General features: G+C 54.1%; 54 protein-coding genes. 33 read left to right on the top strand and 21 right to left on the bottom strand.

Annotation, left to right across the window (positions count from 1 at the left end; translation table 11 throughout):
- Positions 1 to 130 precede the first annotated feature (130 nt).
- The 4 genes from IM284_RS14005 (at position 131) to acnA (ending at position 3,519) form a co-directional block, all read left to right on the top strand.
- On the top strand, positions 131 to 271 hold the full coding sequence (locus IM284_RS14005) for a YmiA family putative membrane protein (RefSeq protein WP_213743510.1): 141 nt from the start codon (positions 131 to 133) through the stop codon (positions 269 to 271).
- A gap of 2 nt (positions 272 to 273) precedes the next feature.
- Positions 274 to 444, top strand: coding sequence for a hypothetical protein (locus IM284_RS14010; protein WP_032644881.1), 171 nt, complete (start codon positions 274 to 276; stop codon positions 442 to 444).
- Between the two features lie 137 nt (positions 445 to 581).
- Complete coding sequence (ymiC, locus tag IM284_RS23375; RefSeq protein WP_032644994.1) at positions 582 to 680, top strand: small membrane protein YmiC; 99 nt, start codon at positions 582 to 584, stop codon at positions 678 to 680.
- A 163-nt stretch (positions 681 to 843) separates the two neighbouring features.
- A complete protein-coding gene (gene acnA, locus IM284_RS14015) occupies positions 844 to 3,519 on the top strand; it encodes an aconitate hydratase AcnA (RefSeq protein ID WP_028013402.1) in 2,676 nt (891 codons plus the stop codon).
- A 37-nt stretch (positions 3,520 to 3,556) separates the two neighbouring features.
- Here the strand turns inward: acnA and ribA are convergent, their stop codons facing one another.
- Positions 3,557 to 4,147, bottom strand: coding sequence for a GTP cyclohydrolase II (gene ribA / locus IM284_RS14020; protein ID WP_028013401.1), 591 nt, complete (start codon positions 4,145 to 4,147; stop codon positions 3,557 to 3,559).
- A 197-nt stretch (positions 4,148 to 4,344) separates the two neighbouring features.
- On the opposite strand from ribA, the gene pgpB reads away from it, so the two are divergent.
- The 5 genes from pgpB (at position 4,345) to yciH (ending at position 7,994) form a co-directional block, all read left to right on the top strand.
- On the top strand, positions 4,345 to 5,112 hold the full coding sequence (pgpB, locus tag IM284_RS14025; RefSeq protein ID WP_028013400.1) for a phosphatidylglycerophosphatase B: 768 nt from the start codon (positions 4,345 to 4,347) through the stop codon (positions 5,110 to 5,112).
- A 148-nt stretch (positions 5,113 to 5,260) separates the two neighbouring features.
- A complete protein-coding gene (locus IM284_RS14030; protein ID WP_028013399.1) occupies positions 5,261 to 5,569 on the top strand; it encodes a LapA family protein in 309 nt (102 codons plus the stop codon).
- Positions 5,570 to 5,575: 6 nt separating this feature from the next.
- Positions 5,576 to 6,745 carry a lipopolysaccharide assembly protein LapB gene (gene lapB, locus IM284_RS14035; protein ID WP_041909646.1) on the top strand — a complete coding sequence of 390 codons (1,170 nt, stop codon included), beginning with the start codon at positions 5,576 to 5,578 and terminating at the stop codon, positions 6,743 to 6,745.
- A gap of 185 nt (positions 6,746 to 6,930) precedes the next feature.
- Entirely contained in the window at positions 6,931 to 7,671 is a 741-nt protein-coding gene (pyrF, locus tag IM284_RS14040; RefSeq protein ID WP_047368697.1) for an orotidine-5'-phosphate decarboxylase, read from the top strand.
- Positions 7,668 to 7,994 carry a stress response translation initiation inhibitor YciH gene (gene yciH, locus IM284_RS14045; protein ID WP_045630534.1) on the top strand — a complete coding sequence of 109 codons (327 nt, stop codon included), beginning with the start codon at positions 7,668 to 7,670 and terminating at the stop codon, positions 7,992 to 7,994. Before pyrF ends, yciH begins: the two co-directional genes overlap by 4 nt.
- 104 nt (positions 7,995 to 8,098) lie before the next feature.
- Here yciH and osmB read toward each other — a convergent pair whose 3' ends face one another.
- From osmB to IM284_RS14090, 9 genes are all read right to left on the bottom strand, one after another.
- A complete protein-coding gene (gene osmB / locus IM284_RS14050; protein WP_008501216.1) occupies positions 8,099 to 8,317 on the bottom strand; it encodes an osmotically-inducible lipoprotein OsmB in 219 nt (72 codons plus the stop codon).
- A 260-nt stretch (positions 8,318 to 8,577) separates the two neighbouring features.
- Positions 8,578 to 9,330: a DNA-binding transcriptional regulator YciT gene (locus tag IM284_RS14055; RefSeq protein ID WP_041909650.1), complete on the bottom strand. Its 753-nt coding sequence runs from the start codon at positions 9,328 to 9,330 to the stop codon at positions 8,578 to 8,580.
- 43 nt (positions 9,331 to 9,373) lie between these two features.
- Complete coding sequence (locus tag IM284_RS14060; protein ID WP_041909652.1) at positions 9,374 to 9,556, bottom strand: hypothetical protein; 183 nt, start codon at positions 9,554 to 9,556, stop codon at positions 9,374 to 9,376.
- 118 nt (positions 9,557 to 9,674) lie between these two features.
- The gene (gene pdeR, locus IM284_RS14065) at positions 9,675 to 11,666 is read right to left on the bottom strand and encodes a cyclic di-GMP phosphodiesterase (RefSeq protein WP_028013393.1); all 1,992 of its coding nucleotides are present in this window, start codon (positions 11,664 to 11,666) and stop codon (positions 9,675 to 9,677) included.
- A gap of 320 nt (positions 11,667 to 11,986) precedes the next feature.
- Positions 11,987 to 13,921, bottom strand: coding sequence for an exoribonuclease II (locus tag IM284_RS14070; protein WP_047368696.1), 1,935 nt, complete (start codon positions 13,919 to 13,921; stop codon positions 11,987 to 11,989).
- A gap of 88 nt (positions 13,922 to 14,009) precedes the next feature.
- A complete protein-coding gene (locus tag IM284_RS14075) occupies positions 14,010 to 14,996 on the bottom strand; it encodes an oxidoreductase (protein WP_047368695.1) in 987 nt (328 codons plus the stop codon).
- A 154-nt stretch (positions 14,997 to 15,150) separates the two neighbouring features.
- Positions 15,151 to 15,939, bottom strand: a complete 789-nt coding sequence (fabI, locus tag IM284_RS14080; protein WP_003856831.1) for an enoyl-ACP reductase FabI — start codon at positions 15,937 to 15,939, stop codon at positions 15,151 to 15,153.
- 270 nt (positions 15,940 to 16,209) lie between these two features.
- Positions 16,210 to 19,305 carry a multidrug efflux RND transporter permease subunit gene (locus IM284_RS14085; RefSeq protein ID WP_047368694.1) on the bottom strand — a complete coding sequence of 1,032 codons (3,096 nt, stop codon included), beginning with the start codon at positions 19,303 to 19,305 and terminating at the stop codon, positions 16,210 to 16,212.
- A 136-nt stretch (positions 19,306 to 19,441) separates the two neighbouring features.
- Entirely contained in the window at positions 19,442 to 19,828 is a 387-nt protein-coding gene (locus IM284_RS14090; protein WP_028013389.1) for a hypothetical protein, read from the bottom strand.
- A 271-nt stretch (positions 19,829 to 20,099) separates the two neighbouring features.
- On the opposite strand from IM284_RS14090, the gene IM284_RS14095 reads away from it, so the two are divergent.
- Both IM284_RS14095 and IM284_RS14100 read left to right on the top strand, forming a co-directional pair.
- Positions 20,100 to 20,804 (top strand): response regulator, encoded by a 705-nt coding sequence (locus IM284_RS14095; protein WP_047368693.1) that lies wholly within the window; start codon positions 20,100 to 20,102, stop codon positions 20,802 to 20,804.
- Positions 20,801 to 21,865, top strand: a complete 1,065-nt coding sequence (locus IM284_RS14100) for an ATP-binding protein (RefSeq protein ID WP_047368692.1) — start codon at positions 20,801 to 20,803, stop codon at positions 21,863 to 21,865. Before IM284_RS14095 ends, IM284_RS14100 begins: the two co-directional genes overlap by 4 nt.
- A gap of 14 nt (positions 21,866 to 21,879) precedes the next feature.
- Here the strand turns inward: IM284_RS14100 and IM284_RS14105 are convergent, their stop codons facing one another.
- The 7 genes from IM284_RS14105 to pspF form a co-directional block, all read right to left on the bottom strand.
- Positions 21,880 to 22,794: an ATP-grasp fold amidoligase family protein gene (locus IM284_RS14105; RefSeq protein WP_047368691.1), complete on the bottom strand. Its 915-nt coding sequence runs from the start codon at positions 22,792 to 22,794 to the stop codon at positions 21,880 to 21,882.
- 161 nt (positions 22,795 to 22,955) lie between these two features.
- On the bottom strand, positions 22,956 to 23,762 hold the full coding sequence (gene sapF, locus IM284_RS14110) for a putrescine export ABC transporter ATP-binding protein SapF (protein WP_028013385.1): 807 nt from the start codon (positions 23,760 to 23,762) through the stop codon (positions 22,956 to 22,958).
- A 1-nt stretch (position 23,763) separates the two neighbouring features.
- Positions 23,764 to 24,756 (bottom strand): putrescine export ABC transporter ATP-binding protein SapD, encoded by a 993-nt coding sequence (gene sapD, locus IM284_RS14115; protein ID WP_028013384.1) that lies wholly within the window; start codon positions 24,754 to 24,756, stop codon positions 23,764 to 23,766.
- Positions 24,756 to 25,646: a putrescine export ABC transporter permease SapC gene (sapC, locus tag IM284_RS14120; RefSeq protein ID WP_028013383.1), complete on the bottom strand. Its 891-nt coding sequence runs from the start codon at positions 25,644 to 25,646 to the stop codon at positions 24,756 to 24,758. The genes sapD and sapC overlap by 1 nt, the downstream gene beginning before the upstream one ends.
- Positions 25,633 to 26,598 carry a putrescine export ABC transporter permease SapB gene (gene sapB, locus IM284_RS14125; protein WP_041909670.1) on the bottom strand — a complete coding sequence of 322 codons (966 nt, stop codon included), beginning with the start codon at positions 26,596 to 26,598 and terminating at the stop codon, positions 25,633 to 25,635. Before sapB ends, sapC begins: the two co-directional genes overlap by 14 nt.
- The gene (gene sapA, locus IM284_RS14130; protein ID WP_028013381.1) at positions 26,595 to 28,235 is read right to left on the bottom strand and encodes an ABC transporter substrate-binding protein SapA; all 1,641 of its coding nucleotides are present in this window, start codon (positions 28,233 to 28,235) and stop codon (positions 26,595 to 26,597) included. The genes sapB and sapA overlap by 4 nt, the downstream gene beginning before the upstream one ends.
- Positions 28,236 to 28,323: 88 nt before the next feature.
- Positions 28,324 to 29,316, bottom strand: a complete 993-nt coding sequence (gene pspF, locus IM284_RS14135) for a phage shock protein operon transcriptional activator (RefSeq protein WP_162497080.1) — start codon at positions 29,314 to 29,316, stop codon at positions 28,324 to 28,326.
- Positions 29,317 to 29,466: 150 nt separating this feature from the next.
- Between pspF and pspA the strand changes: the two genes are divergently transcribed.
- The 15 genes from pspA (at position 29,467) to IM284_RS14210 (ending at position 43,894) form a co-directional block, all read left to right on the top strand.
- Positions 29,467 to 30,135: a phage shock protein PspA gene (pspA, locus tag IM284_RS14140; protein WP_028013379.1), complete on the top strand. Its 669-nt coding sequence runs from the start codon at positions 29,467 to 29,469 to the stop codon at positions 30,133 to 30,135.
- Positions 30,136 to 30,188: 53 nt separating this feature from the next.
- Positions 30,189 to 30,413 carry an envelope stress response membrane protein PspB gene (pspB, locus tag IM284_RS14145; RefSeq protein WP_028013378.1) on the top strand — a complete coding sequence of 75 codons (225 nt, stop codon included), beginning with the start codon at positions 30,189 to 30,191 and terminating at the stop codon, positions 30,411 to 30,413.
- Positions 30,413 to 30,772, top strand: coding sequence for an envelope stress response membrane protein PspC (gene pspC, locus IM284_RS14150; RefSeq protein WP_028013377.1), 360 nt, complete (start codon positions 30,413 to 30,415; stop codon positions 30,770 to 30,772). The genes pspB and pspC overlap by 1 nt, the downstream gene beginning before the upstream one ends.
- Positions 30,773 to 30,784: 12 nt before the next feature.
- Entirely contained in the window at positions 30,785 to 31,009 is a 225-nt protein-coding gene (gene pspD, locus IM284_RS14155) for a phage shock protein PspD (protein WP_028013376.1), read from the top strand.
- A 184-nt stretch (positions 31,010 to 31,193) separates the two neighbouring features.
- Entirely contained in the window at positions 31,194 to 32,891 is a 1,698-nt protein-coding gene (locus IM284_RS14160) for a sugar phosphorylase (RefSeq protein WP_047368689.1), read from the top strand.
- 13 nt (positions 32,892 to 32,904) lie between these two features.
- The gene (locus tag IM284_RS14165) at positions 32,905 to 34,197 is read left to right on the top strand and encodes an ABC transporter substrate-binding protein (protein ID WP_047368688.1); all 1,293 of its coding nucleotides are present in this window, start codon (positions 32,905 to 32,907) and stop codon (positions 34,195 to 34,197) included.
- 22 nt (positions 34,198 to 34,219) lie between these two features.
- Positions 34,220 to 35,101: a carbohydrate ABC transporter permease gene (locus IM284_RS14170; RefSeq protein WP_028013373.1), complete on the top strand. Its 882-nt coding sequence runs from the start codon at positions 34,220 to 34,222 to the stop codon at positions 35,099 to 35,101.
- Positions 35,088 to 35,930 (top strand): carbohydrate ABC transporter permease, encoded by an 843-nt coding sequence (locus IM284_RS14175; protein ID WP_045630526.1) that lies wholly within the window; start codon positions 35,088 to 35,090, stop codon positions 35,928 to 35,930. Before IM284_RS14170 ends, IM284_RS14175 begins: the two co-directional genes overlap by 14 nt.
- 29 nt (positions 35,931 to 35,959) lie before the next feature.
- Positions 35,960 to 37,012 (top strand): zinc-binding alcohol dehydrogenase, encoded by a 1,053-nt coding sequence (locus IM284_RS14180; RefSeq protein WP_041909681.1) that lies wholly within the window; start codon positions 35,960 to 35,962, stop codon positions 37,010 to 37,012.
- Positions 37,013 to 37,029: 17 nt separating this feature from the next.
- A complete protein-coding gene (locus IM284_RS14185) occupies positions 37,030 to 37,818 on the top strand; it encodes a sugar phosphate isomerase/epimerase (protein WP_047368687.1) in 789 nt (262 codons plus the stop codon).
- A gap of 11 nt (positions 37,819 to 37,829) precedes the next feature.
- On the top strand, positions 37,830 to 38,888 hold the full coding sequence (locus IM284_RS14190; RefSeq protein WP_120247366.1) for a Gfo/Idh/MocA family protein: 1,059 nt from the start codon (positions 37,830 to 37,832) through the stop codon (positions 38,886 to 38,888).
- Positions 38,882 to 41,161 (top strand): glycoside hydrolase family 65 protein, encoded by a 2,280-nt coding sequence (locus tag IM284_RS14195; protein WP_193055828.1) that lies wholly within the window; start codon positions 38,882 to 38,884, stop codon positions 41,159 to 41,161. Before IM284_RS14190 ends, IM284_RS14195 begins: the two co-directional genes overlap by 7 nt.
- A complete protein-coding gene (pgmB, locus tag IM284_RS14200; RefSeq protein WP_047368685.1) occupies positions 41,151 to 41,816 on the top strand; it encodes a beta-phosphoglucomutase in 666 nt (221 codons plus the stop codon). Before IM284_RS14195 ends, pgmB begins: the two co-directional genes overlap by 11 nt.
- A 13-nt stretch (positions 41,817 to 41,829) precedes the next feature.
- The gene (locus IM284_RS14205; protein ID WP_047368684.1) at positions 41,830 to 42,912 is read left to right on the top strand and encodes an ABC transporter ATP-binding protein; all 1,083 of its coding nucleotides are present in this window, start codon (positions 41,830 to 41,832) and stop codon (positions 42,910 to 42,912) included.
- A 67-nt stretch (positions 42,913 to 42,979) separates the two neighbouring features.
- Positions 42,980 to 43,894, top strand: a complete 915-nt coding sequence (locus tag IM284_RS14210; protein WP_047368683.1) for an OmpG family monomeric porin — start codon at positions 42,980 to 42,982, stop codon at positions 43,892 to 43,894.
- 33 nt (positions 43,895 to 43,927) lie between these two features.
- On the opposite strand, the gene IM284_RS14215 is transcribed toward IM284_RS14210, so the two are convergent.
- Positions 43,928 to 44,938, bottom strand: coding sequence for a LacI family DNA-binding transcriptional regulator (locus tag IM284_RS14215; protein WP_045260647.1), 1,011 nt, complete (start codon positions 44,936 to 44,938; stop codon positions 43,928 to 43,930).
- Between the two features lie 155 nt (positions 44,939 to 45,093).
- On the opposite strand from IM284_RS14215, the gene IM284_RS14220 reads away from it, so the two are divergent.
- The 3 genes from IM284_RS14220 (at position 45,094) to tyrR (ending at position 49,193) form a co-directional block, all read left to right on the top strand.
- On the top strand, positions 45,094 to 46,491 hold the full coding sequence (locus IM284_RS14220; protein WP_047368682.1) for a YcjX family protein: 1,398 nt from the start codon (positions 45,094 to 45,096) through the stop codon (positions 46,489 to 46,491).
- Positions 46,488 to 47,540: a YcjF family protein gene (locus IM284_RS14225; protein WP_047364984.1), complete on the top strand. Its 1,053-nt coding sequence runs from the start codon at positions 46,488 to 46,490 to the stop codon at positions 47,538 to 47,540. Before IM284_RS14220 ends, IM284_RS14225 begins: the two co-directional genes overlap by 4 nt.
- 111 nt (positions 47,541 to 47,651) lie before the next feature.
- A complete protein-coding gene (gene tyrR / locus IM284_RS14230; RefSeq protein WP_193055829.1) occupies positions 47,652 to 49,193 on the top strand; it encodes a transcriptional regulator TyrR in 1,542 nt (513 codons plus the stop codon).
- A gap of 33 nt (positions 49,194 to 49,226) precedes the next feature.
- Here tyrR and IM284_RS14235 read toward each other — a convergent pair whose 3' ends face one another.
- Together IM284_RS14235 and tpx are read right to left on the bottom strand one after the other, a co-directional pair.
- Complete coding sequence (locus IM284_RS14235; protein ID WP_047368681.1) at positions 49,227 to 50,435, bottom strand: aldose 1-epimerase family protein; 1,209 nt, start codon at positions 50,433 to 50,435, stop codon at positions 49,227 to 49,229.
- Positions 50,436 to 50,710: 275 nt separating this feature from the next.
- Entirely contained in the window at positions 50,711 to 51,217 is a 507-nt protein-coding gene (gene tpx / locus IM284_RS14240) for a thiol peroxidase (protein WP_041909703.1), read from the bottom strand.
- A gap of 108 nt (positions 51,218 to 51,325) precedes the next feature.
- Here tpx and ycjG point away from each other — a divergent pair, with 108 nt between their 5' ends.
- Positions 51,326 to 52,291, top strand: coding sequence for an L-Ala-D/L-Glu epimerase (gene ycjG / locus IM284_RS14245; RefSeq protein WP_047368680.1), 966 nt, complete (start codon positions 51,326 to 51,328; stop codon positions 52,289 to 52,291).
- Here the strand turns inward: ycjG and mpaA are convergent.
- Positions 52,282 to 52,995: a murein tripeptide amidase MpaA gene (mpaA, locus tag IM284_RS14250; protein ID WP_028013357.1), complete on the bottom strand. Its 714-nt coding sequence runs from the start codon at positions 52,993 to 52,995 to the stop codon at positions 52,282 to 52,284. The genes ycjG and mpaA overlap by 10 nt on opposite strands.
- 185 nt (positions 52,996 to 53,180) lie before the next feature.
- Here mpaA and IM284_RS14255 point away from each other — a divergent pair, with 185 nt between their 5' ends.
- The 3 genes from IM284_RS14255 to IM284_RS14265 all read left to right on the top strand — a co-directional run bounded on the left by IM284_RS14255 (position 53,181) and on the right by IM284_RS14265 (position 55,998).
- Positions 53,181 to 54,797, top strand: coding sequence for an ABC transporter substrate-binding protein (locus tag IM284_RS14255; RefSeq protein WP_193055830.1), 1,617 nt, complete (start codon positions 53,181 to 53,183; stop codon positions 54,795 to 54,797).
- A 265-nt stretch (positions 54,798 to 55,062) separates the two neighbouring features.
- A complete protein-coding gene (locus tag IM284_RS14260; RefSeq protein ID WP_052954327.1) occupies positions 55,063 to 55,416 on the top strand; it encodes a hypothetical protein in 354 nt (117 codons plus the stop codon).
- A gap of 312 nt (positions 55,417 to 55,728) precedes the next feature.
- Positions 55,729 to 55,998, top strand: a complete 270-nt coding sequence (locus IM284_RS14265; RefSeq protein ID WP_047368678.1) for an AlpA family transcriptional regulator — start codon at positions 55,729 to 55,731, stop codon at positions 55,996 to 55,998.
- Positions 55,999 to 56,647: the final 649 nt, after the last annotated feature.

The following is a 56,647-nucleotide window of genomic DNA, read 5'->3' on the forward strand; positions in this document are numbered from 1 at the left end:
GATTGAATATTTCATGCCTCTTGATGCGTAAATTCACTGGCTTTTCGGCTAAAGTTTCTTTAGGATTTATCTCAACAGATGATTAATTGTACCAATTGTTTGGTCCTAAATGATAAGCGATATCGATTGTATGAGGTTAGCAATGCCTTCAGGAAGTGAAGAACCGCAAAGGGATCCTGCGCTCAAGCGTAAAGCCTGGCTGGCGGTCTTTCTCGTTTCCGCCCTGTTCTGGGTGATGGTTGCTCTCCTGGCCTGGAAATATTGGGGTTGAATATGGCAGTGACGGTACGTACAGAAACGGCAAAGCGGATGTGTCAGCATCATGACACTGTTCACAAGGGACGCAAAGCGCCTGCAACAGCAGTGCCAGCATCCTGGAAACTGACGCCGCAGCAGCAGGCTTTTATTGATGTGTTCGCGGAAGACGAACCCAAAAAACAATAATTTAGTTTATTGCGTAATGATGCAGTTAGTCTGAATAATGACTATGCGCCTTTGTACTCTTTAATAAATACACATCAGCAATATAGCACGAGGACCTGCCTCGGAATGTTTAATAAATAATGCCTGGTGTCCCTATGATGAATAACATGATGTCTCAAAAATACTGGTCATGGATCGGCGTTTTTACCCTGTCGATTCTGTTCTGGAGTCAGCTCATCTGGCTGGCCGTCCACTAAATCATAAAACCTCGCTGCGGCGGGGTTTTTTGTTTTACCCTCCTCTGGACCATTCCTAAATTTATCAATTTGGGTTGTTATCAAAACGTTACGACATCTTTGTGTTATCTTTAATTACGGCCCTGATGATTGTCAGGACATCTCTGTAATTAAGGAGGAGCTTATGTCGTTAACCCTACGCGAAGCCAGTAAGGACACGTTACAGGCAGAAAATAAAACCTGGCACTACTATAGCCTGCCGCTAGCTGCCAGAACGCTTGGGGACATTTCGCGTTTACCCAAGTCCTTGAAAGTTTTGCTGGAAAATCTATTGCGCTGGCAGGACGGTGACTCCGTTACCCTCGACGATATTCAGGCGCTGGCAGGGTGGCTTAAGAATGCCCATGCCGACAGAGAAATTGCCTACCGCCCGGCAAGGGTCCTGATGCAGGACTTCACCGGCGTTCCTGCCGTGGTGGATCTCGCCGCCATGCGTGAGGCGGTTAAACGCCTCGGCGGCGATACGGCTAAAGTGAACCCGCTTTCACCCGTCGACCTCGTAATTGACCACTCCGTAACCGTTGACCACTTCGGTGATGACGATGCCTTTGGCGAGAACGTGCGTCTCGAGATGGAGCGAAATCACGAGCGTTACGTCTTCCTGAAGTGGGGTCAGCAGGCGTTCAGCCGCTTTAGCGTGGTTCCACCCGGCACCGGTATTTGTCACCAGGTTAACCTTGAATATCTCGGTAAAGCCGTCTGGAGTGAATTGCAGGACAAAGAGTGGGTGGCTTATCCGGACACGCTGGTGGGTACAGATTCCCACACCACCATGATTAACGGCCTCGGCGTGCTGGGCTGGGGTGTCGGCGGTATCGAAGCGGAAGCCGCCATGCTCGGTCAGCCGGTCTCCATGCTTATCCCTGATGTTGTGGGCTTTAAGCTCACCGGGAAGCTGTCTGAAGGCATTACCGCCACCGATCTGGTGCTCACCGTTACCCAGATGCTGCGTAAGCATGGTGTGGTGGGAAAATTTGTTGAATTTTACGGTGACGGGCTGGATTCGCTGCCGCTGGCTGACCGCGCGACCATCGCCAACATGGCGCCAGAATATGGCGCAACCTGCGGATTTTTCCCCATTGATGACGTCACGCTGGAGTACATGCGCCTGAGCGGACGCAGCGAAGAGCAGGTGGCGCTGGTGGAGGCGTACACCAAAGCGCAGGGCATGTGGCGCAATCCGGGGGATGAGCCGGTATTTACCAGCACGCTTGCGCTTGACATGGGAAGCGTTGAGGCGAGCCTCGCCGGTCCGAAACGTCCGCAGGATCGCGTAGCGTTAAGCGACGTGCCAAAAGCGTTTGCCGCAAGCAATGAGCTGGAAGTTAACGTGGCGAAGAAGGACCATCGCCCAATCGACTATGTTCTGAACGGACATCAGTATCAGCTCCCGGACGGCGCGGTTGTCATAGCCGCCATTACCTCCTGCACCAACACCTCAAACCCCAGCGTATTAATGGCGGCCGGCCTGCTGGCTAAAAAAGCGGTTGAGCTGGGGCTGAAACCACAGCCCTGGGTCAAAGCCTCCCTGGCACCGGGCTCCAAAGTGGTCTCGGATTACCTGGCGCAGGCCAGGCTAACGCCGTATCTTGATGAGCTGGGCTTTAACCTCGTGGGCTATGGCTGTACCACCTGCATCGGTAACTCCGGCCCGCTGCCTGAACCTATTGAAACGGCAATCAAGCAGGGCGATCTGACGGTTGGCGCAGTCCTTTCCGGTAACCGTAACTTTGAAGGACGTATTCATCCGCTGGTGAAAACCAACTGGCTCGCTTCGCCGCCGCTGGTGGTGGCCTACGCGCTCGCCGGGAACATGAATATCAACCTGGCTACCGATCCTATTGGTCACGACCGCAAGAATGAGCCGGTCTATCTGAAAGATATCTGGCCGTCCTCACGTGAAATTGCGATGGCCGTTGAAAAGGTCTCCACCGAGATGTTCCGCAAAGAGTATGCGGAAGTGTTTGAAGGCACGCCGGAATGGAAAGCCATCAACGTTGTGGGCTCGGACACCTATGACTGGCAGGACGATTCCACCTATATCCGCCTGTCGCCATTCTTTGATGAAATGCTGGCCGAGCCTGCACCGCTTCAGGATATTCACGGGGCGCGCATACTGGCGATGCTGGGGGATTCCGTCACCACTGACCATATCTCTCCGGCGGGGAGCATCAAAGCCGACAGCCCGGCGGGGCGTTATCTGCAAAGCCGGGGCGTGGAGCGCCGCGATTTTAACTCCTACGGATCGCGCCGCGGTAACCATGAAGTGATGATGCGCGGGACGTTTGCCAACATCCGCATTCGTAACGAAATGGTTCCGGGCGTGGAAGGGGGGATGACGCGCCATCTTCCGGGGACGGAAGTCGTGTCGATTTATGACGCAGCCGTCAAATATCAGCAGGAAGGTACGCCGCTGGCGGTGATCGCCGGGAAAGAGTACGGTTCCGGCTCCAGTCGTGACTGGGCGGCGAAAGGTCCGCGACTGCTTGGCGTTCGCGTGGTCATCGCCGAGTCGTTTGAACGTATTCACCGCTCGAACCTGATTGGCATGGGGATCCTGCCGCTTGAGTTCCCGCAGGGCGTCACGCGCAAAACGCTGGGCCTGACGGGGGAAGAGCAGATTGATATTAGCGGCCTGCAAAACCTGCAGCCGGGCAAAACGGTGCCGGTGAAGCTTACGCGAGCAGACGGGAAAAGCGAGGTACTGGAATGCCGGTGTCGTATTGATACGGCAACCGAACTGACCTACTACCAGAACGACGGCATTTTACATTATGTGATTCGTAAAATGCTGGATTGATAAAAAAAGCCCGGCATCTGTGCCGGGCTTTTTACTTTCACTCTTTCAGAAGATGGCCCATTTTGGCCGCCTTGGTATCAAGATAGTGGGCATTTTTCGGGTTGCGGCCGACAATCAGCGGTACACGCTCGACGATGTTGATCCCGGCTTCGGTGAGGATTTCCACCTTTTTGGGATTATTGGTCAGCAGGCGAACCTCGTCCACGCCCAGCAGCTTGAACATATCGGCGCAGAGGGTGAAATCACGTTCATCGGCGGCAAAACCGAGCTGGTGGTTGGCTTCCACCGTATCGTAGCCCTGGTCCTGCAGCGCGTAAGCGCGGATTTTATTCAGCAGACCAATGTTACGACCTTCCTGACGGTGATAGAGCAGCACGCCGCGGCCTTCTTCGGCAATATGGGTAAGGGCAGCTTCGAGCTGGAAACCGCAATCACAGCGCAGGCTGAACAACGCGTCGCCGGTCAGACACTCCGAATGGACGCGGGACAGCACCGGCGTCTGCCCTGAAATGTCGCCGTAGACCAGCGCGACATGATCCTGTCCGGTTGCCAGTTCTTCAAACCCCACCATCAGGAAATCGCCCCATGGGGTTGGCAGTTTGGCTTCTGCCACACGTTTAAGCTGCATGTGATTCTCCAGAGTAGGCTGACACGTTTCGTGCCTTGCGCCTGTTTTGCTTTCTGTATTTGTCCATTTTGCCACAAGCTCAGCACGTTCGCCTAATGGGCGCCATGCTATATGAACGTTAAACGCACGATCCGACATATCCACCCATCGAATGAATTTCAGTTATGATTGTGAGGCTTAGCGAAAAAGGAGAAGACATGCTTTCAATCGCCAGACGTACGGCAGCAGGCGCGGCCATTTTACTGATTATGCCTTTGGCCGTGTGGGTCTCCGGCTGGATGTGGCAGCCGGGGCAGAATGCCACCTGGCTGAAAACGTTATACTGGGTAACGGAGACGGTCACGCAGCCATGGGGAATTATTACCCACGTTATCCTCTGCGGCTGGTTCTTGTGGTGCCTGCGCTTTCGACTGCGCGCGGCGTTGATGCTCTTTGCTATCCTCGGTGGCGCGATCGTTATTGGACAGGGCGTGAAGTCCTGGGTGAAGGATCATGTTCAGGAGCCCAGACCTTTTGTCGTCTGGCTGGAAAAAGCGCACCATGTTCCGGTGGATGAGTTCTACAATTTAAAGCGTAAAGATCGCGGCGCGCTGGTGAAAGAACAGCTTTCAGAACAGGAAGATATTCCAAAGTTCCTGCGTAAGCACTGGCAAAAAGAGACGGGATTCGCGTTTCCTTCCGGCCATACGATGTTTGCAGCCAGTTGGGCGTTGCTGGGCGTTGGGCTGCTTTGGCCTCGACGTCGCACCATGACCATCGCGATTTTACTGGTTTGGGCGACAGGGGTGATGGGCAGCCGCTTGCTGCTGGGAATGCACTGGCCGCGGGATCTGGTGGTCGCTACGCTGATCTCCTGGATGCTGGTGACGCTGGCAACCTGGCTTGCAGAACGGTTCTGCGGCCCGCTCACGCCACCGCCTGAAGAGAAAGAAGAGATCGCCGAAAGGGAGCAAAGCGACGCCTGACGGTTGATATTGTGCATTTTGCCCATAAATCCATGACGTGCGCGTTACTTTTTCCGTTTCGCGCCCGTCGCTAAAATGGTAGTTTATAAGGCTGATTGCGGTGAGTTGAACACACTTTATTCGCTTGAACCACATAACGGGAAGTAATGTGAAATATTTACTCATTTTCTTACTGGTATTGGCGATTTTTGTCATTTCAGTCACATTGGGTGCACAAAACGATCAACAGGTGACGTTTAACTATCTGCTGGCGCAGGGTGAGTATCGGGTCTCCAGCCTGCTGGCGGTCTTATTTGCTGCAGGCTTTGCCATCGGCTGGCTGGTTTGCGGTCTTTTCTGGTTGAAAGTTCGTGTTTCTCTTGCGCGCGCTGAACGTAAAATTAAACGACTTGAACAGCACATTGCGCCTGCGTCCGACATGCCGGAAAGTTCAGGTGTGCCGGTCGTGAAGGAATAATCGACTATGCTGGAGTTGTTGTTTCTGCTTTTGCCTGTAGCCGCAGCCTATGGCTGGTATATGGGCCGCAGAAGTGCGCAACAAACGAAACAGGATGAGGCTAACCGACTCTCTCGCGACTACGTTGCGGGGGTGAACTTCCTCCTGAGCAATCAGCAGGACAAAGCGGTAGACCTGTTCCTCGATATGCTGAAAGAGGATACGGGGACCGTCGAAGCCCACCTCACTCTCGGTAACCTGTTCCGCTCGCGCGGCGAGGTTGACCGCGCTATCCGTATCCACCAGACCCTGATGGAAAGCGCCTCCCTGACCTACGAACAACGTCTCCTGGCGGTACAACAGCTGGGCCGAGATTATATGGCCGCGGGGCTGTACGATCGCGCTGAAGATATGTTCACACAGCTGGTGGATGAAACGGATTTCCGTATCGGCGCGTTGCAGCAGTTACTGCAGATTTACCAGGCCACCAGCGACTGGCAGAAAGCCATTGATACGGCCGAGCGTCTGGTGAAGCTGGGCAAAGACAAGCAGCGCGTTGAAATTGCGCATTTCTACTGCGAGCTTGCCCTTCAGCAGATGGGCAACGACGACATGGACAAAGCCATGGCGTTACTCAAGAAAGGCGCCGCCGCGGACCGCAATAGCGCGCGTATCTCTATCATGATGGGGCGCGTTTTTATGGCCAGCGGCGACTACGCTAAAGCCGTTGAAAGCCTGATGCGGGTGATTGACCAGGACAAAGAGCTGGTCAGCGAAACGCTTGAAATGCTGCAAACCTGCTATCAACAGCTGGACAAGCAGGAAGAGTGGGTGGCATTTCTGCGCCGTTGCGTGGAAGAGAATACCGGCGCGACCGCTGAGCTGATGCTCTCTGACGTGGTTGAGCAGTATGAGGGGAGCGACACCGCACAGGTTTATATTACCCGTCAGTTGCAACGTCATCCCACGATGCGCGTATTCCACAAGCTGATGGACTACCATCTGAACGATGCGGAAGAAGGGCGCGCGAAAGAGAGCCTGATGGTGCTGCGCGACATGGTTGGCGAGCAGGTGCGCAGCAAACCGCGCTACCGTTGTCAGAAGTGTGGTTTTACCGCGTATACGCTCTACTGGCACTGCCCATCCTGCCGGGCCTGGTCCACTATCAAGCCAATTCGCGGCCTGGATGGGCAGTAATTTTTTAAAAGCCTTCATTTTAGTTACAACATACTGATGGCTTTTACCGCTTTCTCAACACCGTGCGGCTTGCTGGCCTGGCAGGGGCATAAATGGATTCTGTCAATTTGCGGCGACGGCAGGTAGAATGCAGGCCGTTTATCTGTTCCGCGCCGCTGCGCGCCCATAGACGAAAAGGGCTGGTCATGACGTCTGTTACTTCCTCCACTTCCCGCGTTATTACGGATTCTCCTGTTGTTGTTGCGCTTGATTACAATAAGCGTGACGCAGCGCTGGCCTTTGTCGACGGTATCGATCCTCGCGATTGTCGTCTGAAAGTTGGTAAAGAGATGTTCACGCTGTTTGGACCGCAAATCGTCCGCGATCTGCAGCAGCGTGGTTTCGATGTCTTCCTCGATCTCAAATTCCATGATATCCCGAACACCACGGCGCACGCGGTTGCCGCCGCTGCGGAATTGGGTGTATGGATGGTCAACGTCCACGCGTCGGGCGGGGCGAGAATGATGACAGCCGCTCGCGAATCACTCCTGCCGTTCGGCAACGATGCGCCATTACTGATTGCGGTTACCGTGCTGACCAGCATGGACGACAGCGACTTGCGCGACCTTGGCGTGACGTTGTCACCTGCCGGGCACGCTGAGCGTCTCGCGCGTCTGACGCAGAGCTGTGGTCTCGATGGCGTCGTTTGCTCCGCGCAGGAAGCGGTACGCTTTAAGTCAGAGTTGGGCAAAGATTTTAAACTGGTCACGCCAGGCATTCGTCCTGCTGGCAGCGACGTGGGCGATCAGCGACGCATTATGACGCCTGAGCAGGCGCTGGCAGCAGGCGTTGACTACATGGTTATCGGCCGGCCGGTGACGCAGTCTGCGAACCCGGCAGAGACGCTTAAGGCTATCAACGCATCACTGAAAAAGGGGGCGCAATGACTGATTCCAACAGTCGGCTGGTCTACTCGACGGAAAGCGGGCGCATAGACGAACCGAAAACGAAAGCAGAACGTCCGAAAGGTGACGGTATTGTTCGTATCCAGCGTCAGACCAGCGGGCGAAAAGGAAAGGGGGTCTGCCTGATCTCCGGGATTGATCTGGATGATGCGGAGCTGAACAAGCTGGCAGCAGAGTTGAAGAAAAAATGTGGCTGCGGCGGCGCCGTGAAGGACGGCATTATCGAAATTCAGGGTGATAAACGCGATTTAATTAAATCGCTCCTTGAAGCCAAAGGCATGAAAGTTAAACTGGCAGGCGGCTAAAATAAATAAGCCACGGCAAATGCCGTGGCTCGTGTTATATACGTGCGTTAGTCAGACCTGAAATGCGATGCTAAATCGCCTTAACGGGAAGGCTGATAGAATAATTATTTGCCAACCTGGTGACCGATAATACCACCGACAGCAGCGCCGCCTAATGTACCCAGCGTACTACCATCCGTTAATACTGCACCACCGAGCGCACCAGCACCGGCGCCAATTGCGGTGTTACGGTCACGTTTAGACCAGTTAGAGCACGCGCTCAGGGACATTGCTACAGTGATTGCCAGAACAGCGGCGGCTAATTTTTTGCTGGTTAAGGTCATAATACTTTCTCCTGAATTATCGATTCACGGAAAGATGTACACATTAAGTATAGTCAAAATGAATACTCAATTCTTTTTTCCGTGAAAGCTGGTCGCGCAGGCGTTACGTAATCACGCAGGTGATAGTCACTTCCTGTTATATCGCTAACATTAATTTTACGACTTTACGGCAGGTTAAACAGGTAAAAACTCTTAAAGGATGGATAGGAATCCTCTCAGACGAAGGGGCATATGCGCCCGGAATACGGGCGCAAATGGACTCAGGCGGGCGTTTTAATAATATCGACAATGAGACCGTCATCTTCCAGTTTATTACGATGTTCGTCGCTTAACCTTTCATCGGTAATTACGCGGCTAAAGCGTGAGGCTGGACCCATGGTGTAAGGATGGACGGCGCCAAATTTAGAGCTGTCGGTCAGCACAATGGCTTCACACTCTTTTTCCAGAACGGCATTCACAACGTCAGATCGCATCATATCCCGGCCGGTGAAGCCTGTCTCCGGCTGCCAGCCGTCAATACCGATAAACGCCTTACTGAAATGAACCTGCTGGACATACTGCCGGGTTAGCGGGCCTACCATGCTCTCACTTTTTTTCTGGTAAATGCCGCCCAGCAAAATCACCTCACAGCGCGTCTCTTTGAGCAAATGGGCGATATAGCTACTGACGGTGATGATGGTAACGTCTTTTTGTTCGGCGAGCGTACGTGCCAGAAGAGCGTTGCTGCTGCCGTTTTCAATAAAGACCGTCTCGCCAGGGTTTACCAGCGATGCGGCAAATTCTGCCAGTTCTCGTTTAAGCGCGTAGTTATTCATCATGCGCGTCTCAACGTCGTCGCTGTCCAGCGGCACGGCATAGCCATGCGCACGGCGCAGGTAGCTCTGTTTTTCCAGCAGATTAAGATCCTGACGGATGGTCACTTCTGAAACGCCGGTGGTTTTAGCCAGCTCAACGACGCTTACGCGCCCCTGATCGATGACCATCTGCAAAATGAGTTGTTGTCGGGAATTCATAGCATCCAATTAATAAAGCGAAACGAGGTCTGAGACAGTGGGTTTAGACTTCCCACGGCGCTTTAGGCTGTCGGTTTTCGGGGGCATTGTCAGCGCCATCCTGAGCGAGAAGTTCAGACTTCAGGATCTCGAGATTACGGATTGCAGAGTGATAATCACCCGCCACCAGGATATCCAGCACGGTATCAATACGTTGTGCTACAGCTTGTGGATCAATAGTAGACATCATCTCTCCCCAGGAGCGAAAAGTTAATAATTTCAATGATGCAGAAAATAGGTTCAAAAGAGAAGGGAAAAAACGCCATAACGAAATTACCTATACGAAAGTGAACCTCTGTATGACGTTAACGTTGTTGTCGCGCTTGATATCGTTTTAGCCAGCGCTCGAATGCGGCAGCGGGCATCGGCTTAGCGAAAAGAAAACCCTGCCGTTCGTTGACGCCGTTTTTGGTCAGAAAGGCATCTTCTTTTGCGTTCTCCACCCCTTCGGCAATCACCTGCAGGTTTAGCGCCTGCGCCACTGCGACAATGGCGCGTACCAGAGACTGGGAGACAGAGTGCTTGTGAATATCTCTGACAAAAGCCTGATCGAGTTTAATGGCATCAATAGGAAAACGCGCCAGCTGGGAAAGGGAAGAGTAGCCGGTACCGAAATCGTCCAGATGAATTTGTGCCCCGAGCCGACTGAATTGCTGGATCACCGAGAGCGCCAGCTCTTCGTTTTCGATAAGACAGCTTTCGGTTAACTCAACGTCGATAGGGCAGTACTCAAAATGCAGATCCTTAAGCGCCTGCTTTAGCTCGCTGAAAATCGTCTGGTCGGCCAACTGACGTGCAGAGACGTTCACGGCCACGCGCAGGTTAATTCCCTTGTCACGCCATTTTGCCACCTGGCGAACCACATCAAGCATCACCCAGCGACCCAGCGGCACAATCAAACCGGACTCCTCGGCATAAGAGATAAATTCCAGAGGGGGGATCAGCCCGCGCTCGGGCGACTGCCAGCGGACCAGCGCTTCAAGGCTTCTGACTTCGCCGCGCCAGGTCATTTTCGGCTGGTAGTGGATCAGGAGCTGATCGTTATCCAGCGCTTTACGCAGGTTGGTGTCCAGCCACAGGTACTCAAACACGCGCTGGTTCATCTCGGGGGAGAAGACGCAGAATTTGCCACGGCCATTCTCCTTGGCGGTGTACATGGCGATGTCGGCATTGCGAATCACGCTTTCCCGATCGTTCCCGTGCTGCGGCGCGAGGGCGATCCCCAGGGAGCAACCGGTGTAAACCTCAATCAGACCGATTCTGAACGGTTGGCGCAGGCGGGTCAGAATACGCGACGCCATCGCTTCCAGCGAGCCCTGAGAGGTATTGGTGGCCATAACGATAAACTCATCGCCGCCGAGCCGCGCTAAAACCTGCCCCTCATCCAGACAACTCAGAAGGGCAAGTGCAACCGCCTGCAGGAGCTGATCGCCGAACATATGCCCGTAGGCATCGTTAACCTTTTTGAAGTTATCGAGGTCGAGGTAAACCACGCCAACCTGCGTATCGCCGCGGCTGTTGATGGCGTCTGAAATCAGCTCATGGATCGCATTGCGGTTGGGCAGGCCGGTGATGGTATCGGTATTGGCCAGCACGCGCAGGCGCTCCTGTGCCCGCCGTTCTTCGGTAATGTCGGTCCCGGAGCAGATAAGGAAAATTTCATTTTTACCGCTGCCGCTGTGAACGAATTTATTTCTGAACAGAAACAAGCGTTGCCCTTTTCGCGTTTTAATCCACCGTTCGACTTCGTAGGAGCTGCCGTTGCGAAAGAAACCCGCAATGTTGCGCTTCGAGGCTGCCGCTTCGCTGCGGCTCATGAACAGTTCAAACACGTTTTGACCAATGACTTCATGTTCTTTCAGACCGGTATACTCTTCGCTCAGGCGGTTAAAGCGCTGGATATTGCCGTTTTGATCGAGAATGACAATGACGGAATTCGCTTCAGAAACAACCTGTTCCGCAAAGGAGAGTCCCTGAGCCAGATCGCGTGCCACGGAGGGCGTATCGTTCCAGGCGGAAGCCGTTCCGGCCCACTCGTTTCGGGTGATTTTGCGTCCGACAAGATGGACGGGAACTTGCTCGCCGTAAAGAGAGAGGTTCAGGGAAATGCTGGTGGTCATTACCGTTAGCTGACGGATCTGTGCGGCCTGTTCATCATCCAGTACGATCTCCTGAGTCACGTCAGCATTTTCGCTGGCGGCAAGGTGCAGAGCGTTGCTGTCAGCCGACAATCGCCACCACGGGCTGTGAGTACCCATGTAACGAAACAGCAAATTTTGCTCAAGTTCGTCGATCATGATTTCTCCCGCCGCGACGCATTAGCGAACAAATTATTCATTAGTCGTCGACTTTTCCGTTGAAAATAGCGGCAAAGCCGCAGTGAAAGTATTGTTTTTCTGAGCTTTTTTATAATAAAACGCATTAGGCATATAAAAATGCTGAGCGTATAAAATTCACGTGCCCGAAAAGGGCAGCACTCTTTAACTGTAGATAATTATGGCTGTTTTGGGCGGGCTGGGGCGGAAAAAGTAAGAAAAATGATGCTTTTGCGAGGGGAAAGACAGGGAGAAAATTGTCGGCCTTTCTGAACGGAAATGACCGACAATTGAGCAGGTTATCAGGCGACAGGGCGCGCAATAATACTGCGGGTTTCCATGCGAACTTCAGCGATAGTTACATCAATCACGTCAGTGACTTTGTAAACCGTCTCGCCTTTAATTTGCACGGTGCCGCTTTCCTGACTGCAGACCAGTTCGTCACGAACGGCGTGCAGGAACGGGGCAGGGATAAAGGCGACCGCACCGTTATCCACCAGACGTACGCGCATTCCCCCGCGGCTGATATCAATAATTTCTGCCGCGAAGCGGGTATCGGTACCGGCTTTATCCTGCAGGAAGCGCGCGTATAGCCAGTCTCCAACGTCACGTTCCGCCATGCGGTTCAGACGGCGACGCTCGGCCATCTGTAGGGTCGTGTCGTCCTGTGGACGGGCAATGGTTTCGCCCTTAATAATCGCTTTCAGCAGGCGGTGGTTAACCATATCGCCATACTTACGGATCGGGGAGGTCCAGGTGGCGTAGGCTTCCAGACCGAGGCCAAAGTGCGGGCCTGGCTCGGTGCTGATTTCCGCGAAGGACTGGAAGCGGCGAATACGGCTATCCAGGAAACCGGACGGCTGAGCGTCCAGCTCGCGGCGAAGCTTGCAGAAGCCCGGCAGTGTCAGCACTTCTTCCGGATCAACATGCACATCGTGATTCTTCAGGAGGGCCGCGAGCGCTTCGGTATTGGCCGGATCGAATCCGGTATGAACGTTGTAAATACCGAAGCCCAGCCTGTCGCGCAGCACGCGCGCGGCACAGATGTTGGCGGCAATCATCGCTTCTTCGACGATGCGGTTAGCAATGCGTCGCGGCTCGGCCACGATATCCAGCACTTCGCCTTTTTCACCGAGAACAAAACGATAATCCGGACGATCTTTGAAGACCAGGGCGTGAGTCTTACGCCACTCGCCGCGGTTCAGGCAGATGCGGTGCAGCAGACGAATCTGTGCCGCGATAGCATCGGATTCAGGTTTCCAGCTGCCGGTGTTTTCCAGCCAGTCGGAGACATTGTCATAGGCCAGCTTGGCTTTGGATTCGATGGTGGCGGCAAAGAATTCGATATCGTCTTCAATCGTGCCATCTGCGGCAATGGTCATGCGGCAGGCGAGAACCGGGCGCACCTCATTTGGGCGCAGCGAGCAGAGGTCGTCAGACAGTTCGCGCGGCAGCATCGGGATGTTAAAGCCCGGCAGGTAGTTGGTGAACGCGCGGATTTTCGCCGTTTCGTCCAGCTTGCTGCCTTCCACAATCCAGGCGGTTGGATCGGCAATGGCGACGGTCAAATGCAGTTTGCCATCGGCGCTCTCTTCAGCGTAGAGCGCATCGTCCATATCTTCTGTGCTGGCGCTGTCGATGGTGACAAACTCCAGCGCGGTAAGATCGCGGCGCGCCAGGCCTTCATCCTGCATCTCAGTTGCCACGCCGTTCGGCGCTTCTTTTTCAAGATTATGGCGCGCCAGCGTGACCCACCACGGGACGAAATGGTCGTCGCCAAAGGTGATGAACTGGGTCAGTTCAGCATAGAAACCGCGGTCGCCTTTCAGAGGATGACGGCGCATTTCTGCCACGGCCCAGTCACCTTCTTTAAAATCATGCTCAACGCCGCGGGCGGCGCGGCAGGGAATGGCATCTTTCAGCAGGGGGTGATCCGGCACGACAGAAAGACGATCGTCCTTTCTCTGCACTTTGCCCACAAAGCGGGTCAGGAACGGCTCGATCAGTTCTTCCGGCTCGGCGGATTCACGTTCCTTCTCGGTATGGATGACGGCCATGACGCGATCGCCATGCATCACTTTCTTCATCTGCGGTGGCGGAATGAAGTAGCTTTTCTGCGCGTCAACTTCAAGGAAGCCAAAGCCCTTTTCCGTGGCTTTCACGACCCCTTCTGCACGCGGCGTCTGGGAATGCAGTTGCTGTTTAAGCTGCGCTAGCAGCGGGTTGTCCTGAAACATAATGTTCTATTTTCGTAGCCATTGAGCGGCTGACAGTTTTACGCGATTCTCACTGCTACAGCAAGCGCTCTTTGGGGAAAGAGTGTGGTTATTCCGCTTTGCCGGACGCGACTTTTAGTCGATTGATCCAGCCCTCCAGCGCGCATTGGCTGAGCAGGTTGATCGCCTGAACGGCAGTAAGTCCTTCTTCCGTGAGCGGGGTAAATTGTGCGGCGCTGAAGCGGTCCGGCGAGCGTGTCAGCAATTCGGCTGCTGCCGAAAGCGCCGGAGGAGGCAGCGAAACCGTTTCCCGGCTGTTTATCAGGATCTCCCCCATCAGGTCGAGCAAGGTCGGTTCATGGCACAGGACCGGCGTCAGCGCCTCAAGCGTGGGCTCTGCCTGCCAGCGGGAGAGGGACTCAAGCTGATGCGCACTGGCATAGCGAAGCTCGACCACGGGCAGAAGCGAGATCCACGCGTCGGAGGACGTTGGCAGGGTGTGCGGCTGAATATGATGGCCCGGCAGCCAGCGTACGGGATGGCCGAGCAGTGCCTGAAAGACGGCGACCACGCGCGCCTGAAAACCGATAAAGCCGATTATCTGGTTAATCACCACAACGTCATAGATAGACAGACCTACCTCATCAAGCTGGTTTCGCGCCTTATCATCAATGACGTCAGGTGAGCTGGCGAGCTGGCGGGCGTACTGCGTGATTTGCGCCAGCCGTCGGTTACTTTCGCGGGAGGAGTCAGGGCCCGGCAGCGGGGCGAGGAGGGCGGCGTAGTGGTTGCACAGCCGCTGAACGCCGCAGGCCTGCGCCACCGTCAGCGCGGTACTTAACCGATCGTAGGCGCTAAGCGTTCGCAGGCGGTTTACGGGAAGTGAGAGCGGGAACAGCTGGTGACATAAGGATCTGGCAGGAGCGAGCCAGCCGGTACAGGCGGCGACAATCTCATCTGGCAGGGCTAAATCGAGCAAAAAACGATCGTCGACGTTAGCGGCTTCGGGCACCAGGGGCAGCACTTCCGGCTGCGCGTGGTTAGACTGGGTTTCGTGATACCAGTGGCCTTTGCCGGAAAAACGGCGTTGTTCCATGGGCGTTCCTTGATCTCAAAATGGCGATCAATATCCTGGCGTAAGGCAGATAAAGGGAAAAATATTGTTAGGTGATAACAAATAGCAGAACGGAATAACGAAGGGGAGTGCGGAGGGGGAAAGCTCTCTTCCCGTGCGGGAAGAGAGCCACAGCTTATTTAATTTCCAGCTCGTTCATTGCAGCGATGTTGAAGCCGCCGTCAACGTGAACCACTTCGCCGGAGATACCTGCGGAAAGGTCAGAGCACAGGAATGCAGCAGAGTTACCCACATCTTCAATGGTAACGGTACGACGAATCGGGGTAACCGCTTCGCAGTGTGCCAGCATTTTACGGAAATCTTTGATGCCGGACGCCGCCAGGGTGCGGATAGGGCCAGCAGAGATGGCGTTAACGCGCACGCCTTCTGGACCCATTGCGTTCGCCATGTAGCGGACGTTGGCTTCCAGAGATGCTTTCGCCAGGCCCATAACGTTGTAGTTAGGGATAGCACGCTCTGCGCCCAGGTAGGACAGGGTCAGCAGCGCTGCGCCCGGGTTCAGCATTGCGCGGCAAGATTTCGCCATTGCAACGAAGCTGTAGGAGCTGATGTCGTGCGCGATTTTAAAGCCATCACGGGTTACCGCGTTCACGTAGTCGCCGTCCAGCTGGTCGCCAGGAGCGAAGCCGATGGAGTGAACGAAACCGTCGAATTTCGGCCATGCTTTTGCCAGTTCAGCAAACATGCCGTCGATGCTTTCGTCTTGTGCAACGTCACATTCCAGAACAATGCTGGAACCCAGCTGCGCGGCAAACTCTTCAACACGGCCTTTCAGCTTGTCGTTCTGGTAGGTGAACGCCAGCTCAGCGCCTTCGCGATGCATTGCCTGTGCGATGCCGTATGCGATGGACAGTTTGCTGGCAACGCCAGTCACCAGAATGCGCTTACCGGAAAGAAAACCCATAGCTTTAATCCTTATATTCATTGCTTATTTTGCCTTGTAATTCATAGCGTTACAGGCAGTATTTCAAAATCATTCGAAATTAGCTCGAAATTATAGCCCACTCACGGCCCCTTGTGTCACGATATTTCTCGCCGATCTCCGAAGAGGAATGCCCCAAAAGGCGAGGCGCGGGCTGGCGGGGGCTCAAAATTTCAGCATTCGTCCAGTATATCACCCGGCAGCAGCTTCGCCTCATCCAACCAGCAAGGTTCCGCGATCCGTCAGCGGTATTCACACTTTCCTGGCGTTTTCAACGAAACGCGCAATGACAATAAAGAATACCGGGACGAAAAAGATCGCGAGAAGCGTGCCGCTAATCATGCCGCCAAACACCCCGGTGCCGATAGCGTGCTGCGTGCTGTCACTCGCGCCACGCGCCAGCATCAGTGGCACCACGCCTAACGTAAAGGCTAACGATGTCATCAGAATAGGGCGCAGACGCTGGCTTGCGGCCTGTATTGTTGCCGCCAGCAGGGGTTGTCCTTCCCGGTGGAGCTGCCTTGCAAACTCGACAATCAGAATGGCGTTCTTGGCGGACAGGCCTATCAGGGTGATAAGACCGACCTTAAAGAAAACATCATTCGTCATGCCCGCAACGGAGACGGCAACCACCGCACCGATAAGCCCCAGGGGAACGACCAGCATGACCGCAAAGGGAATTGACCAGCTCTCATACAGGGCGGCGAGCACCATGAACACGACCAGTATCGACAGAACGATCAGACCCGGGAGCTGAGATTCGGATTTTCTCTCCTGCAATGAGCTCCCGGCCCACTCGCCGGCCATCCCCTGCGGTAAATCCCGTGACAACGTCTCCATGGCCTTCATTGCAGTGCCGCTGGATTTGCCCGGGGCCGCACTGCCGGTAATGCGGATAGCAGAATATCCCTGATAACGCGTCAACTGCTGCGGCGCAACGTTCCAGGAAAGCGTCGCAAACGTAGATACTGGCACCATCTGCCCCATACGGTTTTTTACCGATAATTTCAGGATCTGCTCAGGCTGCATGCGGTAAGGGGCGTCGGCCTGAATAATGACCTGCTGAACACGGCCCTTGTTCGTGTAGTCATTAACGTAGTTCGACCCCATGGTGACCGAGAGCGTCTGGTTGATTTCATCAAATGAAACGCCCAGCGCTTCCGCTTTTTCCCGGTCAATCTGAAGGGCCAGGCTTGTTCCTTCCGGCAGACCGTCTATATACACGTCACTCAGTTCAGGACGTTGATTAGCTTTCATAACCAGCGCATCGGCCGCTCTCTTTAACGCCCCGTAGCCCAGTCCCGCCCTGTCCTGCACGTACCAGGTGAAGCCCGAGGAGGTGCCCATATCCGAAATGGCCGGCGGGAGAAGGCTCATCGTGACGGCATCAGAGACGTTAGCCATGCTGGCCTGTATATGGTCGGCTTCATTCTGTGCGGTCGTACCCTGCCGATCTTTCCAGTCCTTCAGCGTGGTGAAGGCCATGGCCGAATTCGGTCCCGAGCCTGAAAACCCAAATCCCAGAATCATAATATTGCTTTCAATATCCGGCCGGGCCGCAATTTCCTCTTCAAATTTTTTAACCACTCTCAGGGTGCGCTGCATTGTGGCATCGGAAGGCAGCTGAATTGAGGACATAAAATAGCCCTGATCTTCATCCGGAAGAAAGGACGAGGGCAGCGAAGAAAGCCCCAAACATAGGGCAGCACATAGCGCAACGTACAACAGCAGCATTCGCCCGGTACGTCTCAGCACCGCGCCCAGCCCGGATTCGTACCACGTCGTGAGGGTACGAAAGCGGGCGTTAAACCCTGCTGCGAACCTGCCACCTACGTGCTTTGCTGCGCTGTGAGGCTTAAGCAGCGTCGCGCATAGCGCGGGGGTAAGCGTGAGGGCAAGAAATGCCGACAACAGTATGGAGACCGCCATGGAAATACAAAATTGTCGATAAATAATCCCGACGGATCCTTCGGCGAAACCCATGGGAATAAAGACGGCGGTAAGCACCAGCGTGATCCCGATAATTGCCGGCGTGATTTCATTCATGGCCTCCCGGGTCGCGTCGCGCGGAGAGAGTTGTTTTTCTTCCATCAGGCGCTCAACGTTCTCCACGACCACAATGGCGTCATCTACGATAATCCCTATCGCCAGAACCATGCCGAACATGGTCAGAATATTGATGGAGTATCCACTCAATAGCATCACCGTGAAGGTGCCAAGCAGTGCGACGGGGGCAACAATCGCCGGGATAAGCGTACAGCGTATCTTATGCAGAAACAGCAGCATTACGAGGAAGACCAGAACCATCGCTTCCACAAATGTCTGCACCACCTTCATGATGGAGAGCTTCACAAAAGGCGCGGTATCGAAGGGAACCGTAAACGTCATTCCTTCCGGCAACACCTGAGAAAGTTCGTCGATGCGTGCGTGTACGCCTGCAGCCGTGCTCATCGCATTGGCGCCAGGCGATAGCTGGACTGCCGCAGCCGTTGCGGGAACCCCATTTTCGCGGATACCGAAAGCGTAGCTTTGCAGGCCGGACTCAATGCGCGCGACGTCGGACAGCTTCAGCCTTGCGCCGGACGCCTCTGATTTCAGAGTTATATTACTGAAAGCCTCTACGGAAGTGAGTTGCCCCTTCACGGTGATCGGATACGTTACGCCTTGCCCTTCAGATGCCGGTTCATCTCCCGTTTTGCCGGGCGAAACCAGGGCATTTTGCTGGCCAACGGCGGTAAGCACATCGCTCACCGAAAGTCCGTAGCTATGAAGCTTCATCGGGTCCAGCCAGATGCGCAGCGCTTTTTCGCCACCAAACAGCTGAATTTTCCCTACTCCAGGTACGCGGCGAAGCTCGTCGCTGACATGCCGGGCAAAGTAATCGCTTAAATCGGCTTCCTCAAATTTACCGGTTGCGGACTTCAGCCCCACCATCATTAAAAAACCGGAATTGGCCGCCTCGACGTTGATGCCATTTTGCCTGACCGCCTGTGGCAAACGCGGCTCCACAATTTTAATCTGGTTCTGAAGGTCCATCTGCGCCAGCTTGATGTCCGTGCCGGGCTTAAACGTCACGGTAATAGACGCAGAACCGGTTGTGTCACTGGATGATTCGAAGTAAAGCAAATTATCGACGCTAGATATTTCGCGCTCAAGTAACGACACCACCGACGTATTCATAATATCGGGGCTGGCGCCCGGGTAGGTGACAGAAATAATAATCCCAGGCGGTGCCACCGCCGGATACTGCGCAACCGGCAGCCGGGGGATAGACAATACACCCGCCAGGACGATAAAAAGCGCCACGACCCAGGCGAAAATGGGACGTTCAATAAAGAAATGAGGCATTAATTTAACTTCCAGATACGTGACTATTTCAGTGAGTTATTTTGTTCAAGATGGTGTGATGGAGAGTCTACAACTCGCCTGTTTAGCGGACATGGGCGGTTTATGGAGAGAGTGTGGAGCGAAACAACACGGTTGTTTAAATCATTCTCACGATGAGGTACAACGGTGAACCGCCAAAAAAGAGAATTAAATAACACTCATAGTAAAACACCAAATCGTTAAAATCTGGCGTAGCGTTCAGCAGCACAGTGAACGTAATAATGAGATAAACAAAAATCACCATTAGCCAGAAGGCGATGAGAAGTAATTCAGTGAACGCGCCTGCTTTGTTTTGTATTATCAGAGAGACAACCGACAAGGCAATGCAGCCATAGATCATGGGGGAAGAGAGTAGTGTTGCGGCGACTTTCTCATCCATTATATGCATCAATACCAGCCAGGTATAAAGTAATCCCCACGATAGCAGCAGGAAGAGAGAAAATATGCCGATTTTTTTAGGAGAGAAGTATTTCGAAAGTTCCATGCTCATTATCTCAGCCAAATTCAGAAAGCCTTTAAGCGACAGGGGTATTTACCACGTTAAACGAAAGACGGTTTAACTCCGAATAACTATTGTGGACTGACATTGTCGAGTCTTTATTGACTGAATGTGTAGGCTGTATGGAGAAATTGCCGGGCACTTAAATTAATCCAGGAAATTTTCGCGGTCACGGCACTTTTTCCCGGAGCCTGTGTCTTATTGTGCTAAAGATATCTGATAGCGTGCTCAAAGGGATTTCACCCGCGGAGATAAAATGAACAAAAATACTCTAATCCTTGTTGTTGAAGATGAAAACGAAATTGCCGAAATAATGATGAGTTACTTAGAGCGTTCTGGGATGAAAACGCTGAGAGCCCGGCAGGGCGAGCAGGCGATAGCGCTTAATCGGCTCCATAAACCGGATCTTATCTTGCTGGATATCCATCTGCCCGTATGCGATGGCTGGAGCGTACTCACGACGCTCCGTCAGGAAAGTTCTGTGCCCGTCATTATGGTGTCCGCACTCGATCAGGACGTGGATAAGCTGATGGGGCTTAGGCTTGGCGCGGATGATTACGTCATCAAACCTTTCAACCCTTCCGAAGTGGTCGCGCGGGTTGAAGCCGTGCTGCGCAGAACCAGACCCGCTCTTCAGCAGGCGGGTGCCGTGCCTCTCAGGACGCCTTTTATTACGGTCTACCCGGACGATTTCTACGTTGAGGTCACCGTGGGCGAAGAGGTAGTCTCCCCGGTATTAACGACGACGGAATTTAAACTTCTTACTTACCTGGTGAGATACCCGCGAAAGGTCTGTTCCCGGGAAGAGTTACTTAACGCGTGTCTGCCGGAAGGCGATACGCTCGACAGAACGGTAGACAGCCATATGAGCAAGCTGCGTAAAAAGCTGGAGCTTGCAGGCCTTTATGGCGTTCCTGAGAGCATCAGGGGGATGGGCTATCGACTCGGGGAGAAAAAATGAACAGAGATTCTGTCCTGAGTCGGCAGATCTTAACGTATATGCTGCTGCTGACGTTTATGATCATTGCCATTGCGGTACTGGGCTCCTGGTTTTTTTACTCTTTTATTCTCGATCACCTCCCCGGCGGTGCCGTTGAGGGCGATGACGAGCAAATGACGATGTGGGACTGGGTGTGGATCGGGACCGCGACAACAATCAGTCTAATAATCGCGATATTTTTAACGATAAAACTTTCTTCACGAATACTCACCCCGTTAAACGCGGTAGCGTCCAGCCTGAGAAAAATTTCTCAGGGCCAGCTGGATGCCCGTGCTTATTGCGCCAGCTCCCGTCTGGGAGAGGTCAATCATCTGGTCACGGATTTCAATGAAATGGCGGAAAAACTCCAGACGCTGGATATTCAGAGGAAATCCTGGAACGCCGCCATTGCCCATGAGCTGAGAACCCCGGTCACGATTTTACGCGGGCGGCTTCAGGGGCTGGTTGACGGCGTTTTTGAGCCGGATCCGCTGCTTTTTAATAATCTTCTCAAGCAGACTGAGGGGTTAACCCGTTTGATTGAAGATCTTCGGGTGATCAGCTCTGACGGCGGGGCGGGTTATACGCTGTATAAATCCAGAACGGACCTCAAAGGCACAATCCAGGATGCGCTTGATACTTTCATGCCCGAGTTCAAGCACAATCAGTTTGTGATTAAAACAGAGTTGAGGGAACAGCGATGCGTGTTCGATCCGTTGCGCATCAATCAGTGTCTGGCCGTTCTGTTTGACAACGCATTACATTATTCAACTTCGCAAAAACTCATCGTAAAAAATGGCGTCTCTGATAAAGGCAATTATATCCTTATTGAGGATGGCGGGCCGGGCATTCCCAGGGAATTTCATGATTTCTTATTTCAACCTTTCCAGCGGGATAAAGGTGCCAGAGATGTTAATCCCGAAGGATGTGGTTTAGGCTTATCGGTGGTAAAAGCCATCATGCTGGCTCATGGTGGCGATGTAACGTATACCTTATCGAAGCAAAACCACTCCCTGTTCAAACTGACCTGGCCCGATGCCTGAGCCCTGGCGGCAGGTCAGCCTGGCCTGCCCGCCGATAGCGGCAACTGCCATATATCGCCTAACTTTGTATCCCATTCCAGAGGGGTAATTCGCAATTTGCCCCGTTTTGGGCTTAAGGTTATTTCACTGAAGTAAATTTCATCGCTTTTCAACATGAGGTCAACGCGGCAGTAGTCAAGACCCTTCGCCAGCTCCTGAGAGGCCAGCAGAGCCTCACGGAACAATTTCGGCTCGCCGGGCGCGACCGGCGTATTAGGATATTCCATCTGGAAGGGCTGTAAATTCCAGTGTCGGTCGTAAACGTTGATAAACTCTCTGCCGAGGTCATCCGTAAAATCGGCCTCAACATAGTGTGCGACGCCGTGAAAACAGTGAATTCTCAGCATTTCCGGCGTGCTGTTCCTGTCCGCATTATTGAAAAGATCGACATAGGGCTCACACAGTATAACGGGTGTAATATTTTTGTACTGCCACTCGCGCGTGGTGTAATACAAATTCTTCTTTAATGCGAGAGTGAGCTTTTTTCGGGCCTGCCGGTAATTGAACTGGTTTTTGTTTGTACAGATTATTGTGCTTCCACTGTCATGATTGCACTTAAGGACGAATTGATCGGGCAGTGTTGAAAAATCGATATGCGAAAACCTGCGGTATACACCAATCAAAGGCACCGCTTTTACTCGCGTTGTTCTGGACGCAACGTATTCGCGGACGGCGAGTTTATCGGCAAGCATTGTGTAGAGATTATTATGGTCATAGACCAGGCGATGACATATTTTTTCACTCAACGTAGTGGGTGATTTAATGTCAGGGGTTATGCCTGATGTCTTTTTGAGTTTTGCAGTGTGAAAATTGAGGTCCGTCATGAAATATGAACGGCATTTTCTGATGAGATACTCCGTATATTTTAGAACATATGTGGTGGTGTTCATTTCTTCTCCTCCGTAATGTTCCGTTATTCTGGAGAAGAACTATTGATGGATATTGCTAAAAATATGGAGCAGGGATGGAGACAAAAAATAAAAGGATTAAATAGCGCACGCAGGCTATTTAATCCTTATTTGAGCGGAGCAATCCGTGTTTACCGCCGCGCTTAACGGTCTTTTCTCCACGCATCGGCGGTCAATGCTTCACCGAAATGCCCGGCAATCAGCCTTTTCGTCAGCTCATGAAGCGGGGAGGCCATCACATCCGCCGTGCTGCCGCGCTCGACGACTTCCCCCTGGTGCATGACCATTACCTGATCGCTGATGTGCTTCATCATCCCCAGATGCTGGGTGACGTAGATGTAGGAGATACCCTGCTTTTCCTGTAATTCGAGCATCAGGTTAATCAGCTGCGAGCGCATCGACATATCCAGCGAGGCAAGCGCTTCGTCTGCAACGATCACTTTCGGGCGCAGAATCAACGCGCGGGCCAGACCCAGACGCTGTTTCTGACCGGGAGCCAGCATATGCGGGTAGTAGCTTTCGTGATCCGGTAACAGCCCAACCATACGCAGCGTTTCGAAGATACGCTTGCGGCGCGCCTCTGGCTCCAGTTCGGTATTCAGACGCAGAGGGAAATCAAGGATCTGCGAAATGCGCTGGCGTGGATTAAGCGAGGTAGACGGATCCTGAAAGATCATGCGGATGCGCTGGCTGCGGAAAGAGTAATCGCCAAACTGCAGAGGATGATCGTCAATCAACACTTCTCCAGCAGTGGGCTCGACCATGCCGGCAAGCATTTTCGCCAGCGTGGATTTACCGGAGCCGTTTTCGCCGATGATCGCCAGCGTCTGTTTTTCACGCAGGGTAAAACTCAGCGGCTTAACCGCTTCGACAGTCTGACGATGAAACAGCCCCGTGCGATAGCGAAAGGTCTTACTCAGATTGCGGACTTCCAGCAAGGTTTCGACCATTTCACTCTCTCTCCATGTTCAGCGGGAAATGACAGGCGTAAAGATGATTTTTGGCGCCGGTCAGGCGCGGCGTTTCGATACATTTACGCTGAGCATACGGACAACGCGGCCCCAGACGACAGCCTATCGGCAACGATTCCAGCAGCGGAATCGCTCCGGGCAGGGTATTCAGACGGCTCTTGTGCGGCATGGCGCTGCCAAAATCAGGAATGGCGCGGATAAGCGCCTGCGTATATGGATGGTGCGGCGCGGCGATCAGCTCCTCACTCGGGGCAGTTTCGACCGTTTGCCCGCAGTACATCACGTCAATTTTATCCGCCCATTTGCTGAGCATTTGCAGGTCATGGCTGATCAGCAAAATGGTGGTGTTATTGTTCTGGTTCAGGCGCGACAGCAGGCGGAAAATTTGTGCCTGGGTGGTCGGCTCCATCGCGTTGGTGGGTTCATCCGCAATCAGCAAACGCGGCTGATTAGCCAGGGCGATGGCAATCATCACCTTCTGGCATTCACCGTCGGTCAGCTCATACGGGAAGCTGCGCATCGCGTCTTTATGGTCTTTGATCCCGACGCGGTGTAATAGCTCAATGGCGCGGCGCTTGCGCCAGCCGAAACGCTGCCACCAGCGGCCTTTATAGGTCCAGCCGGGGATGTTCTGCATCAGCTGTTTGCCTACGCGCTCGGACGGATCGAGGCAGGACTGTGGCTCCTGGAAAATCATCGAGACGTTATGGCCGACCAGCTTGCGACGCTCGCGCGGTGAGAGGCGCAGCAGGTCTATATCGTCGAACCGCATGCGGTCGGCGGTCACGCGCCAGTTGTCTTTCGCCACGCCGCAGATCGCTTTGGCGATCAGGCTTTTTCCCGAACCAGATTCACCCACCAGCCCGCGAATCTCGCCCTCGGCGAGAGTAATGCTGATGCGATCGACGGCTTTAACCCAGCCTTCACCGGTTTTGAATTCAATGGTGAGGTTGCGAATATCAAGAAGCGGCATTATTGCACCCCCGCGTTAATTGCACGGCGAATACCATCGCCCAGCAGGTTGATCAGCAACACGCTTACCATAATCGCCGCCCCCGGCAGCATAACCGTCCACGGCGCCACGTAGATTAGCTCCAGCGCGTCACCGAGCATCGCACCCCATTCAGGGGACGGCAGCTGCGCACCGAGGTCGAGGAACCCGAGCGCAGCGATGTCCAGGATCGCCATCGACAGCGCGCGGGTGATCTCGGTGACCAGCCCGGCGGCGATGTTTGGCAGAACGGCAAACCACAAAATATTGAAGGTCGTCGCGCCGTCCAGACGGGCCGCAACGACATACTCTTTTTCCAGCTCGTCATGCACCATGCTGTAAACCGAGCGCACGATGCGGGGGAGGATAGCCAGCCAGACGGCGAACATTGCATGCGACAGATGCGGACCGGCAAAGGCAACCACAATGATTGCCAGCAGCAGAGACGGAATCGACAGCAGCGTGTCCAGAATGTGGTTCAGCACCGCCGAGCGCAGGCCATGCGTGGAGCCCGCGAAAATACCGAGCGCCAGTCCACAGAGCGTCGCCGCAAGCGTCACGACAAACGCGCCGCCCACCGTCGGGGCTGCCCCGCTTAACAGACGGCTCAATACGTCGCGTCCGAGATCGTCAGTGCCGAGGAAGAATGAGACTTCGCCGTAGCGTGACCAGGAAGGCGGTAGCAGCTGATAGCCAAGGAACTGCTGATCGATGCCATAAGGCGCAAACCACGAACCAAAGAGGCAAAGCAATACCAGACCGGCGCAGCCATAAAGGCCGATCATTGCCGTGGTGTCACCATAGAACTTTCGCCACACGGTACGCAGCGCACCGGGCGTGCGCTTTTCACTGTAAACGTTATCGTAAGGCATACCATTCCTTATGCTTCAATGGGTTAGCCATCGCACCCAAAATATCGGACAACACGTTAACAATAATGACCAGCGAACCAATCACCATCACACCCGCTGAGATAGCAGCATAATCCTGCTGACGGATGGCGTTAATCAGCCAGCGTCCCAGCCCGGGCCAGCTAAAGACCATCTCGGTGATCATGGCCAGCGTAAGCATGGTGGAAAACTGCAGCCCCAGGCGCGGAATTACCGGCGGCAGAGCGTTGTGCAGGACGTTGCGGCGTAGTATGGTCAGGCGCGACAATCCGCGCGTGGCGGCAGCTTTGACATAGTTCTGCTCAAACACCTCGATGGTGCTCAGGCGCATCAGACGGATCACCTCGGTTGTCGGCGCAACCGCCAGCGTCAGCACCGGCAGTACCATATGACGCAGGGCGCTGACGATCATCTCATGGCGCCAGACGGAATCGGACAGCCAGGCGTCAATGATGGCAAAACCCGTTACCGTTTTAACCGTATAGAGCAGGTCAAAACGGCCAGAGACCGGTAGCCAACCCATCGTCAGCGAGAAGAACAGCGTCAGCAGCAGCGCCAGCCAGAATACCGGGATAGAGAAGCCGAGCAGGGCAAGGGCGCTGATAAACTTATCCTGCCATTTGTTGCGGTAGATCCCGGCCAGCATGCCCACGGGAATACCTACCATCAGGGCAAAGCCGAAGGCCAGAATGCACAGCTCCATCGTGGCCGGGAACACCTCCTTCAGCTGCTCGGAGATAAGCTGCCCGTTGATGCTCGACACGCCGAAATCCCAGTGCAGCAGACCGTTAAACCAGAACAGCCAGGCATCCCACAGCGATGAGCCCTGTAGCGGGGCATGCGGCGTGAAATAGCTCAGGCTGAAGCCGACAAAGTTCAGGAAAAAGAGCGTCACCAGCAGTAAAAGGAGCCGACGCAAGGTAAAAATAATCATGGTTTTTTCACCTCTTGTTCTTTTTCACGCGATACGCCGGCGAACGAGGCGTTGCCGAACGGGCTCAGCACCAGGCCTTTAATATCATAGCGGTAGGCCTGAAGGCGCAGGGAAGAGGCCAGCGGAAGCACCGGCAGTTCCTGAGCGAGTATCTTTTGCGCTTCATCGTAAGCGTCAATGCGCGAGGCCAGCTGTTGGGAAGAGAGCGCTTTTTGCAGCACGGCGTCGAACTCCCGGTTACACCAGTGGGCGTAGTTGGTCTGCGAATTTATCGCAGCACAGCTCAGCAGCGGCCGGAAGAAGCTGTCCGGATCGTTACTGTCGGTAGCCCAGCCTGTCAGGGTGAGGTCGTGATTCATATCCATCAGGCGCGCCTCCTGGAAACGGCCCTCAACCGGTACGATGATCACCTTGACGCCCACCTGCGCCATATCCGCCTGCAGCAGTTCAGCGGTTTTCAGCGGGCTCGGGTTCCACGCCTGGGAGCTGGTGGGCACCCAAAGCTGGAGCGTCAGGTTTTCCGCGCCCAGCGCTTTCAGTTGTTCACGCGCTTTTGCCGGATTGTATTCCGTAATTTTAGCCTCACCGTCGTAGGCCCACGAGGCGCGCGGTAAAATTGAGGCGGCGGTTTCCGCCGTGCCGTAGTAGATCGACTGCATCAGACGCTGGTTGTTGATCGCCAGCGCCAGAGCGTGACGTACGGCAGGGTTGTTAAGCGGCGGCTTATCGGTGTTAAAGGCCAGATAAGCGATGTTCATCCCCGGGCGTAACGTCAGACGCAGACGCGGATCGTCGCGCAAAATGGTGAGCTGGCTGGCAGCGGGCCAGGCGAGCACGTCGCATTCCCCGGTGAGCAGTTTCGAGAGCCGTCCCGTTCCGCCAGACCCGAGATCGACCACCACCTGCGGCATCAGCGGCGTACCGCGCCAGAAATGTTCGTGGCGCTGCAGGCGAATATATTGCCCCGCGCGGTATTCGGCCAACTGGAATGGACCGGTACCGACCGGCTGGCGGTCGAGCAGCTCCTGACGATCTTTTTTCGTCAGCTTCGCCGCGTATTCGGCGGACATAACGGACGCATAGTGGGTCGCCAGATGCCAGAGGAAGGAGGCATCCGGGCGCGTCAGCGTAAATTCAACCGTCCGGCTATCCAGCTTGCGCACGCTTTTAACGGTGTCGGCAAACTGCAGGCTGTCGAAATAGGGGAAATTATCCCCGTTAACGTTATGCCACGGGTGGTTACGGTTAAAGATACGCTGGAAGGTGAAGACCACGTCATCCGCGTTCAGCTTGCGCGTAGGGGTAAACCACGGCGTACGCTGAAACGCGACATCATCGCGCAGGCGAAAACGGTAGGTTGCACCGTTATCCAGGACTTCCCAGCTTTCCGCAAGTTCAGGCACCAGGCGATAGGTGTACGGGTCGACATCAAGCAGACGGTCGTAAAGCTGCGCGGCGAGCGTATCCACAATCAGGCCGCTGCCCGCTTTTTGCGGGTTGAAGGTGTCCACCTGGCCACTGACGCAATAGACGAAGCCGCTGTCACGAATGTCAGGCTGCGTAGACTGCCCGGGCGCAGCAAACGCCAGGCCGCTGAACAGACCGAGTGCAAAAAAGGACGATAAAACCAGACGCATAATTTTTAAGGTTTTTAGGTTCGATCTGCAAAGTGTATCGCACTTACGCCTGCTTCGTAAAAATGTCTGCGGGTAAGTGCCGATATTGTCAGCGCATTTGATGTTTTTTAAGCAATGCCCGTAACTGATGGTAGGTCAGGCCCAGGAGTTCGGCCGCGCGTTTCTGGTTATATTTCGCCGCCTTCAGGCTTTGCTCCAGCAACTGTTGTTCCTGCTCGTGCTGGAACTGGCGCAAATCAAGGGGCAGCGCGGGAGTATCGCCTGACGATGACGGGGAGGAAACCGGCGGCGCATTGCGCTGAAAAGGATCGATAATGATATTGTCCAGCTCCGTCTCGCTGCTGCCGTGGCGGTAAACAGAACGTTCCACAACGTTCTTCAGTTCGCGGATATTTCCCGGCCAGCGGTAGGCCAGAAGCGTCTCCCGCGCATGATCGCTGAAGCCGGGGAAAAGAGGGAGACCGAGCTCGCGGCACATCTGAATCGCAAATTGTTGAGCAAGCAGCATGATGTCGCTTCTCCTGTCGCGCAGGGGCGGAAGCTGAACGACGTCAAAGGCCAGGCGGTCAAGCAGATCGGCACGGAATTTCTCCTCCGCGACCATCTCCGGCAGATTGGCGTTGGTGGCGCAGACCAGGCGCACGTTAACCTGCAGCGGCTGGCTGCCGCCGACGCGCTCCAGTTCACCATACTCAATCACGCGTAGCAGCTTTTCCTGCACCAGCATCGGCGCGGTGGCGAGTTCATCAAGGAACAGGGTGCCGCCGTCGGCGCGCTCAAAACGTCCCGGATGGCGCTTTTGAGCGCCGGTAAACGCGCCCGCCTCGTGGCCGAACAGCTCGGTGTCGAGCAGGTTTTCATTCAGCGCCGCACAATTTAGAGAAATGAAGGGGCCGTCCCAGCGTCCGGATAAATAGTGCAGACGGTTGGCAATCAGTTCCTTACCCGTGCCGCGCTCGCCGATAATCAGCACCGGTTTGTTGAGCGGCGCAAGGCGAGAAACCTGTTCCAGTACCTCAAGAAAGCTGTTGGCTTCGCCGAGTAAGTTATCTTTGTATTGAGCCATGATGAAATTAACCACTCCTTAGCGATATTCACCAGGTCAGCATAGTTCTGTGATGAATAAAAATCAATCACATCTTTTAAAATCAATAAGATAAAAACTGGCACGAGAATTGTATTATCAGTACAGCAGGGCATAGCCCGATAACAGAACTATGAGGATTTGATTATGGGTATTTTTTCTCGTTTTGCCGACATCGTGAACGCCAACATCAACTCACTGCTGGAGAAAGCAGAAGATCCGCAGAAGCTGGTGCGCCTGATGATTCAGGAGATGGAAGACACGCTGGTTGAAGTGCGTTCTACCTCCGCCCGTGCGCTGGCTGAGAAAAAGCAGTTAACGCGCCGTATCGAGCAGGCCACCGCTCAGCTCAATGAATGGCAGGAAAAGGCGGAACTCGCCCTGCGCAAAGATAAAGAAGATCTTGCTCGCGCAGCGTTAATTGAAAAGCAGAAGCTGGCGGACATGATCGCTACGCTGGAGCATGAAGTCACGCTGGTGGAAGACACGCTCACCCGCATGAAAAAAGAGATTGGTGAGCTCGAAAATAAACTGAGCGAAACCCGCGCGCGTCAGCAGGCGCTGACCCTGCGTCATCAGGCGGCAAGCTCTTCCCGCGACGTGCGTCGTCAGTTGGACAGCGGCAAGCTGGATGAGGCCATGGCGCGTTTTGAGTCATTCGAGCGTCGTATCGACCAGATGGAAGCGGAAGCAGAGAGCCACGGCATCGGTAAGCAAAAGTCGCTGGATCAACAGTTTGCCGATCTGAAAGCGGACGATGAAATCAGCGAGCAGCTGGCGGCATTGAAAGCCAAAATGAAGCAAGATAACCAATAATAATGTTGCGGCACCTGAGCGTGCCGCTAAGCATCCGACGACAAGGAGTACACATGAGCGCGCTTTTCCTGGCCATTCCCCTGACGATTTTCGTGCTGTTTGTTTTGCCGATTTGGCTATGGCTGCACTACAGCAACCGTTCTTCAGGGAACGATTTATCCCAGAGTGAACAACAACGTCTTGCGCAGCTTACCGACCAGGCTAACAAGATGCGCGATCGCATTCAGGCGCTGGAAGCAATCCTGGATGCAGAACATCCTAACTGGAGGGACCGTTAATGTCAGGACTGAATCTGAACAAAAAATTGTGGCGAATTCCACAGCAGGGCATGGTGCGCGGCGTTTGCGCCGGGCTGGCCCATTATCTCGACGTTCCGGTAAAGCTGGTTCGTGTGGTCACGGTGCTGTCGATATTTTTCGGCCTGGCGTTTATCACTTTCGTGGCCTACATCGTGCTGTCGTTTGTACTTGACCCGATGCCGGAAGGCGAACTGGCTGCGGAAGGCGCGCCTACCAGTAACGATCTTCTCAATGCGGTTGACGATCGGCTGGCTGAAGGGGAGAAGCGGTTACGTGAAATGGAACGCTATGTCACATCCGATACCTTTACGCTGAGAAGTCGTTTTCGTCAGCTTTAAGAGAGAATATACATGAAGAAAAACTGGCAACAGGCCGGTCAGAAGGTAAAACCCGGCCTGAAAATCGCAGGTAAACTGGTTCTGATGACGGCGTTACGTTACGGCCCGGCAGGTGTGGCGGGCTGGGCGATCAAATCTGTTGCCCGCAAGCCGGTCAGAATGTTGCTGGCCGTGGCGCTTGAACCTCTGTTGCAAAAAGCGGCAAAGCGGCTGTCACGCCGCTACTTATCCCGATAATTCACGCTCGCGTTAGCCCTTTCTCTCCCCGGAAGGGCTAACGACATTTCATCCCTTTCCCTCACTTTCTTTGCGGCAGCTCACATTACTGCACAGAGCTGCTTTGTAATTGCGTTTTTCAGCCTCCCGGTTCGTTGACAGATATTTTTCAGGGGAGTAGATTGCCCCTCGTGGGACCGCTACCATGGAAAATAATGTGAACGCAAAAATTAAAAAACTTATCAATCATATTTACGGTGAATCATTTTCTGAAGCACATTTTAAAGTGTTATTAACAAAGCTTGAACAAGCTGCTGTTGATATTACAGAAAAGCGTAAATCAGGCTGGGATGAAAAAGATGTCGTTCTGATCACCTACGCCGATCAGTTCTCCGCGAAAGGGGAGAAAGCGTTGCCGGTATTTACCCGCTTTTATAATGAGTGGCTTGCTCGCACGTTTTCCCATGTCCACCTTTTACCTTTTTATCCGTGGTCCTCTGATGACGGATTTTCCGTTATTGATTACCACAACGTTGCGCCTGAAACCGGGACCTGGCAAGACGTTGCTGATTTAAAACAGTCTGCCAGCTTAATGTTTGATTTCGTCTGCAACCATATGTCAGCAAAAAGTGAATGGTTTGCTAATTATCTTGCGCAGAAACCTGGCTACGAAGATTTCTTTATTGCTGTCGATCCAGAAACTGATTTATCTGCGGTGACGCGTCCTCGCGCATTACCGTTGCTGACGCCGTTTACGCTGCATGATGGCAGCGTGCGTCATCTTTGGACCACCTTCAGCGATGACCAGATCGATCTTAACTTCGCCTCGCCTCAGGTGCTGATTGCGATGGTTGACGTGCTGCTCCATTACCTGGCGGAAGGGGCGCGTTATATCCGTCTGGACGCCGTCGGATTTATGTGGAAGATCCCTGGAACAAGCTGCATCCATCTGGAACAGACTCACTGCCTTATCCAGCTTTTCCGTGCTATTACCGAGGCCGTGGCGCCGGGTACCGTGATCATTACTGAGACGAACGTTCCGCATAAGGACAATATCTCTTATTTCGGTGACGGTGAAAATGAAGCTCAGATGGTCTACCAGTTCTCCTTGCCGCCGCTGGTGCTGCATGCAGTGCACCGTCAGGATGTTAACGCTCTCTGTCAGTGGGCGGGATCGCTGGCGCTGCCTTCAACAAAAACGACCTGGTTCAATTTCCTGGCGTCTCATGACGGTATCGGTCTGAACCCACTGCGCGGCATTCTGCCGGAATCAGAAATCCTCGCACTGGTTGAGAAACTTCAGCAGGAAGGGGCGCTGGTTAACTGGAAAAATAATCCTGACGGTACGCGCAGTCCTTACGAAATTAATGTGACCTATCTTGACGCGTTAAGCGCGCAAAACAGTTCAGATGATGAACGCATTGCGCGCTTTATTCTGGCGCATGCGGTGCTGTTAAGTTTCCCAGGTGTACCTGCCGTGTATATTCAAAGTATTCTTGGCTCCCGTAACGATTATGAAGGGGTCGAGCGCCTCGGCTATAACCGCGCGATAAACCGCAAGAAATATACCGCAGGTCAGGTTGATCTCGAACTTAATAATAAAAATAGCATTCGTCATAAAATTTATTCCCGTTTAAGCGAGTTTATTGCGATTCGTCGTGGGGAAAGTGCGTTTCACCCTGATGCCCAGGCATTTTTTGAATCACTGGATGAACAAATTCTTAAAATTGTTCGCGTGGCTGATAACGGTGAGAGAATTACAGCCCTGTTTAATTTTAGTAATAACGTTCATACCGTTTATGGGGACACGCTTACTGGTATGGAATTACTATCAGGACAAGCTGTTAGCGGTAAAGAGCTGACCCTCAATCCATGGCAGGTTATGTGGATTAAAGAAAACTAAAAAGGACCCTAAAATGAAAATGCCCAAAATTGTGCTGTTATCAGCACTGGTTTCGTGCGCCCTGTTATCAGGCTGTAAAGATGATAAAGCGTCTGCTGTGACCATTGAGTTCATGCACTCGTCAGTAGAGCAGGAGCGCCAGGCGGTTATTACGAAACTGATCGAAAAATTCGAGAAAGAAAACCCCGGCATTACGGTGAAGCAGGTGCCGGTGGAAGAAGATGCCTACAACACCAAAGTGATTACGCTCGCCAGAACGGGCGCGCTGCCTGAAGTGATTGAAGTCAGCCATGATTACGCGAAAGTCATGGATAAGGAACAACTGCTGGATCGCAAGGCTATCGGTGAAGCCATTGAAGCGGTAGGCGAAAAGACCTTCTATGACGGGATCCTGCGCGTTGTGCGTACTGAAGACGGCACAGCCTGGACAGGGGTGCCGATGAGCGCCTGGCTGTCCGGCGTCTGGTATCACAAAGATGTGCTTGCCGCTGCGGGTATTCAGGAACCGCATAACTGGGAACAGCTGCTGAAAGCCAGCCAGAAGCTTAACGACCCGGCCAACAAACATTACGGTATTGCGCTGCCCACCGCGGAAAGCGTCATGACCGAGCAGGCGTTCTCCCAGTTTGCGCTTTCCGGCGGCGCGAACGTTTTTGATGCCAACGGAAACGTTGAAATTGACACCCCTGAAATGGCGAAAGCGCTGGCGTTCTATAAAGCGCTGGCCGCAACCACCATGCCGGGCTCGAACGACGTCATGGAGATCAAAGATGCCTTCATGAACGGTTCTGCACCGATGGCCGTCTATTCCACCTACATCCTGCCAGCGGTATTCCAGGATGGTAACCCTGCCAACCTTGGCTTCGTTGTCCCGACAGAAAAGTCCTCTGCCGTTTATGGCATGGTCACCTCGTTGACGATCACCAGCGGACAAACCGAAGAAGAAACGCAAGCGGCTGAAAAGTTTGTTACGTGGATGGAGCAGGCTCAAAACGCAACCGACTGGGTCATGATGTCGCCGGGCGCGGCGCTGCCGGTGAACACGCTGGTCGTAGGAACGGATACCTGGAAAAACAACGAGGTGATTAAAGCGTTTGGGCAACTGCCTTATGAACTGATCGCCCAATTCCCGAACGTACAGGTGTTTGGTGCTGTCGGCGACAAAAACTTCACGCGCATGGGCGATGTGACAGGGTCCGGCATTATCAGCTCCATGGTGCATAACGTCACCGTGGGTAAACAAGATCTCAGCGCAACGCTTAGCAAGAGCCAGACGCGACTGACTGACCTGATTTCACAACGATAGGAGCGCTCTGCGGAAGGAAATTATGAAGACGTTGTTTTCTGGTCGTTCAGATATGCCTTTCGCCATGCTGCTGTTGGCCCCCAGCCTGATTTTGCTGGGGGGCCTGGTGGCCTGGCCAATGATTTCCAATATTGAAATCAGTTTCTTACGCCTGCCGCTTAACCCGCGTATTGATGCGGTGTTTGTTGGCCTGGATAACTACATCCGCATTCTGGGGGATGCTGCGTTCTGGCACTCGCTGTGGATGACGTTCTGGTATACGGCGCTGGTCGTGCTCGGCAGCACCGGGCTGGGGCTTGCCGTCGCCATCTTCTTTAACCGTGAGTTTCGTCTCCGGAAGACGGCGCGTTCGCTGGTGATTTTATCCTACGTGACACCCTCTATTTCCCTGGTATTTGCCTGGAAATACATGTTCAACAACGGCTACGGCATTGTGAACTATCTGGGCGTCGATCTGCTGCATCTGTATGACCAGGCGCCGCTCTGGTTCGACAACCCTGGCAGCAGCTTCGTGCTGGTGGTGCTGTTCGCCATCTGGCGCTACTTCCCGTATGCCTTTATTTCATTCCTGGCGATTTTGCAGACCATTGATAAATCGCTGTATGAAGCGGCAGAGATGGACGGAGCCAACGCCTGGCAGCGTTTCCGTATCGTCACGTTGCCCGCCATCATGCCTGTACTGGCAACGGTGGTGACGCTGCGAACCATCTGGATGTTCTACATGTTTGCGGATGTTTATCTGCTGACCACGAAGGTCGATATTCTGGGCGTGTATCTCTATAAAACTGCCTTTGCATTCAACGATCTGGGCAAAGCAGCCGCCATTTCTGTTGTGCTGTTTGTGATCATCTTCGCCGTCATTCTGCTGACCAGAAAAAGGGTAAACCTCAATGGCAACAAATAAACGCATACTGGGCCGTATTGGTTTCTATCTGGGGCTGGTGGTATTTCTGATTATCACGCTGTTCCCGTTCTTCGTGATGCTGATGACGTCATTCAAGAGCGCGAAAGAGGCCATATCGCTGAATCCGACTATTCTGCCGCAGGCGTGGACGCTTCAGCATTACGTTGACATCTTTAACCCGCTAATTTTCCCGTTCGTGGATTATTTCCGCAACAGCATGGTGGTGTCGCTGACGTCATCGGTAATTGCTGTGTTTCTCGGCACGCTGGGCGCTTACGCCTTGTCCAAGCTGCGTTTTAAAGGACGTGCGACGATCAACGCGAGCTTCTACACCGTCTATATGTTCTCCGGGATTTTGCTGGTGGTGCCGCTGTTCAAAATCATCACCGCGCTCGGCATTTACGACACTGAACTGGCGCTGATCATCACCATGGTGACCCAGACGTTGCCTACGGCGGTATTCATGCTGCGCAGCTATTTCGACACCATTCCGGACGAAATAGAAGAGGCCGCGATGATGGATGGTCTGAACCGCCTGCAAATCATCTTCCGCATTACCGTGCCGCTGGCCATTTCCGGTCTCGTGTCGGTGTTTGTTTACTGCTTCATGGTGGCATGGAACGACTACCTGTTTGCCTCCATTTTCCTGTCCAGCGCCAGCAACTTTACCCTGCCGGTCGGGCTGAACACGCTCTTTAGTACGCCAGATTATATCTGGGGTCGCATGATGGCGGCATCGCTGGTGACGGCGCTTCCGGTGGTCATCATGTACGCACTCTCTGAACGTTTTATTAAAAGTGGTTTGACCGCCGGTGGCGTCAAGGGCTAAGGCGGCCAATTTTTTATCAGGAGCAAGTTATGAAGAAGTTAGTTGCGACAGCGCCACGCGTAGCGGCGCTGGTGGAGTATGAAGACCGTGCTGTGGAAGCACATGAAGTGAAAATTCGCGCCCGCTTTGGCGCCCCGAAGCACGGAACGGAAGTCGTGGATTTCCGCGCGGCAAGCCCGTTTATTGATGAAGAGTTCAACGCAGAGTGGCAGATGTTCACGCCGCGTGAAGAGGGCGCTGCGCGCGGTATCGAATTCGGTAAGTTCCAGCTGGGCAACATGATCGTTGGCGACATTATTGAATGCGGTGCAGACGTAACGGAATACCAGATCGGCGACAGCGTCTGCTGCTACGGCCCGCTGCAGGAAACGGTCATCGTTAACGCGGTGAACAACTATAAGCTGCGTAAAATGCCGCAGGGCGCGTCCTGGAAGAATGCCGTTTGCTACGATCCGGCGCAGTTCGCCATGAGCGGCGTGCGTGATGCCAACGTCCGTGTGGGTGACTTTGTTGTCGTGGTCGGTCTGGGAGCCATCGGACAGATTGCGATTCAGCTGGCGAAAAAAGCCGGTGCGTCAGTGGTTATCGGCGTTGATCCGATTGAACACCGCTGTGAGATCGCTCGCCGTCACGGCGCGGACCACTGCCTGAATCCAATCGGTACCGATGTCGGTCTGGAAATTAAAAAGCTGACCGGGAAGCAGGGCGCGGACGTGATCATCGAAACCAGCGGCTTTGCGGATGCGCTGCAGTCCGCGCTGCGCGGGCTCGCCTACGGCGGCACCATCTCCTACGTGGCCTTCGCCAAACCGTTTGCGGCAGGCTTCAACCTGGGCCGCGAAGCGCACTTCAACAACGCGAAGATTGTCTTCTCCCGCGCCTGCAGTGAACCGAACCCGGACTATCCGCGCTGGAGCCGCAAGCGTATCGAAGAGACCTGCTGGGAATTGCTGATGAACGGTTATCTGAACTGTGAAGATCTGATCGACCCGGTCGTCACCTTCACCACCAGCCCGGAAAGCTATATGAAGTATGTCGATCAGCATCCGGAACTCAGTATCAAAATGGGCGTCACTTTTTAAGCTAAGGACAGCAAATCATGAAGATCGCAACACAAAACCAGGCCTTTTTCCCGACCAATATCATGGAAAAATTCGAGTACATCAAAGCGATGGGTTTTGATGGCTACGAAATTGACGGACGTCTGCTGGTGGAAAATCTCGACGAAGTGAAAGCCGCAATCAAAGCCACGGGCCTGCCGGTGACGACAGCATGTGGCGGGTACGATGGCTGGATCGGTGATTTCATCGAAGAACGCCGTCTGAACGGATTACAGCAGATCGAACGCATTCTGGAAGCGCTGGCGGAAGTCGGCGGAAAGGGCATTATCGTGCCTGCTGCCTGGGGCATGTTTACCTTCCGTCTGCCGCCAATGACCTCTCCACGCAGCCTGGACGGTGACCGCAAAGCCGTAAGCGCCTCGCTGCGCTGGCTGGATGAGGTGGCCGCGCGCACCGGCACCACCGTCTACCTGGAGCCGCTGAACCGCTACCAGGATCATATGATCAACACCCTGGCAGACGCGCGTCGTTATATCGAAGAGAACGGCCTGAAGCACGTGCAGATCATCGGTGATTTCTATCACATGAACATTGAAGAAGACTCGCTGACGGACGCGCTGCATCAGAACCGCGATCTGCTGGGTCATGTTCACATTGCAGATAACCATCGCTATCAGCCGGGCAGCGGTAGCCTCGATTTCGCCAGCCTGTTCGGTCAGCTGCGTGCCGATAACTATCAGGGATACGTAGTGTATGAATGCCGTGTTCGCGCCGAGGATCCGGCTAAGGCTTATCAGGACTCTCTCACTTATTTGCGTGAATGCTAAGGATGACGAGCGTGATGAGTGCTTCTACACCTTCGCCTCTGCGCGTCGCCATTATTGGCGCCGGGCAGGTCGCGGACAAAGTGCATGCCTCGTATTACGCCACGCGCAGTGATGTTCAAATGGTGGCTGTCATGGACAGCCGCCTTGAGCAGGCACAGGCGTTCGCGGAACGTTATGCTATTCCATCGGCATGGCAGGACGCTCACGAGATGTTGCAGGCAGTAAAACCGGATGTGGTGAGCGTCTGTTCGCCCAACCGGTTCCATTTTGAACACGTGATGGCGGCGCTCGAGGCGGGTTGCCATGTGATGTGTGAAAAGCCCCCGGCGATGACGCCGCAGCAGGCTGATGAGATGCGCATCGCGGCGCGCAAGGCAGGAAAAGTCCTGGCCTATGATTTTCACCATCGCTTTGCCCTGGATACCCAACTCCTGCGCAATGCGGTAATGAACGGAACGCTCGGTGAGGTTTACTTTACCTCAGCGCAGGCGCTGCGTCGCTGCGGTGTGCCGGGGTGGGGCGTTTTTACCAACAAATCGCTACAGGGCGGTGGACCGCTTATTGATATCGGCATTCATATGCTCGACGCCGCAATGTATGTCCTGGGTTTCCCGGCGGTCAAACGGGTGACTGCGCACAGCTTCCAAAGGCTGGGAAACCGTAAAAGCACCGGTCAGTTTGGCGAGTGGGATCCTGCGCAATTTACCGTGGAAGATGCGCTGTTTGGCACGATTGAATTCTGCAACGGCGGCATTTTGCGTCTGGACACCTCCTTTGCGCTTAACATTCGCGAGCAGTGGATCATGAACGTCTCTTTCTGCGGTGAAAAGGCGGGTGCAACGCTGTTCCCGGCGCACATCTACAACGACGAAGCCGGTGTTTTAGAAACCCTTACCCAGCGCGAAGAGGCGGACGATCAGCGCCATCTGCGCAGCATGGATGCCTTTGTACGTCACGTGCTGGGAGAGCCCGTGATGATTGCCGATGCAGAACAGGGACTGGTAATTCAGCAGCTTGTTGGCGCGCTTTATGAATCCGCAGAAACAGGGGAAAGCGTAACACTATGCTGAACGTCTCTGTATTAACCGATCCGGGCTTTTGTCCACACAGCCTGAATAAATACGCCTCCATCATGGCATGCGGCAATGGCTACATGGGCATTCGCGCTGCGCATGAAGAAGAGTACACCCAACAGACCAGAGGCATGTATCTCGCTGGGCTGTATCATCGCGCGGGGCGCAACGAGACCACCGAGCTGGTCAATCTGCCGGATATCACCGGTATTGATGTAGAGCTGGACGGCGTCAATTTCACGCTCCTGGCCGGGGAAATTCTTGAGTGGCAGCGCGAGCTGGCCTTTGCAAACGGCGAACTGCATCGTAACGTTGTCTGGCGTTCGCCCGACGGCAAGCGCTATCGGCTGGAGAGCCGTCGTTTTGTATCGCTGGACCAGCTGCCTTTAGTGGCTATGCAGCTCTCGATCACGCCTCTTGATGCCGCCACGCATGCCGTGCTGAAAACCGGCATCGACGCGACGCAAACGAACAGCGGCAGACAGCATCTGGATGAACTCTCGGTCAGGGTCTTTGATCAACACTATATGCAGGGGGTGTATGAAACGCAGGATCGGGCGTCGGAGGTTGTTGTTTCGGCGTTTTGTCAGCTCTCCGCGAAGAGCGACAGCTGCTTCGCCGCCAAAAATCGTCGTCTCAGCGTTCACCATTCGCTGACGATTGCGCAGGGTGACACTGTCACGCTTGAGAAAATCGTCTGGCTGACGCATCGCAGTGATAAAGCGCTGTCACAGGAGTCTTTTGCGCGCAACGCGCTGGCCGATCTCAAACTTTCTGCCGCAAGAGGTTACGACGCATTGCTTGAAAGCTCAGCGTATGCCTGGAAAGAGGTCTGGCGTGATGCCCGGGTGGAAGTGACTTCCGCAGAGCAACAGGATCAGATGGCGCTGGATTATGCCGTCTGGCATCTCACCACGATGACGCCTGCCCATGATGAGCGAAGCAGTATCGCTGCGAAGGGGCTGACGGGAGAGGGGTATAAAGGCCACGTCTTCTGGGATACCGAAATTTTCCTGCTGCCTTTCCATCTGTTTACCCGCCCGCAGGTTGCCCGCAGCCTGCTGCGCTATCGCTGGCTTAATCTGGCTGGCGCACGGGAAAAAGCCCGTCGTAACGGCTGGCCGGGCGCGTTGTTCCCATGGGAAAGCGCCGCAAGCGGAGAGGAAGAGACGCCTGAGTTCGCGGCAATCAACATCCGCACCGGGGTACGCCAGAAGGTGGCTTCCGCACTTGCAGAGCATCACATCGTGGCTGATATTGCCTGGGCCGTCGTTGCGTACTGGCAGGCGACGCATGATGACGCCTTTATGCGTAACGAAGGCCTGACGCTGCTGATGGAAACGGCTTTGTTCTGGATGGGACGCGCAACGGACGTCAATGGTCGTCTGGAAATCCATGATGTGATCGGACCGGACGAATACACCGAGCACGTGAACAACAACGCTTACACCAACTATCTGGCCTGGCACAACGTTGCCTGCGCGCGCCAGTTTATGGCGATGTTTGGGCGTGAGGATGAGCGTTTTACGGAGAATGCCTCGCAGTTCCTGGCGCGCTTATGGCTACCGGAGGCCGATGCAGACGGTGTGATCCCGCAGGATGATTCCTTCATGGCAAAACCTGCCATCGATCTGAGCCGCTACAAAGCCAAAGCGGGTAAGCAGACGATTCTGCTCGATTATTCCCGCGCGGAAGTGAACGAGATGCAGATCCTGAAGCAGGCAGATGTGGTGATGCTTAACTACCTGCTGCCAGAACGGTTTACGCCACGGCAATGCGCCGCCAATCTGGCGTTCTATGAGCCACGCACGATCCATGATTCTTCCCTGAGCAAGGCCATTCACGGGATTGTACTCGCGCGCTGCGGTGACACGCAGGGGGCCTATGCCTTCTGGCGCGATGGCATCGCCATTGATTTGGGCGAGGATCCGCACAGCAGCGATGAGGGCATTCATGCCGCGGCAACCGGTGCGATCTGGTCTGGCGCAATTCAGGGATTTGCTGGCCTGCAAATCATTGAAGGGGAACTGCATCTCGCGCCAAAACTGCCTGCTCACTGGCAGAAACTCGCTTTCCCGCTGCGGTGGCGGAACGCAGCAATGCACTTCACGTATGAAAACGAGGTGTTAACCATTGAAACCACGGCGCCTGCCACGCTGACGCTGTGGGGCAAAACGCTGCATGTATCGGAGCGAAAAGTTTGCACCTATAAGGACTTTTCTGTATCCGCATCTGGGACCGCTACCACGGAGGGGCAACATGACGCTTAAGGCTGTTGTATTCGATTTGGACGGTGTGATCACCGATACCGCGCATCTTCACTTTCTGGCCTGGCGTGCCGTGGCGGAGGAAATTGGCATTACCTTCGACGAAGTGTTTAACGAACAGCTTAAGGGGATAAGCCGCATGGATTCCCTCCAGCGCATTCTGAAGCACGGCGGAAAAGAGGGGATGTTTAGTGAGGAGCAGTGCCTGGCGCTTGCGACGAAAAAAAATGCGCTTTACGTCCAGTCGCTGGCATCACTGACGCAGGATTCTCTGCTGCCGGGGATCCGCGACGTGCTGGCGGAGATCCGTGCCGCGAAGGTCAAGATTGGGCTGGCATCCGTATCGCTCAATGCCCCAGGGATTTTGCACGCGCTGGGCATTCATCAGGCCTTCGATTTTTGCGCTGATGCTTCCCGCATTTGCCGTTCAAAGCCGGACCCGGAGATCTTCCTTGCGGCCTGTGCGGGGCTGAACGTGCATCCTGCAGAGGCGATTGGCATTGAAGATGCCGCTGCGGGTGTTGAAGCAATCAACGCCGCAGGAATGCTGTCGGTCGGGATTGGGCCTGGCCTTAACCATGCGGGATTACAACTTCATTCAACGCGGGAACTGACCTGGAAATGCCTGACAGAATTCTGGGCGTCCCGGGCGTATTGATAAGGAATAAATTATGGCTCAACTTTCTCTGAAACATATTCAGAAAATCTATGATAACCAGGTCCACGTGGTTAAGGATTTCAACCTCGAAATTGAAGACAAAGAGTTTATTGTTTTCGTCGGTCCGTCGGGCTGCGGCAAATCCACAACGCTGCGAATGATTGCCGGTCTTGAGGAGATCAGCGCGGGTGAACTGATTATCGACGGCGTGTGCATGAATGACGTGCCTGCCAAATCGCGTGATATCGCGATGGTATTCCAGAACTATGCGCTTTATCCGCATATGACGGTCTACGACAACATGGCGTTTGGCCTGAAAATGCAAAAAATAGCGCCCGCGGTGATTGAAGAACGCGTGAACTGGGCGGCGCAGATTTTAGGGTTACGCGAATACCTGAAGCGTAAACCTGGCGCTTTATCGGGTGGTCAGCGCCAGCGCGTGGCGCTGGGCAGGGCGATCGTGCGCGAAGCGGGCGTCTTCCTGATGGATGAGCCGTTATCCAACCTCGATGCCAAGCTTCGCGTGCAGATGCGTGCCGAAATCAGCAAGCTGCACCAGAAGCTTAACACCACCATGATCTATGTTACGCACGACCAGACGGAAGCCATGACGATGGCGACCCGCATCGTGATCCTGAAAGACGGTATCATTCAGCAGGTGGGTGCGCCGAAGCAGGTATACAACGAGCCGGCCAACTTGTTTGTCGCAGGGTTCATCGGCTCTCCGGCAATGAACTTCATTCGTGGCGCTATCGACGATCGCTATTTCGTAACGGAAACGCTGCGTCTGGAGATCCCTGAGGACAAGCTAGTCGAGTTGAATGCGCAAGGTTACCAGCGTAAAGCGGTCGTCTTCGGGATCCGTCCGGAAGACATTCTTACCCTGCAGAGCAGCGGAGAAGATATCGCGGCGAAAGTCAGCGTCGCTGAGCTTACCGGTGCCGAATTTATGCTTTATGCCACCGTGGGCGGACATGAACTGGTTGTCCGCGCAGGCGCGGCCAATGACTACGTAGCCGGAGATACTATCGGCATTCAGTTCGATATGAATAAGTGCCATTTCTTCGACGCCGATACCGAAGCGGCTATTAGATAAGAAAGGTGTTTGCCGGAAATGCAAATTTCCGGTTTTTTTTGTTTGTTAATTATAAAGGGAATATTTTATGAGTACTCTACTAAGAAGTGCTGCGCTCGTTCTGTGCGCAGGGGTTAGCTGCGCGCAAGCAACAGAATCCGCAAAGCAGTGGGCGTTTAATATCGGTGCCATGTATGAAATTGAAAACGTTGAAGGTCAGAGCGACGATAAAGATGGATTATATGAACCCTCCGTATGGTTTAATGCAACATGGGATGCCTGGACAATCTCTCTGGCAATGTATCAGGAAGGGCCGGTTGATTATAGCAGCATGACGCGTGGCACCTATTTCGATCGCCCGGAATTTGAATTGCGCTATCGCTTTATCGGCACCGATGATTTTACGTTCGGTCTGACCGGTGGCTTCCGCAATTATGGTTATCACTTTAAAGATGAACACGGTGCCAAAGACGGCAGCGCTAATATGCAGCGCTATAAAGTTCAGCCTGACTGGGATATTAAATTAACCGACGACTGGCGCTTTGGCGGCTGGTTTGCCATGTATCAGTTTGCCAACGATCTCGATAAAACCGGTTATTCTGACAGTCGCGTCGAGACCGAAACCGGTTTTACCTGGACCATCAACGAAACGTTCTCTGCGAAAGTAAATTATTATTTAGAGCGCGGCTTCAATATGGACAGCTCACGTAATAACGGCGAGTTTTCTACCCAGGAAATTCGTGCCTACCTGCCGATTTCGTTAGGCCAGACGACGTTAACGCCTTATACCCGTCTGGGACTCGATCGCTGGTCAAACTGGGACTGGCAGGACGATCCGACGCGTGAAGGACATGATTTCAACCGTCTGGGTATGCTGTACGCCTATGATTTTAACAACGGTTTATCCATGACGCTGGAATATGCCTACGAATGGGAAAACCATGACGAAGGTGAGAGCGATCGCTTCCACTACGCGGGTGTCGGCGTGAACTACGCGTTCTGATCATGATTTACCAGGGGCGATTGCCCCTGGTTATTAGCGCAAGGACGCCGCATCCGAAAAATGCGTATCAACCAAAATCTTATGCGGCGCAGGTTTACCCGCAATACGCTTAAACAACACGTTGCAGCTCTCTTCGCCGAGCTTTCTCGTCGGAATATCAAACCCGCCTGGCGCAGGGGTTAAAACGAGAGACAGCATCGGATCGCTGTAGCCTGCCATAGCAACCTGCTCGGGAACCATCAGATTTAACTCATCCGCTGCACGATATAGACCCAACAATTTCATACTGTCAGTAGCAAAAACGGCATTGGGCGGGTTGTCAGACGAGAGTAATTTGCAGGCTGCTTGGAGCGCGCTTTCATGGGTATATCCGCCATCAATGACCCAGTCCGGGTTAATGGCGATACCCTGCTTCTCAAGGCTGGATTTATAACCCGCAAGGCGATCGATAGAAACGTGATAATCGAGCGGGGCATGCAGACAGGCAATTTTTGTTCGCCCATGTTTAATAAACGAATCGACCAGAATAGCGCTGTCGTGAAAATTGTCCGTATCAACAGAATAAATATTCTGGAACTTACCTTCTACTTTTCCAATAACCACTACGGGCACACCGTATTCGTCCAGCGTGGTGAAAAAAGATTCGTTTGCGGGTGAACTCAGCATGATGATCCCTTTGATCATCTTCTGCTTTATTTTTCCCACGCACTTCTGCAGATCGTCCTCACTGCTTTTCGAGGTTTGTAAAATAACGTCAAACCCTTCCTCTTCCGCTTTTGCCGTAATGGCGTGAAGAACATCGGAGAAAAAAGGGTTACCGGCAGTAGTTTTGGTCGAGCGGGTCGAAATAACCATAATGGCATCAAAGCCAGAAGAGGTCAGGGCGCGGGCCAGTTTGTTGGGCTGATAATTTAATTCGTCTATCGCCTTAAGCACTTTGTCTCGCGCTTCAGGGGAAATATTCGTTTGTTTATTCAGAACGCGGGAAACGGTTGATTTCGATACGCCCGCAACCCGTGCGATATCATAGATGGTGGGTGACATACACCTTACTCACTCCGGACTGACAGCAATGTCGTTCATCTTACTGGAGAGAAAACGGCAATAGCAATAAATAAGAATTGATAATCAACGATCTGCCCCCATTTATTGTATTCTGAAGCCATACATTCCTGGCTTCCGGGCAATGAAGGATGGCGATGAAGAGATTTAAGAACGAACTCAATTCACTGGTGAACCGCGGCGTTGATCGACATCTGCGTCTGGCCGTCACCGGCCTGAGCCGCAGCGGTAAGACGGCGTTCATCACCGCGATGGTAAACCAGTTGCTGAATCTGCACGCCGGCGCGCGGCTGCCGTTGCTTAGCGCCGTGCGCGAAGAGCGTCTGCTGGGCGTTAAGCGCGTCCCTCAGCGTGATTTTGGCATACCGCGTTTTACCTACGACGAAGGGCTGGCGCAGCTTTACGGCGATCCGCCCGCGTGGCCGACGCCAACGCGAGGCGTCAGTGAAATTCGCCTTGCGCTGCGCTTTCGTTCTAATGAATCGCTGATACGTCACTTTAAGGATACCTCAATCCTGTATCTGGAAATCGTCGATTATCCCGGCGAATGGCTGCTCGACCTGCCGATGCTGGCGCAGGACTACCTCAGCTGGTCCCGCCAGATGACGGGCTTGTTGCAAGGGCAACGCGCAGAGTGGTCAACGAAATGGCGACAGCTTTGCGAGGGCCTTGATCCGCTGGCGCCTGCGGACGAAAACCGTCTGGCGACCATTGCTGAAGCCTGGACGGACTATCTACATCAGTGTAAACAGGAAGGGCTGCACTTCATCCAGCCGGGCCGTTTTGTCTTGCCGGGTGATTTAGCAGGCGCGCCCGCGCTGCAGTTCTTCCCGTGGCCGGATGTGGACGGCGCAGGCGAGTCGAAGCTGGCACAGGCCGACAAACACACGAATGCCGGCATGCTGCGCGAGCGTTACAATTACTACTGCGAAAAGGTGGTCAAAGGTTTTTATAAAAACCACTTTTTACGTTTCGATCGCCAGATTGTGCTGGTGGATTGCCTGCAGCCGCTCAACAGCGGGCCGCAGGCATTTAACGATATGCGCCTCGCGCTGACGCAGCTGATGCAGAGTTTCCACTACGGGCAGCGGACGCTGTTTCGTCGTCTGTTCTCACCGGTGATCGACAAGCTGCTGTTTGCGGCCACGAAAGCCGATCACGTTACGGTCGATCAGCACGCCAACATGGTTTCTCTGCTGCAGCAGCTGGTGCAGGACGCCTGGCAAAACGCCGCGTTTGAAGGCATCAGTATGGATTGTCTTGGGCTCGCATCGGTGCAGGCGACCCAAAGCGGCCTGATTGACCTTAACGGCGAGAAAATACCAGCATTACGCGGGAATCGACTCAGTGACGGCGAGCCGCTTACCGTCTATCCCGGCGAAGTGCCCGCGCGGCTGCCGGGCCAGGCCTTCTGGCAGAGCCAGGGCTTCCAGTTTGAAGCCTTCCGCCCTCAGACCATGAGCGTCGATCGGCCGTTACCGCACATCCGTCTGGATGCGGCGCTGGAGTTTTTGATTGGAGATAAACTGCGATGACGGAACCCTTAAAACCGCGCATAGACTTTACCGGAACGCTTGAGCCCGAGCGTCAGGACGCCTTTAAAACGGCGCAGACGTTCAGCGGCGCGCAGGCGGAGAACTTCGCCCCGGCGCTGCCGGACGATCCCGCCGTCGAGGAAGGTCCGGCGGAGGCGGTCGTGGAAGCCGCTCTGCGTCCTAAACGCAGCCTGTGGCGCAAGATGGTCACCGCCGGTCTGGCGCTGTTTGGCGTCAGCGTGGTCGGGCAGGGCGTGCAGTGGGCGATGAACGCCTGGCAAACCCAGGACTGGGTTGCGCTGGGAGGATGTGCCGCGGGCGCGCTCATCGTGGGGGCGGGCGTCGGGTCGGTTGCCACCGAGTGGCGCCGCCTCTGGCGTTTGCGACAGCGTGCGCACGAGCGCGATGAAGCGCGGGATCTCCTCCACAGCCACGGCACTGGCAAAGGCCGCGCCTTCTGTGAAAAACTGGCCAGCCAGGCCGGTATCGATCAGTCGCATCCGGCGCTCCAGCGCTGGTACGCCGCCATCCATGAAACCCAGAACGACCGGGAGGTGGTCACGCTCTATTCCCATATGGTTCAGCCGGTGCTGGATGCCCAGGCGCGGCGTGAGATTAGCCGCTCGGCGGCGGAATCCACGCTGATGATTGCCGTCAGCCCGCTGGCGCTGGTGGATATGGCCTTTATCGCCTGGCGTAACCTGCGCCTCATCAACCGTATCGCGAACCTTTACGGCATAGAGCTGGGTTACTACAGCCGGCTCAGGCTGTTCAAACTGGTCCTGCTCAATATCGCCTTTGCGGGCGCGAGCGAGCTGGTGCGCGAAGTGGGAATGGACTGGATGTCGCAGGATCTGGCGGCGCGTCTTTCAGCCCGTGCAGCCCAGGGCATTGGCGCGGGCTTGCTGACGGCGCGTTTGGGTATCAAAGCGATGGAGGTGTGCCGTCCGCTGCCGTGGATTGATGGCGATAAGCCGCGGCTGGGGGATTTCAGGCGTGAACTGATCGGTCAGCTGAAAGAAACGCTCAATAAAAAACCGTCTCCTTAAGGCTTTGTTCACTAATCGTGCTGGCTGTCAATATTTGTTGACAGCCATCTTCCGGTTCACCGAGTTCTGACATATCATTTTAACGTTATTGGCTTAAACGGTGAATTTCCCATGCGTCTTGAAGTCTTCTGTGAAGACCGTCTCGGTCTCACCCGCGAATTACTCGATCTTCTTGTTTTACGTAGCATTGATTTACGTGGCATTGAGATCGATCCTGTCGGGCGAATTTACCTCAATTTTGCCGAAATTGAATTTAACACCTTCAGCAGCCTGATGGCGGAAATCCGCCGTATCGCTGGCGTTACGGATGTACGCACCATCCCCTGGATGCCCTCCGAACGTGAGCACCTCGCCCTGAGCGCGCTGCTTGAAGCGATGCCCGAACCGTTCCTCTCTTTGGATCTGAAAAGTAAAGTCGAGCGCGTTAACCATGCGAGCTGCCAGCTTTTCGCGCAGAGCCAGGAGAAGCTCAGCAGCCACCACGCCGCGCAGCTGATTCCCGGTTTTAACTTTCAGCGCTGGCTGGACAGCAACCCGCAGAATACGCACAGCGAGCATGTGGTGATTAACGGGCAGAATTTCCTGATGGAGATCACACCGGTCTATCTGAAAGGAGAAGGAAATAGTCGCGTATTGACCGGGGCGGTGATCATGCTGCGCTCGACGCTACGCATGGGGCGCCAGCTGCAAAACCTCTCCAGCCAGGACGTTGGCGCATTCAGCCAGATTATTGCCGTCAGCCCGAAAATGCGCCACGTGGTTGACCAGGCGCGCAAGCTTGCCAGCCTGACCGCGCCGCTGCTGATTACCGGCGATACCGGTACCGGGAAAGATCTGCTGGCGCACGCCGTGCACCTGGCAAGCCCGCGTGCGGCAAAACCGTATCTGGCGCTTAACTGCGCTTCAATTCCAGAAGATGCCGTCGAAAGCGAGCTGTTTGGACACGCGCCGGAAGGCAAGAAAGGATTCTTCGAGCAGGCCAACGGCGGCTCCGTGCTGCTGGACGAGATCGGCGAAATGTCGCCGCGTATGCAGGCTAAACTGCTGCGTTTCCTGAACGACGGCACCTTCCGCCGCGTCGGTGAGGATCACGAAGTGCATGTGGACGTGCGCGTCATTTGCGCCACCCTGAAGAACCTGGTGGAACTGGTGCAAAAGGGGATTTTCCGCGAAGATCTCTATTACCGCCTCAACGTCCTGACGCTGAACATTCCACCGCTGCGCGATTGTCCGCAGGACATCATGCCGCTAACGGAACTGTTTGTGGCCCGCTTTGCCGACGAGCAGGGTGTTCCACGTCCGAAACTGTCTGCAGATCTCGGCACGGTGTTAATGCGCTACGGCTGGCCGGGCAACATTCGTCAGCTTAAAAACGCCGTTTATCGCGCGCTGACCCAGCTGGAAGGGTATGAACTGCGCCCTCAGGACATTCTGTTGCCGGATTACGACGCCGGGACGGTATCGGTAGGCGAAGAAGCGATGGAAGGCTCGCTGGATGATATCACCAGCCGCTTCGAGCGCTCCGTGCTGACGCAGCTGTACCGCAGCTACCCCAGCACCCGCAAACTGGCAAAACGGCTTGGCGTCTCGCATACCGCGATTGCGAATAAGCTACGTGAGTATGGATTGAATCATAAGAAAGGTGACGAATAACAAAAAGCCTCTGTAAAGAGGCTTTTTTAATGCTTATTCCTTCGCCAGCGGCGTGGTCACGATCTCTGTTTTTGTCTCGCCCTGAATCGACGCAATCCTGCTTTCGACGTCCTTCACCTGCTGCGCGCTGTGTAGCAGGGTATAGGTCAGGTCAAACTGAGCGCTGGCGCCTGGTTGGAGCTGCTTAACCCGCTTCTGCTCGCGTTCAATGGTGACGGGGTAGGCGTAGCTGGTGCCTGGCTCAATCCCCGTGACATAGCCCTGTTTTGGCGTATCGGTATTTTTCCACAGGGTCAGCACGGGCAGCTGGCGGGTATCAAACTGAATTGACGCGCCTTTGTCACCGGCTTTATTCACCACCGCCGCGAGGGTTTCATGGTTGCTGTCCGCAAGCGGTTTGATGTTAAAGACCATCTCATCAAAGCCTTTTGTCGGCCCGGCGTAGGTTTGCCAGTCGTTAACGCCCGCTTTCGCGTAATCATTGAACGGGCTCACGCTTGCCGCCGGGGCAAGGAAGCGCGCGCCTTCTTCGAGGACAGGCGCCCCGAAGTTGCTATGGTAGATGATCTGATAGTCATGAGGGTAATCGGCATGGTTCGTCAGAACGTCATGCAGGCTGAACTGGTTGGTTCCTGGAACGTAACGCAGTTCGGTCATGGTTTGCAGATCCGCTTTTTTAAAGGTGCTTTCTTTGATGAGACCGCGAATACGAATTTCATGCGGGGCAGCATCCGCAATTTCTACCTCCACCTGGGATGCCGGTGTATTCCCCGCCTTGCCATGCAGGGTGTAAATCTGGCCGTCAGCGGTGACCGGGTGCCCCGTCCATTCGTAGCCACAGCGGACCATCATCTCGTTGAAACCTTCCAGCCAGCCAAGTCCGTTTCGGCTTTCCAGATTGATATACGCCGGATTAACGACCTCTTTAACGGGGGAGTTCCAGCCCAGCCTGGTGCCAAAGCCCTCCACATGCATAAGGTTCATCCCGCGCGTCGGGCTTAAGGTGATGGTCAGGCCGTTTTTACTGCTAATAACGATCACTTTACTGCCTTCCTGCTTGCCGCCGTGCAACACTTTTTGCTCGATGCTGAACGTTCGATCGTTAATTTTCAGCTCATCGCTGGATATCTTCCAGTTTCCTTTTTCCACGCTGCTTTCAGCGCTTGTCAGCACCCAGGTTTTTGCTGCGGCATGGCCCGAAACCAGTATCGTAAGGAGCGTTAAAGCCAGTTTTATTTTCATATTTATCCCTTTTTGCTGAAACGATTATTTAACTTCGTAAGCAAATCTAATGTTTTGGCGATAAGGGAAATGTGATGCGCCTCACTGAGGGTAAATTCAGGGTTGTTTAACGATCAATATGCGGGTCTGATCGCTATTTTGCTGAATTATTGAAAGTGAATTGCGTTAATTTTGTGACGCAAGTTCATTATTGCTTTAACGATTCAGCGAGTAATTAATAAAAAACCCCGCCATAGCGAGGTTTTGAAAAAGCGGGATAGAATGCTAAGTAATGATTATGCTTTCAGCTTTTCCAGCGCGGCGGTGTAATCCGGCTCGGTAGTGATTTCATTAACCAGTTCGCTGAAGACGACTGTGTCGTTTTCATCAAGAACCAGTACCGCGCGTGCTGCCAGGCCTTTCAGAGGGCCTTCGGCGATGCTGACGCCGTAGTTTTCGAGGAAATCCGGGCTGCGCAGGGTGGAGAGGGTGATAACGTTGCTCAGGCCTTCAGCACCGCAGAAGCGAGACTGGGCGAACGGCAGGTCAGCAGAAATGCACAGCACAACGGTGTTGTCCATTTCAGTTGCCAGCTGGTTGAACTTACGCACGGATGCGGCGCAAACACCGGTATCAATGCTCGGGAAAATGTTCAGCACTTTGCGTTTGCCCGCAAACTGAGCCAGTGTGACGTCAGACAGATCTTTAGCCACCAGAGTAAAAGCCTGCGCTTTGCTGCCAGCCTGCGGAATGGAACCTGCAACAGCAACCGGGTTGCCCTGGAAATGAACGAGTTGTGACATAGATATCTTCCTGTTTACATATAGTTAACGTCGGGGCTAGTGTATGCCATCCGCGGATAACACGGCAAACCAAATTTTTTCGCCTTTCCGGGCTGCAAGGAGTCAGTGATGAGAAGCGTTAAGGTCTATGAAGAAGCCTGGCCATTGCATACCCCGTTTGTGATCTCCCGCGGCAGCCGAAGCGAAGCCAGCGTGGTGGTCGTTGAAATCGAAGAGGACGGTTTTAAAGGCGTAGGGGAGTGCACGCCTTACCCGCGCTATGGTGAAAGCCTCGCGTCAGTGATGGCGCATATCATGACGCTGGTGCCAGACCTGCAAACCGGGCTCACGCGCGAGGCATTACAGCAGCGTTTGCCCGCCGGGGCCGCACGTAACGCCATTGATAGTGCGTTCTGGAGTCTGGAGGCGGCGAAACAGCAGCAACCCCTGACAGCATTGCTGGGCGTGGCGCTGCCGGAATCGGTGGCTACCGCGCAAACGGTAGTCATTGGCGAGCCGGAACAGATGGCCGCCAGCGCCAAAGCGCTTTATGACGCCGGGGCCCGGCTGCTGAAGGTGAAGCTCGACGATCGTCTGATTAGCGAGCGGATGGTCGCCATTCGCGCGGCGGTACCCTCAGCCACGCTGATTGTTGATGCCAATGAATCATGGCATCCAGAAGGGCTGGCCGCCCGCTGTCAGCTGCTGGCCGACCTGGGGGTGGCCATGCTGGAGCAGCCTCTGCCAGCAAAAGATGACGCGGCGCTGAAGAACTTTATCCATCCGTTGCCCGTTTGTGCGGATGAAAGCTGTCACACCCGCGCGAGCTTGAGCGAGCTGCAGGGCCGCTACGAGATGATTAATATTAAGCTCGACAAGACCGGCGGGCTGACAGAGGCGCTGGCCCTGGCGGCAGACGCCCGGGCGCAAGGTTTTTCACTGATGCTGGGTTGTATGCTCTGTACGTCCCGGGCAATCGGCGCGGCGCTACCGCTGGTCAATCAGGTCCGTTTCGCCGATCTAGACGGCCCGACGTGGCTGGCGGTTGACGTCTCTCCCGCGCTCCATTTTACCAGCGGCGTGCTTCATCTCTGAGGCTGCCAGCGTAAAAGATCCACCATGGCTTTTAAGTATTTTTCGCTGGCCTCGTCGGAGGAGATCGGCGGGAATTCAGCGGTTATGCAGGGCAGGCTCAAATCGGCGCACCAGCTACCGAACGAGCCTGGCGTTTCATAGCCCACGCTGGTCACGAGCGGCAGGGCGAATGCGTCTGCCAGCCACGCGCCAAGCTCGGAGTGACGCGGATCTTCAATACAGGCCAGCGGATCGTGGAAGGAGACCACCCACGCGGGGTGGATCTTATGGATAAGCTGGCACAGCGCCTGGGTTTCCGGCTCTGAGCCCGGCTTATCTCCCGTCAGCAGAACTACATCACGCTCCTCGGCGGAGCTGTTCCAGCGATACACCGTTTCCCCGGCGCGCCAGTTTGCTGATGGAAAATTACGGTTTAAGTCAACGCCTCGCGCATTGGCGCGAAGCCCCAACTGGCAGCCGTCCGGGTTAACCGCCAGAATCACGTGATGACGCCGTAATGACGGCGTCAGCGTCCGCAGCGCACATGAAAGCGTCACGATGGAGGAGTTTTCATCCCCGTGCGTGCCGGCAAGAATCAAGCCGCTTTCGCGGTCTGCGTCGGGGGCGGGGAACCAGATCAGCGATGCGCCTAAAAAGGAGCGGCCATATTGCTCAGCGCCCGGCGGAAAGGCGCCGCGTTCCGCTCTCGGTCGGGTGGTTGCCATACGAAATCCTGATAAAGAAGTCACTACTGGCAGTGTTGTGCAAAACCCGCTGTTAATCAAATAGTTTCCGTAATGGCTAAGAATTGCCTTAAATCACTATTCAGGCGTAAGTTATTTGCATTTCTCTTTGTCGAAACAAATAATTACGCATCTGCTTAATACCTGAATTCATTAAAGGGGATCTTATGAAGCATCCTGTTTCGCGTCTTTTTGCCGCACTGTGCCTGTGCGGGCTCTCTTCACTTTCTTTCGCAGCTGACGTGCCGCAGGGCACTGCGCTGGCGCAAAAGCAGGAGCTGGTCAGGCATATTAAAGACGAGCCGGCTTCGCTGGACCCGGCGAAAGCCGTGGGGTTGCCAGAGATTCAGGTGATTCGCGATCTCTTTGAAGGCCTGGTTAATCAGAATGAGAAAGGGGAGCTGACGCCGGGCGTGGCGACACGCTGGCAGAGCAACGATAACCGCGTCTGGATGTTTACCTTACGCGATGACGCGAAATGGTCCGACGGCTCCCCTGTCACCGCCCAGGATTTTGTCTACAGCTGGCAGCGTCTGGTTGACCCGAAAACCACTTCTCCGTTTGCCTGGTTTGCCGCGCTGGCGGGAATTAATAACGCGCAGGCCATTATTGACGGCAAAGCCGCGCCCGATACGCTGGGTGTGACGGCGGTGGACGCCAGAACGTTACGCGTTCAGCTGGACAAACCGCTGCCGTGGTTCAGCAACCTGACTGCGAACTTTGCCTTCTATCCAGTACAAAAAGCTAACGTCGAAAGCGGTAAAGAGTGGACGCGACCGGGCGCGCTGGTGGGGAACGGGGCTTACGTTCTGAAGGACCGCGTGGTGAATGAAAAACTGGTTGTAGTGCCCAATACGCACTACTGGGACAATGCCAAAACGGTACTGCAGAAGGTGACCTTCGTGCCGATTAATCAGGAATCGTCGGCGACCAAACGCTACCTGGCAGGGGATATTGATATTACCGAATCGTTCCCAAAAAACATGTATCAAAAGCTCATGAAGGACATTCCGGGGCAGGTTTATACGCCGCCTCAGTTGGGAACGTATTACTATGCCTTTAACACCCAAAAAGGCCCGACGGCGGATGCACGGGTTCGTCTGGCGCTGAGTATGAGCATCGACCGTCGTATCATGGCAGAAAAGGTGTTAGGGACGGGGGAGAAGCCCGCCTGGCGCTTCACCCCAGACGTGACGGCAGGGTTCACTCCGGACGCCTCGCCGTTTGAGCAGATGTCGCAGCAGGAGCTCAACGCCCAGGCCAAAACCTTGCTGCAGGCTGCAGGCTACGGTCCTCAGCGCCCGCTGAAGCTGAACCTGCTGTATAACACTTCGGAAAACCATCAGAAAATCGCGATTGCGGTGGCCTCCATGTGGAAGAAAAATCTCGGTGTGGATGTCAAACTGCAAAACCAAGAGTGGAAAACCTACATTGATAGCCGTAACACCGGCAACTTTGATGTGATCCGCGCCTCATGGGTGGGCGATTACAACGAGCCATCAACGTTCCTGTCATTGCTGACCTCCACTCACAGCGGCAATATCTCCCGCTTTAATGACCCTGCCTACGATAAGATCGTCCAGCAGGCGACGCTGGAAACCACCGCGAAGGCGCGCAATGCGGACTACAACATGGCGGAGAAAATCCTTATGGAGAAGGCGCCCATCGCGCCAATTTATCAGTACACTAACGGTCGCCTGATTAAGCCCTGGGTGAAGGGCTACCCCATCAATAACCCGGAAGACGTGGCATATAGCCGGACGATATATATTGAAAAGCACTGATGCGTACTGACCTCCTGCTAACGCCAGGCAACCATCGCTAAACCCCGAGCTGGCGCGGCTTACAGCGCCAGTTTATCCTTCTGACCATCTCCCGCCACAGCAGAAAGCATGACTTTTCTGACGGTATTGCTGACGTATTCAACGAAAAACGGTTGCGGTAAATTCCGCATAATACCGTCAGCCAGGTGTTTTATCGACGGTAAAGGCAAAGTCGATTGCCACGTTTAAACCAAAGGAACGGGCATTAAGCGAACGGGAGATCGGCGTGTTCTTTAACGCGCTGGCCCGTACCGGAGTTGCGCAGACGATTCAGATGTCAGTTAAATTTGTCCTTTTGACGTTACTGCGAAAGCGGGAGTTTCGTCTGGCTCGTTTGGAGTTGGGGGACTGGGAGGAGCAGACGCTTACGCTCCCGCCCTCTGTCATGAAAATGTCGCGACCACATCGGGTTTATCTCTCCCGGCAGGCAAAGGACATTCTGGTTGCGCTGAATAGTGTGTATGCGCATTCTGAGTACCTTCATCCAGGCCGTTTTAGTCCAAAACTCCCACTTTCCGACGCTGCGCTTAATGCCGCTATTCGTTCGGGGTTAAAGCAATTAGCGGAAGAAGGCGTGTAGTTTGAGTCCTTCTCTGTCCATGACTTGCGCCGGACAGCCAGCACGCTTTTGCACGAAGCAGGGTATAACTCTGACTGGATCGAAAAATGTCTGGCGCATGAGAAGCGAGGCGTTCGGGCGGTGTATAACAAGGCGGAATACGCAGAACAACGAGCATCAATGTTGCAGGACTGGGCGGATATGGTCGACAGGTGGATTGAGAAATTTAAATGAGTCAGGAATCCGGCAGCCGGTAAAAGCTTATTGTTGCTTAAAACAGTGAGCCTGATTTAACAGAATTTGGCAACAGATAACCAACTTCTGGAGATAATCATGCGTGCAGCACTCAGAAAAGAAGAATTGATAAAGTTAGTGCCTCTGTCTTTTTATGCCATTGATAAGCTGGAAAAAGAAGGCGATTTCCCTAAACGTTTCTCACTGACGCCACGGGTTGTAGCCTGGAACCGGGATGAGGTGGAAGCCTGGCTGGACGCGCGTCAGCAGAACCCCGACTTAATTGCACGTGATGAGGGTATGATGAAAGGTCTGGAAAAAACATGGGAGATACACAGGCAAAAGTTTGCAGCAAAACGTACTGTTTAAATCAACGTGCAGTGATGTTTACGCCTGACGGATCAGCCTATTAATTAGATAAGACGATACGAAATGTTAGCACGGGAGGAGCAAAACTGGCGCTCTATCCCGTTTGCTTTATGAGCAAATATTGGCATTGTTGGTGATGTGTGAATGTTTTTACATGTTGGGTTAAGATGAGTCGGATGAGATAGCTCATTGATTGAAAAGTGCGGCCACAGTGGCGCGAAGTTGCACTAAATAGCTGCGTCGAATAGTAGATCACTTTAAGGTAACTCAGTCCGATTTTTGCGTCCGATCAATCGCCAAACATCACAAATCACCAACTGGACTGAGCGATGCCGATCATAGTACCAATACCCCGTAAGCGAACCTGCAGGAAACTGATGAATGGTATCCAGCAATTAAGTTCGGGAGAACTTACTATCCTTTTTCTGTCGACTATCTAACTGGATAGTTTATCTTCACAACAGTGCCTCAAATGAAAACAAAGCTTATTCACGATTGCACAAATAATCTTATATATACAACGGAAATTTATTATAGTGTAAAAAAATAATTTTCATGAATAAATCCTAAAAACTAGTACTGTCAGTGTCGATCAGCTTGATGTATCGCGGGTCTCTTTGTTACGGTACCTTTAGCAGGGATTACGAAC

The organism is Enterobacter cloacae complex sp. P12RS, from assembly GCF_014895875.1.
GTDB lineage: Bacteria > Pseudomonadota > Gammaproteobacteria > Enterobacterales > Enterobacteriaceae > Enterobacter > Enterobacter bugandensis.

Excerpts from the sequence above, each read along its gene's own strand:
- IM284_RS14005 (WP_213743510.1), top strand. The coding sequence starts at position 131 with ATGAGGTTAGCAATGCCTTCAGGAAGTGAAGAACCGCAAAGGGATCCT.
- IM284_RS14010 (WP_032644881.1), top strand. The coding sequence starts at position 274 with ATGGCAGTGACGGTACGTACAGAAACGGCAAAGCGGATGTGTCAGCAT.
- ymiC (WP_032644994.1), top strand. The coding sequence starts at position 582 with ATGAATAACATGATGTCTCAAAAATACTGGTCATGGATCGGCGTTTTT.
- acnA (WP_028013402.1), top strand. The coding sequence starts at position 844 with ATGTCGTTAACCCTACGCGAAGCCAGTAAGGACACGTTACAGGCAGAA.
- ribA (WP_028013401.1), bottom strand. The coding sequence starts at position 4,147 with ATGCAGCTTAAACGTGTGGCAGAAGCCAAACTGCCAACCCCATGGGGC.
- pgpB (WP_028013400.1), top strand. The coding sequence starts at position 4,345 with ATGCTTTCAATCGCCAGACGTACGGCAGCAGGCGCGGCCATTTTACTG.
- lapB (WP_041909646.1), top strand. The coding sequence starts at position 5,576 with ATGCTGGAGTTGTTGTTTCTGCTTTTGCCTGTAGCCGCAGCCTATGGC.
- pyrF (WP_047368697.1), top strand. The coding sequence starts at position 6,931 with ATGACGTCTGTTACTTCCTCCACTTCCCGCGTTATTACGGATTCTCCT.
- yciH (WP_045630534.1), top strand. The coding sequence starts at position 7,668 with ATGACTGATTCCAACAGTCGGCTGGTCTACTCGACGGAAAGCGGGCGC.
- osmB (WP_008501216.1), bottom strand. The coding sequence starts at position 8,317 with ATGACCTTAACCAGCAAAAAATTAGCCGCCGCTGTTCTGGCAATCACT.
- IM284_RS14055 (WP_041909650.1), bottom strand. The coding sequence starts at position 9,330 with ATGAATTCCCGACAACAACTCATTTTGCAGATGGTCATCGATCAGGGG.
- IM284_RS14060 (WP_041909652.1), bottom strand. The coding sequence starts at position 9,556 with ATGTCTACTATTGATCCACAAGCTGTAGCACAACGTATTGATACCGTG.
- pdeR (WP_028013393.1), bottom strand. The coding sequence starts at position 11,666 with ATGATCGACGAACTTGAGCAAAATTTGCTGTTTCGTTACATGGGTACT.
- IM284_RS14070 (WP_047368696.1), bottom strand. The coding sequence starts at position 13,921 with ATGTTTCAGGACAACCCGCTGCTAGCGCAGCTTAAACAGCAACTGCAT.
- IM284_RS14075 (WP_047368695.1), bottom strand. The coding sequence starts at position 14,996 with ATGGAACAACGCCGTTTTTCCGGCAAAGGCCACTGGTATCACGAAACC.
- fabI (WP_003856831.1), bottom strand. The coding sequence starts at position 15,939 with ATGGGTTTTCTTTCCGGTAAGCGCATTCTGGTGACTGGCGTTGCCAGC.
- IM284_RS14085 (WP_047368694.1), bottom strand. The coding sequence starts at position 19,305 with ATGCCTCATTTCTTTATTGAACGTCCCATTTTCGCCTGGGTCGTGGCG.
- IM284_RS14090 (WP_028013389.1), bottom strand. The coding sequence starts at position 19,828 with ATGGAACTTTCGAAATACTTCTCTCCTAAAAAAATCGGCATATTTTCT.
- IM284_RS14095 (WP_047368693.1), top strand. The coding sequence starts at position 20,100 with ATGAACAAAAATACTCTAATCCTTGTTGTTGAAGATGAAAACGAAATT.
- IM284_RS14100 (WP_047368692.1), top strand. The coding sequence starts at position 20,801 with ATGAACAGAGATTCTGTCCTGAGTCGGCAGATCTTAACGTATATGCTG.
- IM284_RS14105 (WP_047368691.1), bottom strand. The coding sequence starts at position 22,794 with ATGAACACCACCACATATGTTCTAAAATATACGGAGTATCTCATCAGA.
- sapF (WP_028013385.1), bottom strand. The coding sequence starts at position 23,762 with ATGGTCGAAACCTTGCTGGAAGTCCGCAATCTGAGTAAGACCTTTCGC.
- sapD (WP_028013384.1), bottom strand. The coding sequence starts at position 24,756 with ATGCCGCTTCTTGATATTCGCAACCTCACCATTGAATTCAAAACCGGT.
- sapC (WP_028013383.1), bottom strand. The coding sequence starts at position 25,646 with ATGCCTTACGATAACGTTTACAGTGAAAAGCGCACGCCCGGTGCGCTG.
- sapB (WP_041909670.1), bottom strand. The coding sequence starts at position 26,598 with ATGATTATTTTTACCTTGCGTCGGCTCCTTTTACTGCTGGTGACGCTC.
- sapA (WP_028013381.1), bottom strand. The coding sequence starts at position 28,235 with ATGCGTCTGGTTTTATCGTCCTTTTTTGCACTCGGTCTGTTCAGCGGC.
- pspA (WP_028013379.1), top strand. The coding sequence starts at position 29,467 with ATGGGTATTTTTTCTCGTTTTGCCGACATCGTGAACGCCAACATCAAC.
- pspB (WP_028013378.1), top strand. The coding sequence starts at position 30,189 with ATGAGCGCGCTTTTCCTGGCCATTCCCCTGACGATTTTCGTGCTGTTT.
- pspC (WP_028013377.1), top strand. The coding sequence starts at position 30,413 with ATGTCAGGACTGAATCTGAACAAAAAATTGTGGCGAATTCCACAGCAG.
- pspD (WP_028013376.1), top strand. The coding sequence starts at position 30,785 with ATGAAGAAAAACTGGCAACAGGCCGGTCAGAAGGTAAAACCCGGCCTG.
- IM284_RS14160 (WP_047368689.1), top strand. The coding sequence starts at position 31,194 with ATGGAAAATAATGTGAACGCAAAAATTAAAAAACTTATCAATCATATT.
- IM284_RS14165 (WP_047368688.1), top strand. The coding sequence starts at position 32,905 with ATGAAAATGCCCAAAATTGTGCTGTTATCAGCACTGGTTTCGTGCGCC.
- IM284_RS14170 (WP_028013373.1), top strand. The coding sequence starts at position 34,220 with ATGAAGACGTTGTTTTCTGGTCGTTCAGATATGCCTTTCGCCATGCTG.
- IM284_RS14175 (WP_045630526.1), top strand. The coding sequence starts at position 35,088 with ATGGCAACAAATAAACGCATACTGGGCCGTATTGGTTTCTATCTGGGG.
- IM284_RS14180 (WP_041909681.1), top strand. The coding sequence starts at position 35,960 with ATGAAGAAGTTAGTTGCGACAGCGCCACGCGTAGCGGCGCTGGTGGAG.
- IM284_RS14185 (WP_047368687.1), top strand. The coding sequence starts at position 37,030 with ATGAAGATCGCAACACAAAACCAGGCCTTTTTCCCGACCAATATCATG.
- IM284_RS14195 (WP_193055828.1), top strand. The coding sequence starts at position 38,882 with ATGCTGAACGTCTCTGTATTAACCGATCCGGGCTTTTGTCCACACAGC.
- pgmB (WP_047368685.1), top strand. The coding sequence starts at position 41,151 with ATGACGCTTAAGGCTGTTGTATTCGATTTGGACGGTGTGATCACCGAT.
- IM284_RS14205 (WP_047368684.1), top strand. The coding sequence starts at position 41,830 with ATGGCTCAACTTTCTCTGAAACATATTCAGAAAATCTATGATAACCAG.
- IM284_RS14210 (WP_047368683.1), top strand. The coding sequence starts at position 42,980 with ATGAGTACTCTACTAAGAAGTGCTGCGCTCGTTCTGTGCGCAGGGGTT.
- IM284_RS14215 (WP_045260647.1), bottom strand. The coding sequence starts at position 44,938 with ATGTCACCCACCATCTATGATATCGCACGGGTTGCGGGCGTATCGAAA.
- IM284_RS14220 (WP_047368682.1), top strand. The coding sequence starts at position 45,094 with ATGAAGAGATTTAAGAACGAACTCAATTCACTGGTGAACCGCGGCGTT.
- IM284_RS14225 (WP_047364984.1), top strand. The coding sequence starts at position 46,488 with ATGACGGAACCCTTAAAACCGCGCATAGACTTTACCGGAACGCTTGAG.
- tyrR (WP_193055829.1), top strand. The coding sequence starts at position 47,652 with ATGCGTCTTGAAGTCTTCTGTGAAGACCGTCTCGGTCTCACCCGCGAA.
- IM284_RS14235 (WP_047368681.1), bottom strand. The coding sequence starts at position 50,435 with ATGAAAATAAAACTGGCTTTAACGCTCCTTACGATACTGGTTTCGGGC.
- tpx (WP_041909703.1), bottom strand. The coding sequence starts at position 51,217 with ATGTCACAACTCGTTCATTTCCAGGGCAACCCGGTTGCTGTTGCAGGT.
- ycjG (WP_047368680.1), top strand. The coding sequence starts at position 51,326 with ATGAGAAGCGTTAAGGTCTATGAAGAAGCCTGGCCATTGCATACCCCG.
- mpaA (WP_028013357.1), bottom strand. The coding sequence starts at position 52,995 with ATGGCAACCACCCGACCGAGAGCGGAACGCGGCGCCTTTCCGCCGGGC.
- IM284_RS14255 (WP_193055830.1), top strand. The coding sequence starts at position 53,181 with ATGAAGCATCCTGTTTCGCGTCTTTTTGCCGCACTGTGCCTGTGCGGG.
- IM284_RS14265 (WP_047368678.1), top strand. The coding sequence starts at position 55,729 with ATGCGTGCAGCACTCAGAAAAGAAGAATTGATAAAGTTAGTGCCTCTG.